The organism is Aeromonas salmonicida (genome assembly GCF_028355655.1).
Taxonomy (GTDB): domain Bacteria; phylum Pseudomonadota; class Gammaproteobacteria; order Enterobacterales; family Aeromonadaceae; genus Aeromonas; species Aeromonas salmonicida.
Map to the genome: position 1 here is coordinate 575,016 of NZ_CP110645.1, position 57,213 is coordinate 632,228.

Below are 57,213 nucleotides of genomic sequence, written 5' to 3' on the forward strand. Positions count from 1 at the left end.
TCGCGCCATCGGCGGCGCAGGTGAGCATGTGGGTGAAGACTTTTTCAACAACGACTAAGGAGGCCCGATGAGAGCAACCAAAGGGCTATTGAAAGGCCTGAACCCGACCATGGCCATGACGGCCCTCACCGTCATCACCCTGTTCCTGCTGTTTGGTGTATTTGTGCCCGAGACGGCCGCCGCCTGGTTTACCGGCGCCAAGGATCAGATCATTGCCGGGTTCAAGTGGTACTACATTCTGGTGGTCGCCCTGTTCCTGTTCTTCGCCGTCTATCTGATGTTCAGCCGCTTTGGCAGCATCCGCCTGGGTGACGACGATCAGGTACCGGAGTTCGGCTACTTTGCCTGGTTCTCCATGCTGTTCAGTGCCGGCATGGGCATAGGTCTGGTGTTCTGGAGCATTGCAGAACCCATGAATCACCTGCAGGGCAACCCCTTCATCACCGAAGGGATGACGCCGGAGGCGGCCCAGATTGCCATGCGGCTGACCTTCTTCCATTGGGGTCTGCACCCCTGGGCCATCTATGTGATCGTCGGCCTGTCGCTGGCCTTCTTCAGTTATCGCCGCAAGTTGCCCCTGGCCATTCGCTCCGTGCTTTACCCCATTCTCGGTGAGCGCATCTACGGCTTCTGGGGTCATGCCGCCGACGTGCTGGCGGTGTTCGGTACCGTGTTCGGAGTGGCGACCTCCCTCGGTCTCGGCGTCTCCCAGATGAATACCGGTCTGAACCAGATGTTCGGCATGGCGGTGTCGCAGTCCAATCAGCTCTGGCTCATCGGCGGCATCAGCCTGATCGCGACCCTGTCCGCGGTCTCCGGCGTGGGGCGCGGAGTCAAGCTCCTCTCCGAGCTCAACATCTGGCTGAGCGTCTTCGTGCTAGGCCTCTTCCTGGTGCTGGGGCCGACCACCTACATACTCAACGCCTATGTGCAGAACATCGGCGACTACCTGCAGAACATCGTCAAACTGAGCTTCTGGACCAACACCGAAGCCAACGGCACCTCGGCCTGGCAGTCGAGCTGGACCGCGTTTTACTGGGGCTGGTGGATCGCCTGGGCACCGTTTGTCGGCATGTTTATCGCCCGCATCTCCAAGGGCCGTACCATTCGCGAGTTCGTGCTCGGCGTGCTGCTGGTGCCCTCCCTGCTCGGCATGTTCTGGCTGACCGTGTTCGGCGGTACTGCCATGAACCTGGAGCTGTTCGGCGGCGGTGGTGTGGTGGCGGCGGTCAATCAGGACGTGACCCTGGCGCTCTACCAGACGGTGGAACTGCTGCATTGGGACACCTTCGGCTGGATCGCCAAGGCGGTACTGACCCTGCTGATCTGCACCTACTTCATTACCTCCAGCGATTCGGGCACCTTGGTCATCACCACGCTGCTCTCCATCGGCGATCAGGATCCTCCCGTGTTGCACCGTGCCATCTGGGGCCTGGGGCAGGGGCTGGTCGCCGCTATTTTGCTGGTGTCCGGTGGATTGGCAGCCTTGCAGGCGGCCAGCATCATAGCCGCACTGCCGTTCTCGGTGATCATGCTGGCCATGTGTTACTCCCTGGTGCTGGGGCTCAAGCAAGAGAGTCAGCATCAGTTCGAGTATCGGCAGAAGCTCAAGCGTCACCCCGGCTCGGTCAACCTGAGCCTGATGGATCGGATAGGTCCGGGCTGATGGCCTGACAGTCAAACCGTGCAAAGTAAAAGGGGAACCGTGAGGTTCCCCTTTTGTATGCTGCTGTAGTCGGCTGGCGGTTACAGCATCTGCTTGAGGCGATAGAGGAGATCCAGCGCCTGACGAGGAGTGAGCTCGTCCGGCCGTACCGCTTCCAGCTCATCCACTACAGGGTGGGATTGGGGCAGCAACGGTATGGAGGCAGGGCGAACTTCCCCTGTGGCCAGGGGCGTGGCGCTTTCGAGCTCCGCCAGCTTGTGGCGAGCCTGATTGATCACCGACTTCGGTACCCCCGCCAGCGCTGCTACTTGCAGGCCGTAAGAGCGGCTGGCCGCGCCTTCCTGCACCGCGTGCATAAAGGCGATGGTGTCGCCGTGCTCCACCGCATCCAGATGGACGTTGGCCAGCCCCTCCATCAGCTCCGGCAGCCGAGTCAGCTCGAAGTAGTGGGTGGCGAACAGGGTATAGGCGCCAATCTTGCTCGCCAGCTGCTCGGCGCAAGCCCACGCCAGGGAGAGCCCATCGTAGGTGCTGGTGCCGCGGCCAATTTCGTCCATCAGCACCAGACTGCGGGCGGTGGCGTTGTTGAGGATGTTGGCTGTTTCTGTCATCTCCACCATAAAGGTGGATCTGCCCGATGCCAGATCGTCCGACGCCCCGATCCGGGTGAAGATGCGGTCTATGGGGCCGATGCGGGCGCTGTCGGCGGGCACGAAGGCACCGATATGGGCCAGCAGCACGATAAGGGCCGTCTGGCGCATATAGGTGGATTTACCCCCCATGTTGGGGCCCGTGATGATCAGCATCCGCCGCTCTCGTTCAAGCCGGATCGGGTTGGCGATAAAGGGATCGCTCATCACCTGCTCCACCACCGGATGACGGCCCGCCTCGATCAGGATCTGATCCTCGTCAATCAGGGTGGGGCAGCGGTAGTCCAGGGTCTCGGCCCGCTCGGCCAGGTTGGCCAGCACATCCAGCTCCGCCAGCGCGGACGCCGACTCCTGCAGATCGCCGAGGTGGGGCAGCAGGGTGTCGAGCAGCTCTTCGTAGAGCCGTTTCTCCAATGCCAACGCCTGGGCCTGGGCGGTGAGCACCTTGTCCTCGTATTTTTTGAGCTCGTCAATGATGTAGCGTTCGTTGTTCTTGAGGGTCTGACGGCGGATGTAGTGGGCCGGTACCAGATGGCTGTTGGCGCGGCTCACCTCGATATAGAAGCCGTGCACCCTGTTGTAGCCCACCTTGAGGGTGTTGATGCCGGTCAGCGCTTTCTCGCGCTCCTCGATGCGGGCCAGACTGGCGGTGGCGCCTTTGGCCAGATCCCGCAGCTCGTCCAGCTCCTGATTGAAGCCGTCACGGATGACGCCCCCATCGCGGATCAGCACGGGCGGTACCTCCATCACGGCGCGCTCCAGCAGGCTCAGCAATTCGGGGAAGGTGCTGGCCCGCTCGGCCAGTTGCTGTACCGCTTCGTGCCGGTTGTCCGCCAGCAGGCGCTGCAACTCTGGCAACTGGGCAAACGCCTGACGCAAGCGAGTGAGGTCGCGGGGGCGGGCAGAGCGCAAGGCGAGGCGAGCCAATACCCGCTCTACGTCGCCGACCTGGCGCAGCAGGGCGCCCAGCTCGTCATAGAGGTTCTGCTCGATCAGTTCCTTGATGGTGCTCTGGCGACCTTTCAGGATCACCCGATCGCGGATCGGCTGGTGGATCCAGCGCTTGAGCAGGCGGCTGCCCATGGGGGTGGCGGTGCGATCCAGCACCTCGGCCAGGGTATTTTCATAGCCGCCCGCCAGATTCTGGGTCAGCTCCAGGTTGCGGCGGGTGGCGGCATCCATGATGACCGCATGGTCCGGCTGCTCGAGGCGCACGCTGCGGATGTGGGGCAGGGCGGTGCGCTGGGTGTCCTTGACGTACTGCATCAGGCAGCCGGCGGCGCACAGTGCTGTCTCGCTCTTGTCGACGCCAAAGCCCACCAGATCCTGAGTGCCGAACTGCTGGCACAGCAGCTTGCGGGCTGTGCCCAGTTCAAACTCCCACTCGGGGCGGCGGCGCAGGCCACGGCGGCCCTCGACGTGCTGCAAAAACGCGAAGGATTCGGGATAGAGCAGCTCGGCCGGGTTGGTGCGTTGCAGCTCCGCCAGCAGCGTCTCTTCCTTGTCGAACTGGTTGATGAAGAAGCGGCCCGAGCCTATGTCCATGGTGCCGTAGCCGAAGCGGCGGCCATCGTGATAGACGGCGGCGATCAGGTTGTCCTGTCGCTCCGAGAGCAGCGCCTCGTCGGAGACGGTCCCCGGGGTGATGATGCGAATGACCTTGCGCTCCACCGGCCCCTTGCTGGTGGCGGGATCCCCCACCTGCTCGCAGATGGCGGCAGATTCGCCGAGCTGTATCAGCTTGGCCAGGTAGCCTTCGATGGCGTGATAGGGCACCCCCGCCATCGGAATGGGGTTGCCTGCCGACTGGCCGCGCTTGGTCAGGGAGATATCGAGCAGCTGTGAGGCCTTGCGGGCATCGTCGTAGAAGAGTTCGTAGAAGTCACCCATCCGGTAGAACAGCAGTATCTCGGGGTTCTCGGCCTTGAGGCCAAGGTACTGCTGCATCATGGGGGTGTGCTGCTGGATGTTTTCTATGTTAATCAATGTGCATCCACCATTAAGTCGTTGTTTTTGAGCTGTGTTGTCATCTGGCGTCGGCTCTGTGATGTGCTGTTTTTTCACGGATGAGCGTCTGTCTGAATGAGAGGCTCAATGAGGCGATCATCCGGGAAGGACATTGAGTCCGGTGCGCGTCAGCCCGGGTGGCAAGGCGTCACACCACAACCAGGGCCACGAGTTGGTGCCAATCTTATCATCCCTGCCGCGCCAACAAAGGCCATGCATTCACAAAATCATCCGGACTACCCGCAACAGGGAAGATGCCAAAAACAGAGTGCAGAGATAGTGCGGGTATATTGATCGTTTCAACTATTCTTGTATAGTTGAATCCATTCCATGGGTTGAGGGATTTCAAATGCACAAAGATGTGGCCACCAGGGTGTTCGAGTCTCTCGCATCCGGTATCCGTCTCGATGTATGGCGCTTGCTGGTCAAGGCCGGGTTGGAAGGGCGGGTGGCCGGTGAGCTCGCTGGCGAGCTCGACATTGCACCGAACAGCCTCTCGTTTCACTTGAAGGCCCTGCTTCACGCCGGACTGGTATCGGTGGAGCAGGAGGGGCGTTTTCTGCGCTATCGCGCCAATATCCCCCTGATGCTCGATTTGATCGGTTATCTCACCGAGGAGTGCTGTGCCGGTCACCCCGAAGCCTGTGGCGTGATGCGGGCCGAATCCGGCTGCTCGCCTCATGTATTGCCCGAGCAATCTTGCTGCAATAAGGAGTAATACCATGTCAGTTATCCAGATTTTCGATCCGGCACTGTGCTGTGCCAGCGGTGTGTGCGGAACCGAGGTTGAACAGCGCCTGGTGAGCTTCGCCGCCGACCTCGCCTGGGCCAAGGGGCAGGGGGTTGCCATAGAGCGATTCAATCTGGCCCAGCAACCCATGGTGTTTGCCGAGACAGCGGCGGTGAGTGCCTTTCTTGTCCACGCGGGGGAGGAAGGCTTGCCACTGGTGCTGGTAGAGGGTCAGGTGGTGCTGACAGGCCGTTACCCCAGCCGTGCAGAGTTGACCCGTTATGCCGGTCTTGCGTCACCGAAAGCGGCTGAAAGCGGTGGTACAGACATCCATGATGCTGAAGCCAATCCGCCAGCAGCCGGGCCGGGCAAAGCGGGCGCCATCAAAGGGATCGTCAAGGGTGGATGCTGCTCCGGCAGCAGCGGTTGCTGCTAAGCGTGCCCCTTTAGTTGGCCGCATCCCTGCCGCCTGCGGGGTTGATTGCCTTGTTCTGCCTGATAGGAGTCTCTTATGTCCTCGTTTCTGAGCTATTCGTTTCTGACTGATGCACCGCCGTTTCTCTTTTTTACCGGCAAGGGTGGCGTAGGCAAGACCTCGCTGGCCTGCGCCAGCGCGGTCGCCTTGTGTGACAGCGGTAAACGGGTGCTGCTGGTCAGCACGGATCCGGCCTCAAACGTAGGTCAGGTCTTTGATACTCAAATAGGCAATAAGATGACCGCCATAGCGGCAGTCAGCGGACTGTCGGCATTGGAGATAGACCCGCAAGCGGCCGCGCAAGCCTATCGGGAAAGGATCGTCGGCCCGGTGCGTGGCAAATTGCCCGACAGCGTGGTGCGCAGCATTGAAGAGCAGCTCTCCGGTGCCTGCACTACAGAGATTGCCGCCTTTGACGAGTTCACAGCGCTCTTGACCGACAGCAAGCTGGTTGGGGAATACGACCACATCGTTTTCGACACGGCCCCCACAGGTCACACCATACGTCTGTTGCAACTGCCGGGGGCATGGAGCGAGTTTCTGGAGCAGGGCAAGGGAGATGCTTCCTGTCTGGGGCCATTGGCCGGGCTGGAAAAACAGCGAAGCCAATATGCAGAGGCCGTTGCCGCCCTCTCAGATGCCGGGAAAACCCGGCTTGTTCTGGTTGCCCGGGCGCAAGCCTCAACCTTGCGGGAAGTGGCGCGTACCCATGATGAGCTGGCGACCATAGGTCTTGCCAATCAGCAACTGGTCATCAATGGCATCTTCCCCCAAAGCGAGCTGGCGGATGACCCCCTGGCCTCCGCTGTCTGGCAGCGAGAGCAGCAGGCGATAGCGCAGATGCCAGGATTGCTGGCCAGGTTGCCACAAGACAGAGTGCCGCTCCTGGCCACCAACTTGGTGGGCGTGGAGAGCCTGCGCCAGTTGCTCGGTGCAGCGCCTGTCAACGGGAACCACGAGGTCGAACGCCCGGCCGCCGAGTCACAGGACCTGCAACATCCTGGCTTGAAGCAACTGGTCGATGAGCTGGCCACAGATGGCCACGGGCTCATCATGCTGATGGGCAAGGGCGGTGTGGGTAAAACCACCCTGGCGGCAGCGGTGGCGGTGGAGCTTGCCAGTCGGGGCCTGCCGGTTCACCTGACCACCTCAGATCCCGCTGCCCATCTGGGAGAGACACTGGCAGGGGCACTGCCCAGCCTGGAGGTCAGCCGTATCGATCCCCACGCGGAAACCGAGCGTTATCGTGCCCAGGTGCTGGCCACCAAAGGGGCGAGTCTGGATGCCCTGGGCCGGGCCCTGCTGGAAGAAGACTTGCGCTCCCCCTGTACCGAAGAGATAGCCGTGTTTCAGGCCTTCTCGCGGATCATCCGCGAGGCGGGCAAGCGCTTCGTGGTGATGGATACGGCGCCCACCGGCCACACCCTCTTGCTGCTCGATGCGACCGGTGCCTATCACAGGGAAATTGCCCGTAATATGGGGGGCAAGGGGATGCACTTCACCACCCCCATGATGCAGCTGCAAGACCCGAAACAGACCAAGGTGATGATCGTCACCCTGCCCGAGCCCACCCCGGTGCAGGAGGCGGCCAACCTGCAAGCTGACCTGCGCCGTGCCGGTATCGAGCCCTGGGCCTGGGTGGTCAATCACATGCTGGCCCCGGCCAGCGTCACCTCGTCTCTGCTGGTTCAGCGAGCGTATCGCCAGCAGTCCCATATCGAAGCGGTCAAAGGTGAGCATGCCCGGCGTTATGCCGTTGTGCCCTTGCAGGCCGTCGAGCCGGTGGGTGTTACGGCGCTGCAAGCGCTGTGTCACCCTGTCCACAGGGCGGGGTGACATGCATCAGAGCGAGTTTACTGCCAAGGCGCAACCAACAGAGGCATTTGCCCGGGTTGAGTCCTTCGTTTCATCCAATCCCCATGGAGTCTCTTGATGAGTACCAATGCCTGCTGCGATCTGCCCGTCAGCAAAAAAATGAGCTTTCTCGACCGCAATCTCACCCTCTGGATCTTTGTCGCCATGGGCATGGGGGTGGGGATTGGCTATCTGTTCCCCCAGGTGGCTCAGTGGAACGAGGCCATGTCGGTCGGCACCACCAATATCCCGCTGGCCATCGGCCTTATCCTGATGATGTATCCGCCGCTGGCCAAGGTGAATTACGGCACCATGGGCGCCATGACCCGCGACCGTCAGGCGATTACCCTCTCACTGGTGATGAACTGGCTGGTCGGCCCCATCCTGATGTTCGTGATAGCCCTGACATTCTTGCATGACTACCCGGACTACATGGTGGGCCTGATCCTGATCGGTCTGGCACGCTGCATCGCCATGGTGCTGGTGTGGAACGATCTGGGCGGCGGCAACAAGGAGTATGGTGCGGGTCTGGTGGCGCTCAACAGCGGTTTTCAGATCCTTACCTACAGCTTCATGGCCTGGTTGTTTATTACAGTGCTGCCCCCGCTGTTTGGTTTGCAGGGCTTCGCGGTGGATATCACCATGCTGGATATCGCGCAAAGCGTGCTGATCTATCTGGGTATTCCCTTCCTGGCGGGCTTCCTGAGCCGTAAATACCTGGTCAAGGCCAAGGGGGAGAAGTGGTATACCGAGCGCTTTATCCCGGCTATCTCGCCCATCACACTGATCGCCTTGCTGGCCACCATAGTGCTGATGTTCAGCCTCAAGGGCGAGATGATCGTCGAGCTGCCGATGGATGTGGTACGCGTTGCCATCCCGCTGGTGGTCTACTTTGTGCTGATGTTCTTCACCAGTTTCCTGGTCGGCAAGAAGCTGGGTATTCCCTATGACAAGAATGCCTCCATCGCCTTCACTGCCACCGGCAACAACTTCGAGCTGGCCATTGCGGTTTCCATCGCCGTGTTCGGCCTGAATTCGGATCAGGCGTTTGCCGGTGTGATAGGCCCTCTGGTGGAGGTGCCTGTCTTGATCGCCCTGGTCAATGTGGCTCTTAGAATGAAACGAAACTATCCAAACGCAGAGGCTTAATCATGCATAACACCCAGATCACCATTTACCACAACCCGGCTTGCGGCACCTCCCGCAATACGCTGGAACTTATCCGTAACTCAGGGGTTGAACCGACCGTCGTTCACTACCTGGAGACACCGCCGAGCCGCGAGACGCTGGTTGCGCTGATTGGGGCCATGGGGATGCCGGTGCGCGACCTGCTGCGCAAGAACGTGCCGCCTTTTGAAGCGTTAGGGCTGGCCGAGGATAGATTTAGTGATGACCAGCTAATCGATGCCATGCTGGCCCATCCCATCCTGATCAACCGCCCCATAGTGGTGACCCCGCTTGGCACCAAGCTGTGTCGTCCATCCGAACTGGTGCTGGATATTTTGCCGAGCCCCCAGCAAGGCGCTTTTACCAAGGAGGATGGAGAGCAGGTGGTGGATGCAGCGGGAAACCGCATCAAGTGATACGCACGAGCGGTGTGCCCTCTGTCTGATGACGGCATGACAGCCGCACGAACATGAGCTCTACGGTTGGCTGCTCAGGCAATCGGGCAGCCTTGTAGATACCTATGTTCTGCTGCAAGAGACTTGCTTGCGGGCTATGCGCCAGCAGGGAACGTTTTGCGTCATCGAGAATGCCAGCGCTCGACCAGCTCACTCTGGATAGACGGATGTGCGATCCATCTCCGGTTGGTTCAGGTAGCGAAGCAGGTGCGGGAGCAGGTGTCCGGCATCTGGCCCGACGCCTCTGAGGGTTGCCGAGGCAAAATTGCGTTGCTTGGGCAGGCCGACAAAGTACAAGCCGGGGATATGCATGGCGTATCCGTCGCGCTGCATCACCTGACCTCGTTCGTTCATCACGGGCAGGCCCTCGAGAAATGGCAGGTTGGGGCGAAAACCTGTGGCAAACACCAGACTGTCAACGGCTTCATGCTGGCCATTCGGCCAGACAATGCCGGTTGACGTTACCTGGGTGAACATGGGGCGCTGCTTGAAATAACCGGTTTTCAGCGCCTTTCTGTAGGTGCCGTCATCCAGTACCGGTGTGCTCTGGTCGTTCAGCCAGCGGGTTTTCTCCAGGCCTGTCCATTTCAACCAGCTATGAAAATCTGCCCCCAATATCCGCTGGGGGGCGAACCGGATTGCTTCTCGAGTGGCCAGTGTCACAGTGGCCACGCTGGCGAGATCGTAAGCGATCTGGACGGCGGAGTTCGCCGCGCCAATGACGACGACGTTTTGCCCGCGAAAAGGCGCCGCATGTCGATAGTCGGCACTGTGCAGCCGAGCGCCCCTGAAACTTTCCAGTCCAGGAATGTCGGGCAGGTAGGGGCGGCTAAAGGCCCCCGATGCCACTATCACGGCGCTTGCCAGCATGCCTTGGCCGTTGGCGGCAGTTATCTGGAAGCCCGCATCTGCTCGCGCGACCTGGGTGACCTGAACTCCCTGGCGAACAGGTAGCTGGAAGAGGTCGGCATACTGCTCAAGGTAACGCACCACCTCATCACGTCCGGGATAGTGGCCAGGTGCGCCGGGGAATGGCATACCGGGGAGGGAGGAGTAGGCTGCTGGCGAGAACAGCTCAAGGCTATCGTAGTAGTTGCGCCAGTTCCCGCCAGGCCGTGCTTGCGCGTCAAGTATCACGAAGCTGAGCCCCTGCTGTTTCAAGTGCCAGCCACAGGCCAATCCGGCCTGACCTGCGCCTATGACAACCACATCCAGTCGCTGATCCATCGAGTTCATATGTGTGCATCCATACACGTTTTTGGGCGAAGAAAAATCAATCCGATCAGCCTCGGCAGCACATCCTGGTGTGGTGGAGTATGGCCTCCAGGCGCTGGATAATGGCCGGGCCATCCACTTCGTAGAATACCTGGCGCCCAACCCTGGAGGCGCGAACTATCCCGGCTTCCAGCAGCACCTGAAGATGACGGGAAACAACCGAACGCTCCTGGGGCAACTCAGCGGCAATCTCAGTGATATCCGCTCGACCCAATTGCATGACGCGCTTCAGCACGGCGACCCGTGGTGGCTCGCACAGTGCTTTGAAGAAGGCACCATCAAGGGATGCAATGGCGGCATCAATGGCTTGGGTTTGGGTCAGTGTTGTATTCATGTCGTGACTATATGTGCACATTCATGCACATGTAAAGCGCTGATGCGCAGTGATCAGCCATTTGGCAATACAGGGATGTTGGGACACCCGCCGTTTTGATCGTGGCGCCGGGTCGTAAAAATAAAAAAGGGCGCCAATGATGGCGCCCTTTTGCGGGTTTTATGAAACCCTGATCAACCCGTGTTGCGCATGCCTGCGGCAATACCAGCGATGGTGACCATCAGCGCCTGATCCAGCTCGGGATGCAGGGTCTCGGTGTGGTTGCGCGAGCGGCCCAGCAGTTCGACCTGCAGCACGTTGAGGGGATCCGTGTAGGGGTTGCGCAGATTGATGGACTCCTTGATCCAGGGCTGGTCGTCCAGCAGGTCTCCCTGCGGGCGCAGCTGCAGCACGATCTGGATGGCGTCGGCAAGCTCCTGGCGCAACTGCTTGCCCAGATTCCACAGCTCTTGCGGTACCAGACGGGTGTCGTAGTACTCGGCGAGCCAGAGGTCGGCCTTGAGGAACACCATCTCCAGCATCTCGAGGCGGGTGCGGAAGAAGGGCCACTGGCGGCTCATCTCTTCCAGCACGCTCTTCTGACCGTCCGTGATGGCATGCTCCAGCCCCTTGTGGGCGCCAAGCCAGGCCGGCAACATCAGCCGGTTCTGGGTCCAGGCGAAGATCCAGGGGATGGCGCGCAGACTCTCGACGCCGCCGTTGGGCTTGCGCTTGGCCGGGCGTGAGCCGAGCGGCAGCTTGCCAAGTTCCATTTCAGGGGTGGCGGCGCGGAAGTAGGGCACGAAGTCTGGATGACCGCGCACTATGCTGCGGTAGTGATCGCAGGAGACGGTGGCAAGTTGCTCCATCACGGCGCGCCAGCTCTCTTTGGGCTTGGGCGGCGGCAGCAGGTTCCCTTCCAGCACTGCGCTGGTGTAGAGGTTCAGGCTGTGAATGGCGACTTTCGGCAGGCCGAACTTGAAGCGGATCATCTCGCCCTGTTCGGTTACCCGCAGGCCACCGCGCAGGGATCCCGGCGGTTGGGACAGGATCGCCTGATGGGCGGGGGCGCCGCCACGGCCGACGGTGCCGCCACGGCCATGGAACAGGGTCAGGCGCAGATTGCTGGCTTCGGCCAGTGCCACCAGAGATTCCATGGCAGCGTACTGGGCCCAGCCTGCGGCCATCATGCCCGCATCCTTGGCGGAATCCGAGTAGCCGATCATCACGTACTGGCGACCCTGGATGTAACCGCGATACCAGTCCACCGACAACAGGCGCTCCATCACGGCGGTGCCCGCCATCAGGTCTTCCTGGGTTTCGAACAGGGGGGCGACCGGCATGCGGAACTTGCAGCCGGCTTCTTTCAGCAGCAGCTGTACCGCCAGTACATCGGACGGGGCGCCCGCCATGGAGATGATGTAGATGCCGAACGCATCCGGGTCGTGTTGGGCGATCACCCGGCAGGTGTCTATGGTCTCTCGGGTCTCGTCGCTCGGCTCCCAGTCGGTCGGGATCAGGGGGCGGCGGGAGTTGAGCTCATTGAGCAGGAAGGCCTGCTTGTCGTCTTCGCTCCACTCTGCGTAGTCGCCCATGCCCAGATAACGGGTCAGCTCGGAGAAGACCTGACCGTGGCGCTCGCCATCCTGACGTATGTCCAGCTTGACCAGATGGATGCCGAAACAGGCCAGCTTGCGCAGCACGTCCAGCAGCATGCCGTCGGCGATGTTGCCCATGCCGCAGGCGTGCATTGAGTGGTAGCAGAGCTCCAGCGGCTCGCGCAGCTGGGCTGTGGTGGTGATCAGGTCGCGGCTCTCGCTCACCTGACCCTGCACCTTGGCGGTGAGGTATTCCTGGGTCTCGCGCAGCGCTTCACGCAGCTCGCGCACCAGAGCGCGATAGGGCTCGGGGTGATCGCCCACTCGCTCGCGTACGGCGTCGGTGCAGTCGGACATGGAGAGCTCGGAGGTGAGCTCCTTGATGTCCTTGTAGAAGAGGTTCACTGCCATCCAGCGGCCCAGTTCCAGCACCTCTGCGGTCACCTTGGCCGTGACGAAGGGGTTGCCGTCGCGGTCACCGCCCATCCAGGAGGTGAACTTGACCGGCGCGGCATCCAGCGGCAGCCGCACACCCAGGTGCTGTTGCAGACGCTCGTCCAGGTTGCGCATGAATTCGGGAATGGCCGGCCAGAGGCTGTTTTCCACCACGGCAAAGCCCCACTTGGCTTCGTCCACCGGGGTCGGACGCTGCTCGCGGATCTCGTTGGTGTGCCAGGCCTGATTGACCAGCTGTTCGATGCGATTGAGGATCTTGTCCCGCTCGCGGGGCAGCAGATCGGAGAGTTCCAGCGCTTCCAGGCAGTCGTTGAGCTGCACGTGTTTGTGGATCAGGGTTCGACGGGTCACCTCGGTCGGGTGAGCGGTCAGCACCAGATCAATATCCAGCTCGCGCACGGCCTGGATGATGGCCTCCTGCGACAGGTTGGATGCCTTGAGTTTGGCGAACATCTGCTCCAGCGGATCCGGCGTGCAGACCTGCTCTTCGCAGCGGCGGGAGATGGTGTGGAACTGTTCGGCCACGTTGGCCAGGTTGAGGAACTGGCTGAAGGCGCGGGCCACCGGCAACAGCTCGTCATCGCTCAGGGTGCGCAGGGTTTCGAGCAGACGTTCCCGGTCTGCCTCATTGCCTTTGCGGGAGGACTTGGCCAACTGGCGAATGGTTTCGATCTTGTCGAGGAAGGCTTGTCCCTGATGATCCTTGATGGACTTGCCCAGCAGTTGACCCAGCATGCCTACGTTGGCGCGTAGAGCGGCGTACTTTTCGTTCATTCCACATCCTTATCTGGTTGGTGTCTCTCTCCATCCGAGGTGAGAGACAGCCTCACTTATTGTTGTGTGATTACAACATATGCTCCGTCATCTTAGGGTGACAATCTACCCAGATTGTCTGCGCAAGGTCAAATAACAGGCCGATTCAGAACATGTATTTCCTTCACCTGTCCCGGGCAGACTGTCAGTAACTTACTTACATACCCTATGGCTTACAGGCAGAAGCGGCGGATCAGGTGTTGCAGCACTGCCGTGGTGGGTTTGACGAACGACAGATCCAGGTATTCGTCCGGCTGGTGGGCCTGGGCTATGTGACCAGGGCCCATCACTATCGTCTGGCATCCCAACTGCTGGATAAAGGGCGCTTCGGTGCAGTAGTTCACCGATTCCGCCTTGTGTCCGCTCGCCTGCTCCGCCTCGCGCACCAGCACTGAGTCGTCCGCGCAGGCATAGGCGGGAATGGGCTCGTGCAGGTGTTGCAGGTGCAGGCAGCCCGGCTGGTGAACCTCTATGGGCGCGAGCGCCTCTTTGAGCATGCCCATCAGCTCGTCCGGCCCCACTTGCGGGGTGGGACGCATGTCGATGTGCAGCTCGCAGCAGCCGCAGATGCGGTTCGGGCTGTCTCCCCCATGTATGTATCCCAGATTCAGCGTGGGTTGCGGCACCGCGAACCGGTAGTCGGCATAGGTCTCTTCCAGACGCAGTTGCAGACGCAGCACCCGCCCCATGGCCTGATGCATTATCTCCAGCGCATTGACGCCGTTGGCGGGATCCGAGCTGTGACCGCTCTTGCCGGTAATACGGATTGCTTCCGACATGTGGCCCTTGTGGGCCACCACGGGCACCAGCCCGGTCGGTTCGCCGATCACCGCATAGTCGGGTTTGATCTCGGCCGCGGCGGCGATGGCGCGTGCCCCCGCCATTGTGGTCTCTTCATCGGCGGTGGCCAGAATGCGCAGCGGCTTGGTGAGAGTGGTGAGGTCGATCTCTTTGAGCGCTTCCACTATGAAGGCGAAGAAGCCCTTCATGTCGATGGTGCCGAGGCCATAGAGGCGGTTGCCCTCTTCGGTCACCTTGAAGGGATCCTTGCTCCAGCCCCCTTCGTCGAACGGCACTGTGTCCGTGTGGCCCGCCAGCAGCAGGCCGCCTTCTCCCTGGCCTATGGTGGCCACCAGATTGAACTTGCCGGGCAGCTCCGGCAGCGCTGTCACTTCACACTGAAAGCCGAGTTGGCCGAACCAGTCGGCCAGCAGCCGGATCACCGCCTCGTTGCTCTGATCCCAGTGCGGATCTGTGCTGCTAATAGAGGGAATCGCAATAATATTCTTATAAAGTGCAAAAAAATCCAGATTGGCCATCAGCTGCTCCTTGCGTCCCCGGAACGTTTCTGTTAGAAAATACAAATGCAAAGTGAGTGCATGAATATTCTGTGAGTTTGCCTGAATTCGTGGCTCATCAACAAGGCTTCTAGTTGTAAGGGAAAGTTAATGTTCTGTCACCTGATCTATAACCGACGACACAACCCCGCCTGAATTGCCCCTCCGCACTCGTTGCATTGAAGGGGCGGTTCCTCACCCCTTGCACTGTCTGCAGCGCCATGCTGTGAATTTCGAACTCTGACTTGGAATACTCAAAAATGCTTAACACCGTTATCGTCGGTGCCAGTGGCTACGCGGGAGCCGAACTGGCCGCACTGGTCCAGAACCATCCTCAACTCAAGCTGTTCGGTCTCTATGTTTCCGCCGGCAGCCAGGATGCCCACAAGCGCTTCTCTTCTCTGCATCCCCAGTGGGTCGGCGCGCTGGATCAGCCGCTGCTGCCGCTGGATGAAGATGGCATGACCCGGATCCTGACCCAGGCCGACCTGGTGTTGCTGGCGACCGCCCATGAGGTGAGTGCCGAGCTCGCACCCAAGTTCCTGGCCAAGGGGCTGCCGGTGTTCGATCTCTCCGGCGCCTTCCGGGTCAAGGACCAGCAATTCTACTCCTCCTTCTACGGCTTCACCCACGAGAACGAGCAGTTGCTGGAGCAGGCCGCCTACGGTCTGGCGGAATGGAACAGCGATGCCATTGCCGCCGCCCAGCTGATTGCTGTGCCAGGTTGCTACCCGACTGCTTCTCTGTGCGCTCTCAAACCGTTGCAACAGGCCGGTCTGATTGCCGAGGGATGGCAGCCCATCATCAATGCGGTATCCGGCGTCTCCGGGGCCGGTCGCAAGGCAGCCATCAATACCAGTTTTTGCGAAGTGAGCCTGAGTCCCTACGGCACCTTCAACCACAGGCATCAGCCAGAGATCAGCCACCACCTGGGCAAGGAGGTGTTGTTTCAGCCCCACCTTGGCAACTATGTGCGCGGCATCCTGGCCACCATTTATGTGCAGCTGGCGGATGGCGTGACGCCGACCCAGGTGGATCAGGCCTTCCTCAAGGCCTACGAAGGAAAACCCCTGGTGCGCCTCACCGGCCAGATGCCCTCCATCCGTGGCGTGGCAAGCACTCCCTACTGCGATATCGCCTGGCAGCAGCAGGGCAATATGCTGGTGGTGGTCTCTGCCATCGACAACTTGCTCAAGGGCGCCGCCTCCCAGGCAATGCAATGCATAAATATTAAATTCGGTTTTGACCCGGCCACCGGCCTGATTTAAGAAAGGATTGAGAGATATGGACAAGCAGACACTGGTTATCAAGTTGGGTGGGGCCCTGATCGAGAACGACGAGGCGCTGACCGCCCTGTTCGGCACCCTCAAAACGTTTCTGGATGAGCAACACAGACCCCTGGTGCTGGTGCACGGTGGCGGCTGTCTGGTGGATGACCTGCTCAAGGGATTGGGCCTGAGTTCCACCAAGAAGAACGGCCTGCGGGTCACCCCGTTCGAGCAGATCCCCTTCATTGCGGGTGCGCTGGCCGGGACGGCCAACAAGCAGATGATGGCCAAGGCCATCGCCACCGGTATTCCGGCAGTGGGTCTGTGCCTCGCCGATGGCGGTCTGTGCCAGGTGACCCAGCTCGATCCGGATCTCGGTGCGGTCGGTGATTGCCAGCCGGGCAACCCGGCGCTGGTGACCGGTATTCTGGGGCAGGGGTTCCTGCCCGTGGTGAGTTCCATCGGCATCACGGCCGACGGCCAGCTGATGAACGTCAACGCGGATCAGGCTGCCACCGCCATCGCCGAGGCGCTCGGTGCCGACCTGGTGATGCTGTCGGACGTGAGCGGCATCCTGGATGGCAAGGGCAAACTGGTGCCGCAGCTGAACAAGGCAACTGCACTGGATCTGATGGAAAAGGGCGTGATCAGCGATGGCATGGCGGTCAAGGTGAAAGCCGCCCTGCACGCTGCCGAGACGCTCGGCAAACCGGTCTGTGTCGCCAGCTGGCGCTACCCGGATCAGCTGCTCAAGCTGCTGGCTGGCGGCGCGGTCGGCACCCAAGTCGCTATTTGATCTCCACCGGAACAAGGAACATCCGATGCAACATCTTCTGAAAGACAGTGATCTGAACAAAACCCAGATCGAGGCGCTGATTGCGCTGGGTAAAGCGGTCAAGGCCGACCCGAAGAAGTACAGCCAGGCGCTGGCGGGCAAGAGCGTGGTCACATTGTTCGAGAAGCCCTCCCTGCGCACCCGGGTCACCTTCGACATCGGCATCGCCAGACTCGGTGGCCACAGCGTCTATCTGGATCAACAGAACGGCGCCCTGGGCAAGCGGGAATCGGTGAAGGATTTCGCCGCCAACCTGTCGCGCTGGTGTGACGCCATCGTCGCGCGGGTATTCGATCACCAGACCCTGGTTGACCTGCAAGCCTACGGCTCTGTGCCCGTGGTCAACAGCCTGTGTAATCTTTACCACCCCTGTCAGGGGCTGGCCGACTTTATGACCATTGCCGAGCATTACGACGATCTGTCGAAGGTGAAGCTTGCCTACCTCGGCGATGGCAACAACGTCAGCCACTCTCTGCTGCTGCTGGGAGCGACCCTGGGTACAGACGTGACCCTGATCTGCCCGAAAGGCTATGGCCCGGATACCCAGATCTTCCTACAGGCCCAGGCGCTGGCGGCCGATTCCGGCGCCACCATTCACATCAGCGATGACGTGGGCGACATTGAAGGATTTGACGTGGTTTATACCGATACCTGGGTCTCCATGGGTGACAACACACCAATGGAGCAGGTAAAAGATATCTTCATGCCTTATCAGATCAACCAAGCCCTGCTTGAGCGCACCGGCATCCAGCACGTGCTGCATTGCCAGCCGGCGCACCGGGAGCTGGAGATCACTTCTGACGTCATGGACGGGCCTGCTTCCCTCATCATGGATGAGGCAGAGAACCGGATGCATATCCAGAACGCCGTGCTGCTGACCCTGCTTGGCAACAAGTAGCGGAATAAGCAACGCGGCCACCGACCCTGAATTACAACACCTTATCGAATCATCATGGAGAGAAGTAAAATGAGCGGAATCAACAAGATCGTACTGGCTTACTCGGGCGGACTGGATACCTCGGCCATCATTCCCTGGCTCAAAGAGCACTACGATGCCGAAATCATCGCCTTCGTCGCCGACGTGGGTCAGGAGCGTGACGATCTGGAAGGAATCGAGCAGAAGGCCATCGCGTCCGGCGCGGTCAAATGCATCGTCAAGGATCTGCGGGAAGAGTTCGTCAAGGAGTACGTCTATCCGACCCTGAAAACCGGCGCCGTCTATGAAGGCACCTACCTGCTGGGCACCTCGATGGCCCGCCCCATCATTGCCAAGGCGATGGTGGAAGCGGCCCTGGCGGAAGGCGCCGATGCCATCTCCCACGGTTGTACCGGCAAGGGCAACGATCAGGTGCGTTTTGAAGGTGCCGTGGCTGCCCTGGCGCCCCAGTTGAAAGTGATCGCCCCCTGGCGGTTGTGGGACATGCGCTCCCGGGAAGATCTGCTGGCCTATCTGGAAGCCCGCGACATTCCCTGCAAGGCGACTCTGAAGAAGATCTACAGCCGTGATGCCAACGCCTGGCACATCTCCACCGAGGGTGGCGAGCTCGAGAGCACCTGGAACGAGCCGTCCGAAGCGGTCTGGCAGTGGACCGTCTCTGCCGAGCAGGCACCGAACGAGCCGGAATACGTCAAGCTGACCGTCGCCAAAGGCGAAGTGGTTGCCGTGGACGACCAGCCGCTGAGCCCGCACCAGATCCTGACCACCCTGAACGAGCGTGCCGGCAAGCACGGCGTGGGCCGGATCGACATCACCGAAAACCGCATGGTGGGCATGAAGTCCCGTGGCTGCTACGAAACTCCGGGCGGCACCGTCATGGTGGCGGCACTGCGCGCGGTGGAAGAGCTGGTACTGGACAGACCGACTCGCGCCTGGCGGGAAAAGCTGGGTGCCGAGTTCTCTCACCTGGTCTATGACGGTCGCTGGTTCACTCCGCTGTGCAAGGCCATCGTCGCCTCCGCCAATGCCATCGCCGAGGATCTCGACGGTGAAGTCATTCTGAAGATGTACAAGGGTCAGGTCACTGCGGTGCAGAAGAAGTCGCCGAACAGCCTCTACTCCGAAGACTTCGCCACCTTCGGTGCCGATGAAGTGTATGACCAGAGCCATGCAGAAGGCTTTATCCGTCTCTACACCCTGGCCAGCCGGATCCGCGCCATGAAGGAGCAGCATCAGGCGATCGGCGGTGACCATACCCACGGCTAAGCTGACGCCAATCCGTTGATACTGGTGAGGGGGCATGGCCCCCTCTTTTATCAGCCCTCCCATATGGTGGGGTGTGAGCAGAGCGGCAGCGCCTCGGCCGCTTCTGTGAGATAACAGGCTCGCAGAAAAACAGGGCACGATTTCAAGCTCGACGGCGCCAGACGCCGCCGACAACGCATTCAAGGAGAGCAGTATGGCACTTTGGGGTGGACGCTTCAGTCAGGGAGCCGATAGCCGGTTCAAGCAGTTCAACGATTCGCTGCGGTTCGATTACCGGCTGGCGGAGCAGGATATCCAGGGCTCCATGGCCTGGGCCAAGGCGCTGGTGAAAGTGGGCGTATTGACCGCCGACGAGCAAGGAAAGCTGCAACAGGCGATGGAAGTGCTGCTCGCCTCGGTGCAGCAGGATCCCCACCAGATCCTCAATTCCGATGCCGAAGATATTCACTCCTGGGTCGAAAGTCAGCTCATCGCCGCCGTCGGCGATCTTGGCAAGAAGCTGCACACCGGCCGCTCGCGCAACGATCAGGTCGCCACCGACCTGAAACTCTGGTGCAAGGCGCAAGGGGAGCTGCTGCTCGGTTCCATCAGTGCCCTGCAAGCCGGGCTGGTCGCCTCTGCACGTGCCAATCAGGCTGCCGTGCTGCCGGGCTACACCCATTTGCAGCGCGCCCAGCCCGTTACCTTCGCCCACTGGGCGCTGGCCTATGTGGAGATGCTGGAGCGGGACTATTCCCGTCTGCAGGATGCTTTGAAACGGCTAGACACCAGCCCGCTCGGCTGCGGCGCCCTGGCGGGTACCGCCTATGCCATCGACCGTGAAGCGCTGGCGCTGGACATGGGCTTTGGCGGCGCGACCCGCAACAGCCTGGATTCGGTGTCGGACAGGGATCACGTGGTGGAACTGATGCACGTGGCGTCCCTCTCCATGACCCACCTGTCGCGCTTTGCCGAAGACCTCATCTTCTACAACACCGGCGAGGCGGGCTTTGTCGAGCTCTCCGATGCGGTCACCTCGGGTTCCTCCCTGATGCCGCAGAAGAAGAACCCGGATGCGCTTGAGCTCATTCGTGGCAAGACAGGGCGGGTGGTTGGCGCCCAGATGGGCATGCTGATGAGCCTGAAGGCGCTGCCGCTGGCCTACAACAAGGACATGCAGGAAGACAAGGAAGGGCTGTTCGATGCCCTCGACACCTGGCACGACTGCCTCGACATGGCTGCGTTGGTGCTGATCGACCTGAAGGTGAACGTCGAGCGCACCAAGGCGGCGGCCCAGGGTGGCTATGCCAATGCCACCGAGCTGGCGGACTATCTGGTGGCCAAGGGCATTCCTTTCCGTGAGGCGCACCATATCGTCGGCGAGACAGTGGTTTATGCGCTTGAGGTGAAAAAGCCGCTGGAAGATCTCTCGCTGCCCGAGTTCCAGCGCTTCAGTCCCGTTATCGGCGAGGATGTCTATCCCAACCTGGAGCTGGAAGCGACGCTGGCCAAGCGAGTCGCCAAGGGTGGCGTCGCCCGCGAGCTGGTGGATGCGGCCCTCACCGCTGCCGAACAGTGGCTGGTCAAGCGGGCGGGTTAACCCCACCGGCTTGTCATTCGAAGAAGAAAGCAAAACGGCAACCCCAGGGGTCGCCGTTTTTTGTTTGCCTGATGATGAATAAAGGGGAGGGAGATTGCCTGCCCAGATGCCAGGAAAAAGAGACCGTATCTTCAGCTCTGGTGCGTGGCATGGGCCCGCTGCACGGCCTGGGTGAGCAGGCTTTGCAACTGGCGTTCGGCCTCACCGGATCCATGGCCTGCTCCCAGCAGTACGACCCCCAGCGTGCCCGGCGACGGCAGCACATCGGCCAACGGGGAGAGAGACGCCGGCATACCGATGGCAGAGCGCACTGTGATCCCGAGCCCTGCCTGCAAGGCCGCCCAGATCCCGCCCAGGCTCTGGCTGGTGAAGGCGATGCGCCACGGGATACCTGCATCGTCCAGAGCCTTGAGGGCTCGTGAACGCATCAGGCAGGGGGCATCGAAGAGCACCAGGGGCAAGGGCTCTCCGCGTGCCAGCAGGGGCGCCGGATCCCAGTTCGGGTGAGCAATCCATTGGAGTGTCACCAAGTCGATGAGATGGGCGTCCATCCTCTCTTCCGGGTGCTGCCAGGCCAGGGCCATGTCGAGGGTTCCCTCCCTGATCCCTTTCATCAGCTGTGCATTGCGATCGATGCGCGTCGTCATGCGAAGCGCGGGGTGCTGACGACAGAGGGGGCCCAGCACGGCGGGCAGTAGGGATTCACCAAAGTCTTCCTGAACTCCCAGCCTGATCTCCCCTTGCAGCAGTTCCCCTTTCAGGGCAAGCACGGCTTCGTCATTGAGCTCCAGCAGCCGTTTGGCATATCCCAGCAGTCGTTCGCCACTGGCCGTCGGGACCAGGTGGCGACCCCTTTTCATGACCAGTTCGGTACCGCATTGCTGTTCGAGTTTTTTCAACTGGGCGCTGACCGCCGAGGTGGAACGGCACAGCCGCTGCGCCGCCAGCGCAAAGCTGCCACAGTCCAGCCCAAGGACATAACTGCGCAGAGCATCGAGATCCAGGTTCAGGGGAAGGGGTTGCATGATAGTCCTGATAATCGGGATTGTTTGTCTTGAACGTTTTGATTTTTAAAATTGTAGCAGTGATAGAGAGTGGCTTCACCAACCAAGGAGATTGCCATGACCCATCCTGTTCTTGATCGTGACGACCTGGCGCGGGCAGCGCCGAGATTGTCCCAGCTGGCGGAAGAGACGCTGTTTGGCGATATCTGGCAGCGGCCCGCATTATCTGCGCGCGAACGCAGCCTGATCACCCTGGCCATACTGGCATCGCTGGGCCGGGTGCAACAGCTGCCGTGGCACATAGCGTTTGCCCAGCAAAACGGCCTGACACGGGAGCAGCTGGAGGAGCTGTTCACCCATCTCGCTTTCTACGCCGGATTGCCTGCGGCGGTCACCGCCGTGAGCTACCTGCCCAGCCGTGAGGATCCACACCCATGCCGCTGACCCGTATCACTCTGCGCGAGGGGATGAGTGACGCGCGCCTGCAACAGCTCTCAGACCTCTATCATGAGACCCTGGTGGAGGTGTTTGATGTACCGCGGGAGGACAAATTCCAGATCCTGGAGGCTTTGCCAGCCAAGGCGCTTGTTTATCATCCCCACTATCAGACCGGCCAGCGGGACGGAGACTTCATCCTCTTCCAGATCCTGGCGGGGAGGCCGCGCAGCACTGAGGTCAAGCAGCGGCTCTATGAGCGGCTTGCCGAGCGTCTGCACGCAGACATGGACATTCACCCCGACAACCTCATGGTGGTCATTCAGCTGAATGGCAGCGAGGAGTGGAGTTTCGGACGGGGTCTGATGTTTCGGCAGGGGGTGATCTTATGATCGCCATGCATTACAGATTCACCCTGCCGGCGGATTACGACATGGGGCTTATCGAAGAGCGTATCGCCAACAATGGCACCAAACTCGACGGCTTCCCCGGCTTGCTGTTCAAGGCCTATCTCTATGGCCGCCATGACGAGGCCGCGCTGCCATGCAGGGAGAATCGCTATGCCCCCTTCTATGTGTGGGAAAGCGTCGAGGCGATGAACAGTTTCCTTGTCAGCGAGGGCTTCGCGGCGCTCACCAGGCACTTTGGCTGGCCCCATATCGAGACCTGGCATCTGCTGTCAGCCCCGCAGATGGAGGCGCTTGACCAGGCCAGGGTGGCCATCTTGCGGCGCACCCGCATTGCGCCGCATTGCAGCCTGGCCGAGCTGCACACCGGGGCCATGCTGAGCGGATGGGATGTTTCCCGTTGGCAATGGTTGGAGGTGGATTTCCTGCCGTCGCTGCCGCCGACGATACCGGCAGGGGCCGACGTCTATCACATTGGTTATCTCGCCAAAGGCGTTCCAGCCTGAGTGGGTGACGACGACATGAGGGGGATCCATGTCCTCACTCGTCATTTCACCTGCATGCGGCGTTAAACCTGGTTTGCACTGAAGTGCTGGTGTTTGGCGCTTGATGGTCGTTGCCAGCCGCATACGATCAAGGTTCTCGTAGGATATCGGCAGGCAGATTCGAGATGACTGCGCTCGCCTAGCGGGGCATGATCTCGAGGCATTGCGTACGGACACACCACCCCGGATAAAGGAGCCTGCATGTATCTGCCATCCCATTTCGAAACGCCCGACCTCGCGTCGCTGCATCAACTGATCCTGGCCCATCCGCTGGGGGCCCTGATCACCCACGGTGAGCGGGGGCTGGATTCGAACCATCTGCCGTTCGAGCTGGATGCCGGGAGTGGGGAGCAGGGCGTATTGCGCGCCCATGTCGCCCGCAACAACCCGCTCTGGCAGGAGGCCAGCAATGGCGACGAGGTGTTGGTGATCTTCAAGGCTGCAGATGCCTATATCTCCCCCAGCTGGTATCCGAGCAAGCAAGTGCATCACCAGCAGGTGCCGACCTGGAATTACAGCGTGGTACACGCCCACGGCCGAATTCGTATCCACGATGATGCGCGCTTCGTTCGCCGTCTGCTGGCGAACCTGACCCGCACTCATGAGGCCATCGAGTCTGCCCCCTGGAAGATGGCGGATGCGCCGAGGGAATATATTGAGGCCATGGTGCAGGCTGTTGTTGGTATCGAAATCGAGATAACCGAGCTGGTCGGCAAGTTCAAACTGAGTCAAAACAAGGCGGAGGCGGATCGTCAGGGCGCGGCAGACACCTTGCAAGCGCGCGGGCAGGTAGAGATGGCAGAGTCTATGTTGAGCCCACCACAGTCGCTACCACAGCAATAGATTATCCCGTCTGGTCTCAATAAAAACGGCAACCCCCGAGGTTGCCGTTTTTATGTATTTATTTTCAATCAGGCACTGGCATTGAGCAGCTTGCCTACCCCTTCGCCCTTGCCATTGGGCAGGGTCTGCTTGAAGGCGCTTAGCAGTTGATCCAGATTGAGGTTGCTGCTGCCCAGTGTGCCCTTGAGGGTATCGAGTCTGCTTTGCAGGGCATCCAAGCGGGTGCTCTGGGTGCCGTTGGCGAGCTGGTTGCGGGCTGTGTCTATGGCCTCGGTCAGAGAGTGGCCATTGTTTTCCTGACCCAGGGTCTGCATCAGTTCGCTCATAAACTGGTTGATGGCGGGGCGGTTCTGCTCGCTGTCGGCATCCTTGACCCCCAGCCGCTGGAACAGGCTCTGGACTGTGGGGGGCAGGCGTTCTTCCTGTACCGGCTCAGGTTCGGGCTGGGCTTTGGCGTTGCTGCTCAGCAGATAGCTGCCCAGCTTGAGGGCTATCGAGGCGATGGGAAGCAGGGTGCTGATCATGATGTCACTCTCCGGTACGGCTGATGACAATGACAGAGCAGGGATTGAGCCAGCTTGGCGAAAAATTCAGCAATCTAAGACAGGGTCCTGATCCTGCTGTGAATTTAGTTTTTGGGGCTATATGGGGGAGAGGAAGGATTGCGGGAGAAGCGGCAAACCCTTGCAGCGCCAGGCTGGCCGGTTTGCCGCCGAGGTCGCCGGATCAGAGGTCCTTGAAGGGGCGATGCTTCTCCTCTTCGATGACGATGGCTTCCAGGTTGGCAATACGCTCCTGCAATTTGTTGATGATTACATCCTGCTTGCCGAGGCGGTCAGTGATGCGGGCATCTCCCAGCTGGTAGCGGGCACGTTTGGTGAGATAGCCGAACAGCATGCTGATAAAGACGATCAGGACTATGCCTGTCCACATGGTCATGAGTGACTCCTTGTCGATAAATATGCGAGAAATGGCCCTGTTGTCTCATACCCGGTGAGGGGCCGCAATGCCCGCTCTGGTGGTGAGCATGAGCCCTGTGATACCCGGGCTTATGCCATCAGTTGCCAGGAACTGGATGCCAGCCATGTTTGTCGTGGTAGCGGGTCTTGTCCCCTCAGGCCCCCTGCCAGAGGGGGCGTCCCAGCCAGAGTCCCCACAGGGTGAGGTGCAGCAGCACGATAAACCAGAACACCAGCCGGTAGCTGCCCTTCTGGGTCTTGTGGCGCAGCCAGTGACGGGCGACCAGCGCCCCGGGCCAGCCACCGCACAGCTCCAGCAGATGAAGGCGAGATTCGGGGATGCGCCAGCCGCCGCGAATGGCCTGCCGCTTGTCGTGGGCGTAGGCCAGTACCGTCAGCAGGCTCATGGTGGTGAGGATGGCGAGCGGCCACCAGTTGGCGTCAACAAGGCCAAGCCAGGCGGTCCAGAGCAGGGGAAACAGGGCGAGCCAGATCACAGTGCCAGCTCCCAGCCACGGGGGGCGTCAGGGCTCAGACTGCGGATCACGCGAGCGGGGTTGCCTACTGCCACCGAGTCGGCGGGGATGTCGCGAGTGACCACGGCGCCAGCCCCTATGATGGAACGCGCCCCTATGGTGACACCGGGGCAGATGATGGCGCCGCCGCCAATCCAGCAGTCATCGCCTATGTGTACCGGCTGGTTGTAAGCGGTCCAGTTGCGGCGTTCCAGGTAATCCATGCTGTGGGTGGCCGTGTAGATCTGCACGTTGGGGGCCAGCAGCACATGGCTGCCGATATGCACTTCACCCACGTCGAGAATGGTGACGTTGAAGTTGAAGAAGGTCTGCTCGCCTATGTGGATATTGCGGCCAAATTCACAGGTGAAAGGAGTGCTTATCCAGCTGGAGGCGGGACAGTGGCCGAACAGCTCGCCGCACAGGCGCTGGCGCAGGGGGTGATCCCCGGCGGATGATGCATTGAGTTGTGCCAGCAGCGCCTGACCCCGGATCCTGTCATCCGCTATCTCCTCGCTCTGGCTATCCAGGGCGCCGCCCGCCAGTATCTTGTCCCAGTCGCTTGCCATGCTCGTCTCTCCTCATGTGCCAAGAGGAGCCAGTATACGCCACCCGTCTTGCAGCGTCAGGCTGTCACTTGCTGCAAGATCAGGCGCTTGGCCAGATGAGCGGCAGGACCAGCAGGGCAGAAACCAGATAGGGCAGCAGCACCATGAGTCCCAGCCGGCGCCCGCCAATACCCAGTGCCAACACGCCTTTCACCAGCGAGTTGACCAGCCCTGCCAGCAGTATGCCCCGGGCCGCGACCTCCAGCCCCAGCTCCTTGTGGGAGAGCTGGGAGAGCGACAGGGTAATGGCGTCCACGTCCGTGATCCCCGACACCAGTGCCAGCAGATAGACACCCGAGTCACCCACCCGGCTTTGCAACAGTGTTGCCATGAAACCTATCAGCGCCAGCAGCAGGCCGAACTTGATGGCGGTGGCGAGATCCAGCGGATTGCTGGTTCTGGGCTGCACTGGCCCGTCGGTCAGCGCTTCCCGCTGGCGCCAGAACCAGAATGCAAAGCCGTAGACAATGACTGCCAGCAGCAGCAGGGGAGCTGCGAGGCGCATCGCCAGCTCCTTGTGGATCAGCAATACTAGCACCAGCAGCCGCACCCACATGGTGGCCCCCGCCAACAGTATGCCGGTGGCCAGCAGCCGCTCCAGCCCGCCCTGTTCCTTGTTGAGGCGGGCAAACTGCAAGGTGAGAGCGGTAGAGGAGGCGAGCCCCGCCAGCATGCTGGTGAGCACCAGCCCGGCGCGGGTGCCGAGCAGACGCACCGCGAAGTGGCCACAAAACGAGATGCCGGCGATCACCACTACCATCAGCCAGATCTTGAAGGGGTTGAAGGCATCGAGGGGCCCCATCTCCTCGTTGGGCAGCACCGGCAGCAGCACCAGGGAGATAAGCAGAAAGCGCAGTGTGGCGTGGAATTCGGTCTCGCTCAGAAACAGCATCCCTTGCTGGATCTTGCCCTTGAGCCCCATCAAGAGGGCGGCCAGCACGGCGCAGGCCACCGCTTCGCTCGGGCTGAGCAGCACGGACATCAGCCCCAGCAGATAAGTGAGCAGCATGGCCACCGAGCTGGTGAGGCCGAACTCCCCCTGCCAGCGCTGGGCCAGCCAGACCGAGAGGCCGCAGCCGATCACCACCGCCAGCAGGCCGAGCAGCGGCAGCCAGGGGCCCAGAGTCGGCAGCAGCAGGGCGCAGACGCCGCCGAGCAGGCCTATGAGGCCATAGGTTCGCATCCCGGCGATGCGCTGGTTGTCCCCCAGCTGGCGCACCTGCCAGCCACGCTCCAGTCCTATGATGAGGCCGATGGCCAGCGACACCAGGGCGCCATTGACGGGGTCTGCATTGATCCACATAACGACTTCCTTTTCGCTGTGTGATTGCCTTGAACCCATGATGGCACAGGCTGTACCGGGGCAGAGAGGCATGGCTCACAGAGTGTGCGAGTGTGGCCGTACGGCGGATTGATATGAGCAAAAGAGATAAGCAAAGCGTTATTTCTTGGTTCTCGGCATAACAAGCCCGCGGCATGCTGCATTCAACCCAAGGATATGGAGTATCACCATGAAACTACGAATGACAGCCCTGACCCTGCTCTCCCTGTTGGCCCTCGGTCAGGCCAATGCCGCCGAGATACGTCTGCTCAACGTCTCCTACGATCCGACCCGCGAGCTGTTCCAGGAGTACAACGCCGCCTTTGCCAAAGAGTGGAAAGCGAAGACGGGTGACGATGTGGTGGTGAGCCAGTCTCACGGTGGTTCCGGCAAGCAGGCGCGGGCCGTGGTGGATGGGCTGGAGGCGGATCTGGTGTCGCTGGCGCTGGCCTATGACGTCGATGCCATCGCCAAGGAGGGGCTTATCGCCGCCGACTGGCAGAGTCGCCTTGCCAACAACGCGTCCCCCTACACCTCCACCATCGTCTTCCTGGTGCGCAAGGACAATCCCAAGCAGATCAAGGATTGGGGCGATCTGGTGCGCAAGGATGTGGCCATCGTCACCCCCAACCCCAAGACCTCCGGCGGGGCGCGCTGGAACTACCTGGCGGCCTGGGGCTATGCCCTGAAGAAAAGCGGCAGTGAGGAGGGGGCCAAACAGTTCGTCGGCGATCTGTTCAAGAACGTCAAGGTGCTGGATTCAGGGGCCCGTGGTGCCACCACCAGCTTTATCGAGCGCGGTCTCGGCGATGTCTTGCTGGCGTGGGAAAACGAAGCCCTGCTGGTGCTGGGTCAGGCGGGCAACAGCGACAAGTTTGAACTAGTGGTGCCGTCGGTCTCCATCCTGGCGGAGCCTCCGGTGGCCGTGGTCGACAAGGTGGCCAGGAAGCATGGCACCGAGGCTGTCGCCAAGGGGTACCTTGAGTATCTCTACTCTGACGAGGGGCAGCGCATCATCGCCAAGTACCACTACCGCCCCAGCAATCCGGCGATCCAGAAGGAGACGGCAGCCCAGTTCCCGCAACTGACCCTGTTTACCGTCAAGGATCTGGAAGGGGACTGGGACAAGGCCCAGCAGAAGCACTTCGCCCAAGGCGGGCTGTTTGACCAGATTTACCAGCCGGGCGGCTAAGGCCCCCTGCTTCCTTGTGGCATGTTCACCCCGCACTGGCCCCTGTGCCAGCTGATAGGAGCACCAAGATGAACAAGATCCTCCTGGTTCCCGGTCTGCACAACAGTGGGCCGGATCATTGGCAGAGCCGCTGGCATCAATATTTCCCCCACTGGCAGCGCATGGTTGGCCTGCCGTGGGACAAGCCGGACCTGACGGTCTGGAGCGCCAAGCTGGCGAGCAAGCTGCGCAGCCGGCGCGGCCGGGCCCATCTGGTGGCCCACTCCTTCGGCGCCCTGGCGGCCATCACGGCGGCGCGCCAGCAGCCTGACAAGGTGGCCTCGCTCTTTATCGTGGCGCCGGCGGATCCTGCCCATTTCGGCATAGTGGATGAGGCGCTGGCCGGTTCGCTCAAGGTATCGGCCCAGCTGATCGCCAGTCGCAACGATCCCTGGCTCAGTTTCGAGCGAGCCGAATACTGGAGTCGCCAGTGGCAGGTGCCGCTGTTCGATGCCGGTGAGGTGGGCCATATCAATGCCCAGTCCGGTCATGGGGAGTGGAGCCTGGGACTCAACCTGCTCGGCACCCTCTATCGCCGGGCCGAGATGGTGGTCGAGCCTGCGCCTGCTGTGTGGGAGCGACGCACGGCCCTCAGTTTTCGGTGAAAGTGTTGCCAATACCCGTTCAATTTGCAGAGAAGGAGAGAGAGCACCCGACATGACAACAGCCTGATTTTGATTGCTTGGTACATTGCACGACGCTCCATTTTTTAGGTCTTTTATTTATATAAAAGACCTTTTTTTCATTTTATGGCGCTAAAAACCAGTGCCGCCCTGGTTAGATAAAAAAGTGCTTAGCAAAGGCGTTATTGGTGTTTGTTGTCTCAAACAGGCGTGCGCAGAATCGCTGTATCGAATGTTTTTCATAACAAACGGAAGCGTTATGCGATTTGGTTCTTACTCCGTCTTGCCAGGCTTTGGTCCGACCCTTGGCTTCAGCCTGCTCTATCTCGGTATCCTGGTACTGCTGCCGCTCTCGGCGCTGGTGTTGTTCGCGGTGAACAATCTTACTGCGGGGGAATTCTGGCAGGTGATCGGCTCACCCCGGGTGCTTGCCTCCTTTCGCCTGAGTTTCGGTGCCGCTTTCATCGCGGCGCTGCTGAACAGCCTGTTTGGCCTGATCCTCGCCTGGGTACTGGTGCGTTACAGCTTCCCCGGTCGCCGGCTGGTGGATGCGCTGATCGATCTGCCGTTCGCCATGCCTACCGCCGTCTCCGGTATTGCCCTGTGCGCCATCTTCGCCCCCAACGGCTGGATCGGGCAGTGGGTCGCCCCACTGGGCATAGAGCTTGCCTACAACCCCATCGGCGTGGTGATTGCCCTCACCTTCATCGGGTTGCCTTTCGTGGTCCGCACCCTGCAGCCAGTGCTGCGGGAGGCAGAGACGGAACAGGAAGAGGCCGCCGCCAGCCTGGGGGCTGACCGCTGGCAAACCTTTTTGCGCGTGCTGTGGCCAACCCTGATCCCGGCACTGCTCACAGGTTTTGCCCTGGCGTTTGCCCGTGGCGTGGGGGAGTACGGCTCCGTCATCTTTATCGCCGGCAACCTGCCCATGGTTTCCGAAATTGCCCCCCTGATGATCATGAGTCATCTGGAGGAGTACGACTATGCAGGTGCTTCTGCCATCGCCGTGGTCATGCTGCTGGTCTCATTTATTTTGTTATTGCTCATCAACAAGTTGCAGGCCTGGAGCTGGGCACGCATAGGAGGGACTCGCGTATGAGCGCATCCAACTCGACACTGGATCTGGTCCAGGGTGTGGCGCCAGCCCCGCTGGCCCGCCACCCTTCCGTCACTCGTGAGCCAGTCTGGGTCAAATGGCTGCTCATTGCCCTTGGACTGGGCTGGTTTGCCGCTCTGCTGCTGTTGCCGCTGGCCACCGTCTTCATTCAGGCGCTGAGCCCGGGCCTCACCTTCTTCTGGCACGCCATCAGCGAGCCGGATGCCCTGAGCGCCCTGGGCTTGACCGCCCTGGTCACGCTTTGCGCCGTGCCCCTCAACCTGCTGTTCGGGCTGGCGGCGGCCTGGGCCATAGCCCGCTTCCGCTTCCCCGGTCGGCAGCTGCTCATCACCCTCATCGACCTGCCGTTCTCTGTCTCGCCGGTGATCGCCGGGCTCATGCTGGTGCTGCTGTTCGGCAGTCGCGGCTGGTTTGGCGACTGGCTGAGCGAGCACGACATCAAGGTCATCTTCGCCACCCCGGGCATCATTCTGGCCACCACCTTCATTACTGTGCCCTTCGTGGTGCGCGAGCTGCTGCCCCAGATGGAGGCCCGTGGCCCGGAAGAGGAGGAGGCGGCCATCATGCTGGGGGCGAGCGGTTTGCAAATGTTCTGGCGAGTGACCCTGCCCGGCATCCGCTGGAGCCTGATGTATGGCCTGCTGCTCTGTACCGCCCGTGCTGTGGGGGAGTTTGGGGCCGTGTCGGTGGTCTCCGGCCATATTCGCGGCCAGACCAATACCCTGCCGCTGCATATCGAGATCCTCTACAACGAGTACCAGACCGGCGCCGCCTTCGCGGTGGCAAGCCTGCTGGCGCTGTTCGGGATCTTCACCCTGCTGGGCGAAACCCTGCTGGCCCGGCTACGTGGGCAGCCTGACAAGCCCCACTGATATTGCGAGAGAGGCCCGGCTGCGCGACCTGCCGGGCCCCATACCCCATTGATCTCGATATAACGATTATTGAAAAGAGGCATCTATGAGCATTCAGGTTCAAGGGCTCAACAAGCATTTCAATCAGTACGCGGCGCTGGCCGACATCAACCTCGACTTTCACGATGGCGAGCTGGTGGCGCTGCTGGGGCCCTCCGGCTGTGGCAAAACCACCTTGCTGCGCATCATAGCCGGGCTGGAGCAGGCCGACGCTGGCCACGTCATCATCCGCGGTGAGCATGCAACCGACCTTGATGTGCGTGAGCGCAACGTGGGTTTCGTGTTCCAGCACTACGCCCTGTTTCGCCACATGACGGTGTTCGAGAACGTGGCATTTGGCTTGCGGGTCAAGCCGAGGTCAGAGCGTCCCACCGAGGCGGTCATCCGCGCCCGGGTCAAGGAGCTGCTGGATCTGGTGCAGCTCAGCCATGTGGCCGATCGCCACCCGACCCAGCTCTCCGGCGGTCAGCGCCAGCGGGTCGCCCTGGCCCGCGCCCTGGCAGTGCAACCCAAGGTGTTGCTGCTGGATGAGCCCTTCGGTGCCCTCGATGCCCAGGTACGCAAGGAGCTGCGCCGCTGGTTGCGCGAACTGCATGACGAGTTGCATGTCACCAGCCTGTTCGTGACCCACGATCAGGAGGAGGCGCTGGAGGTGGCGGATCGGGTGGTGCTGATGAACGCCGGCCGGGTCGAGCAGATAGGCACACCGGCCGAGGTCTATGACCAGCCCGCCAGTGCCTTTGTGCACAGCTTTCTCGGCAGCGTGAACCTGTTTCGCGGTCGGGTGGCAGGTCAGGGGCTTGGCATTGGCGAACAGTGGCTGGGAGGGCCCATCAGTTCCCATCTGGCGGAGGGCAGTGCAGCCATCGCCTATGTGCGTCCCCACGAGCTGGAGATAGTGCCTGCGGATGCCTGCGGGGGGATCCGCGCCACCATCACCCGACTGCTGCCCATGGGGCCCCGTATCCGAGTGGAGTTGCGTGGCATTGGGGATACAAACGGTGCACACTTCGAGGCCGAATTGAGCAAAGAGGCGGCCAGGGCATTTGCCCCGGGGCAGGGGGTGCGGCTGGTGGCCAGGCAGGCCCAGCTTTATCCGGACTACCAGATTTGATGGCCAGGGTTTGCATCCAGGCGAGAGCGACTCGCCGCCACCCTTGCCAACCGACAGGATCAGGGCGTGACCCTCTTATCGCGATAACCGTATCAGGCTTGCAGTCCGGCACAGGGTCGGGCTGGCAATAACAAAAACGGCGGCGGGACCAACCCGACCGGCCAGTCAGCGCAGGAGGCGATGGCGTGAATTTTCAGCAGTTACGCATTATACGGGAGGCGGCGCGGCGGGATTACAACCTGACCGAGGTGGCCAATGCCCTGTTTACCTCCCAGTCCGGGGTCAGCCGCCATATTCGCGAGCTGGAGGAGGAGCTGGGGATAGAGCTGTTCATCCGCTACGGCAAGCGGCTGCTCGGCATGACGGAGCCGGGCAAGGAGTTGCTGGTGATCGCCGAGCGCATCCTCAATGACGCCAACAATATCCGCAAACTGGCCAGCACCTTTGCCAACCGCGAGTCCGGCAGGCTGCTGGTGGCAACCACTCACACCCAGGCCCGTTACGCCCTGCCGCGGGTGGTAAAGGCGTTTCGCGAACAGTTCCCGCTGGTGCAACTGGAGCTGCGTCAGGGCAGCCCTGAGGAGATAGTGCGGCTGGTGCAGACCGGCGAGGTGGATATCGGCATCAGCAGCGAGCGGCTCGACAAGAGCGAAGGGGTGGTGGCGTTTCCCTACTACCGCTGGCACCACAACATAGTGGTGCCCGAGCAGCACCCCCTCACCGCCGAGCGGGAGCTGACACTGGCGGCGCTGGCACACTGGCCCATCATCACCTATCAGGCCGGCTTGACCGGACGGGCGCGGGTGGATGAGGCGTTTGCCGAAGCGGGGATCACGCCGCAGATACTGCTGACTGCCCAGGATTCGGACGTCATCAAGACCTATGTCGAGCTGGAGATGGGGGTCGGCATATTGGCGGACATGGCATTCGATACCCAGCGCGACAGGGGGCTGGTGCAGCTTGACGGCAGCCGTCTTTTTGCGCCACACACCGCCTGGATCGGGCTCAAGCAGGGGCAGTTCCAGCACAACTTCGCCTGGCAATTTATCCAGCTCTGCAATCCGGAGCTGGCGCTGGCAGACATTCAGGCCCGCGCCATGGGCGGTGAGCCTGTCATCGACTACCAGATCTGAACCTTGCCAGACGATGTGAAACGGGGAGCCAGTGGCTCCCCGTTTTGTTGGCGGCGAGGGCGCGCAGGCCAGTGACACACATGGCGGTCACCAAGGGCCTCATATGAATTTTTTCGCTTAGGTTTGCCGCTTTACTTCGTTTGTTATCACGCACTTTGGTTACAGGATGGAACAAGTGACTGACAACAGCCGACATATTCAGGATAAAGCATGCCGTACAGCTACCTATCACATCTGCGTTGCAGCAAGACCGGCGATATCCATGATGCCGATCAGCCCCAGCAACTGAGCCAGGTGGGGGCCCCCCTGCTAGCCAGCTACGATCTCGAGGCCCTGAAGAAGGTTTGGCATCCGGCCGCTCTGCTAGGACGTCCTGCCACCCTGTGGCGTTATCACGAGCTGCTGCCGGTGCGTGACCCCGCCCAGGTGGTGACACTGGGGGAAGGACTGACACCCTTGTTGCCCTTGCGCGCACTGGGCAAGCAGGTCGGCATTCCGGATCTCTGGATGAAGGATGAGAGCATCATCCCCACCGGATCCTTCAAGGCCCGTGGCGCAGCCGTTGGCATTTCCCGTGCTCGTGAACTCGGTGTCACCCATTTTGCCATGCCCACCAACGGCAATGCTGGAGCCGCATGGGCTCTTTATGGTGCCCGTACCGGCCTGCGCAGCACCATAGTCATGCCACAGGAAGCCCCGGCCATTACCCGCTTGGAGACATCCCTGGCGGGTGCGCGTCTTTATCTGGTGGATGGCCTCATCAGCGATGCGGGCCGCCAAGTCGCTCAGGCTGTGGTGGATCAATCCCTGTTTGATGCCTCTACCCTGAAGGAGCCCTATCGGATCGAAGGCAAGAAGACAATGGGGCTGGAGATCGCCGAACAGCTGGGTTGGAAGTTGCCAGATGTAATCATCTACCCCACAGGCGGCGGGGTCGGCCTCATCGGCATCTACAAGGCGCTCCGTGAGTTGCAGGAATTGGGCTGGGTTAAAGGGGACCTGCCCCGACTGGTGGCGGTGCAGGCCAGTGGTTGCGCACCCATAGTGCAGGCCTGGCAGCAAGGTGCCAGCGAGTCGAGCTTCTGGCCGGATTCCCAGACCCTGGCCTTCGGCATCAATGTGCCCAAGGCGCTGGGAGATTTTCTGGTGCTCGATGCGCTCTATCGTACCAATGGTTGTGCCATCGCTGTGGATGACAGGGCGATTAAGGCAGAGATCCGCCAACTTGCGTCCCTGGAGGGGAGCTTTGTCTGCCCGGAAGGGGCTGCGGCTTTCGCCGCCGCCCGCCAACTGCGGGAGAGTGGCTGGATCAAGGGGGGTGAGCAGGTCGTCGTGCTCAATACGGGGGCTGGGATCAAGTACCCGGATGCAATCACTGTGTTGCCCCAGCGACTACGCCGTGACGGGAGGATACCGGCATGACGTTCGACTGGTCTTTTATCCTCGGCACCCTGCCCGCGTTCGGCAAGGCGGTCTGGGTCACACTGCAACTGGGCGCCATGGTGATCTTTACGTCGCTGGGGGTGGCCCTGCTCAACGTGGCCCTGCTGAGCTTGCAAAAGCCACTGCTCGCCGCGTTCATCCGCGGCTATGTGGAGCTGGCCCGCAACACACCGCTGCTGATCCAGCTGTTCTTTCTCTACTTCGGGCTGCCGGCGCTGGGGCTATCGCTGTCAGGTTTTGCCACTGCGGTGATCGCCATGACCTTCCTCGGTGGCGGCTATCTGACCGAGGCGCTGAGAGCAGGTATCCAGGCCGTGCCCACCAGCCAGCTGGAAGCGGGCCGGGCCATTGGCCTCTCCCGCTGGCAACTGCTGCGCCATGTGCAACTGCCCCAGGCCTGGCTTGCCAGCCTGCCGGCGCTGTTTGCCAACTTCATCTTCCTGCTCAAGGAGACGACAGTGGCCTCGGCGGTGGCGGTGCCCGAGCTGCTCTACACCACCAAGAACTACATAGCCCTCTACTACAAGACCTACGAGATGCTGGCTGTGCTGACCCTGATGTGCGTGCTGATCTTCTTGCCGTTATCACTGGCCCTGCGGGCTCTGGAAAGGAGGCTGCAACATGGTCAGTTCGGTCACTGAGTCACTTGAGCAAGCATGGCTCCTGATGAGCGAGCGGAGCGCCCTGTCATCGTCGTCACTGGCCCTGCAAGCCGTAGAAAGGAGGGTTCAATATGGTCAGTTCGGTCACTGAGTCACTTGAGCAAGCATGGCTCCTGATGAGCGAGCGGAGCGCCCTGTCATCGTCGTCACCGGCCCTGCGAGCCGTAGAAAGGAGGGTTCAATATGGTCAGTTCGGTCACTGAGTTGCTGGGCCAAGCCCTGCCGCTGCTGGCAATTGGCGCGGGTCAGACCCTTGCCATCTCCCTGCTCGCCATCCTGTTTGCAACCCTCGGCGGTGTCGCTTACGGCGTGCTGGCGCAACAGGGCGGACGACTGACTCTGGGCTCGCTGCGGGTTTATCTGGAGCTGTTTAGGGTGGTGCCCGTGCTGGTGTGGCTCTACCTCTTCTTCTTCGGGTTGCCGATCTTCTTCGGCCTCGATATTCCGGCCTTCTGGTGCGCAGTGCTGGTACTCGCCCTTTGGGGCGCCAGCGAGGTGGGGGAAGTGGTGCGCGGCGGCCTGGGATCCTTGGCCCGTGGTCAGCAGGAGGCTGGGTTGGCGCTCGGACTCTCGACCTGGCAGCTCTATCGCCATGTGTTGTTGCCCCAGGCGCTGCAGCGGCTGACGCCGCCGACCATCAACATTTACACCCGCATCATCAAGACCAGCTCGCTGGCGGTGCTGATCGGGGTGGTGGAGGTGATCAAGGTGGGCCAGCAGATCATAGAGCGCACCTATGCTTCCGTGCTCATCTACGGCTTGCTGTTTATGTTCTTCTTTCTGGTCTGCTATCCGCTCTCGCTGGCCTCGCGCCGGCTGGAGCAAAAATGGGGTAATGCGGTATGACACCTCTGCTTGAACTTGAGCTCGTCAGCAAACAATTCGGCCCAAACCGGGTGCTGGACAAGGTTAGCCTCAGCGTGCGCGCCGGTGAGGTGATCGTCATCCTGGGGCCAAGCGGCTGCGGCAAGAGCACACTGCTGCGCACCCTCAACGGGCTCGAGCCGATTCAGGGCGGTGAGATCCGCTTCGACGGCGTGCTGCTGGATGGTGCCACCGACTGGCAGCGGGTGCGCCAGCGTATCGGCATGGTGTTCCAGAGCTATCACCTCTTCCCCAACCTGACTGTGCTGGAGAACGTGCTGCTAGGCCCCCTTCAGGTGCAAAAACGGGAGCGGCAGGAGGCCCTGCTGCAGGCGGAGCAGCTGTTGACCCGCATCGGTCTGTGGGAGAAGCGCCACGCCTATCCGCACGAGCTCTCCGGCGGCCAGCAGCAACGCATCGCCATAGTGCGGGCTCTGTGCATGAACCCCCAGGTGATGCTGTTTGACGAGGTGACCGCCGCCCTCGACCCCGAAATGGTGCAGGAGGTGCTGGAAGTGTTGCGGGATCTCGCCGGCAGCGGCATGACACTGCTTATCGTCACCCACGAGATGGCGTTCGCCCGGGCGGTGGCGGATCGCATCGTCTTCATGGATGGCGGCCACATTCTGGAGCAGGCCGCCCCCCGCGTCTTTTTCGACAACCCCAGGAGCCAGCGTGCGCGCCAGTTCCTCGCCAAGTTTTCTTATACAGATGTCATCAAACGAAAGGAGTCAGCATGAAAAAAATCACCTCGGTTCTGTTCAGTGCCCTGATCGGCCTGGGCCTTGCCAGCGGCGCAGCCCATGCGGCGGACGGTTCCCTCGACAAGATCAAGGCGCGCGACAAGCTCATCGTCGGCGTCTTCACCGACAAGCCCCCCTTCGGCTACGTGGATGAGAAGGGGAACTACGTGGGCTTCGATACCGATCTCGGTCGCCGTTTCGCCAAGGATCTGCTGGGAGATGAGAACAAGGTCGAGTTCGTGGCGGTGGAGCCCGCCAGCCGCATCCCCTTCCTGCAGAGCGACAAGGTGGATCTGATCCTCGCCAACATGACGGTGACGCCGGAGCGGCGCGAGGTGGTGGATTTCACCAACCCGAACCTGCGAGTGGCGGTACAGGTGCTGGTGCCGGAAGGGAGCCCGGCCAAGGGATTAGGCGATCTGGCGGACAAGACCCTGATTGTCACTACTGGCACCACGGCCGACATCTGGCTGACCCGCAATCATCCAGATTGGAAGGTGCTCAAGTTCGAGAAGAATACCGAATCCCTGCAGGCGCTGGCTCAGGGCCGTGGTGATGCCTACGCCCAGGACAATCTGGTGCTGTTCAGCTGGGCCAAGGAGAATCCGGGCTACCGGGTGCTGCCCGAGAAGCTGGGGGCGGAAGACCCAATCGCGCCAGCGGTGAAGAAGGGCAATATCGAGCTGCGTGACTGGGTCAACGAGCGCCTCGCCAAGCTGGGTGAAGAGAAGTACCTGCTCAAGCTCTACGACCAGTATGTGCGCGACAAGTTGAGCGCCGATACCGACCCCAACGACGTGATAGTGGAAGGGGGCAAGTGGCAGGGGTAATCCTGTTGAAAGAGTGAAAAGTGTGCTGAGAAAAGTGAAGTGTGTGAAGCGTGAAGTCCTGGTTCCGTTGGTCCGCAAACCGCAAGGTTTGACCTTTCAGGCGTCCCCGTTCGGGGGACGCTTTTTTTATTTGCCGCGCTTGTACGTATCCGTTCAGCGCAATCCAGGCATCCTGCCAGTTGGTGCCGATACCCGGCTTATTCGGGCTGGCGCTGGCAGAATCAAGGTCCGCTCTCGACTTTCAGAACTGGCTCAGTTCAACGCACTCCAGGCGTCCTGCCAGTTGGTGCCGATACCCGGCTTATTCGGGCTGGCGCTGGCAGACATTCAGGTCCGCTCTCGACTTTCAGAACTGGCTCAGTTCAGCGCAATCCAGGCGTCCTGCCAGTTGGTGCCAATACCCGGCTTATTCGGGCTGGCGCTGGCAGACATTCAGGTCCGCTCTCGACTTTCAGAACTGGCTCAGTTCAGCGCAATCCAGGCGTCCTGCCAGTTGGTGCCAATACCCGGCTCATACTGGGTGGCGCTGGCCGACCACTGGCTGCACCAGCCTCGGTAGGGGAAGGGCTTGCACTGATAGACCTTGCCGTTCTTGGGTTGCAACACCTTGGTGCCGTCCGTGTAGGAGGTCAGTCCCTGCGGGAAGGTGAACTGGTAGTCACCGCCACCTGCCGAGTCCTTGAGCATCAGGTCCAGGGTCTGCTGCAGGGCTTCGCCACCCGCCTTTGGCTTGGCCTCGATCACCAGTTGGTGGTGACCTGCGCTGAGCCCGGTGAGCGGCATGGTGAAGCTCTGGCTGCTGTCCTTGATGTCGGCGGCAGACTGGCCCCTGGCCACACCACCATGGTCATACAAGGTGTTGGTGACAGTCAGATCCCCCTGGGCAGTGATGGTGAAGTCGAGGGTCACCTTGCCGTCGTCGAGCAGGTATTCGCTCTCCAGACCGCTCACGCTGATGTCGTTGCCCACCGGCGGTTGCAGCTGTTCGAGCTGGATCTCGACCCGTTCCAGTGCGCTGCCTGCCTTGAGGTAGACGGGGTTCTGGCCGTAGACGGGGTTGAACTGATTGTCGGCGTTCTGCTGACCGGCGCGGATCTGGCTCTGCTCCGTATTGATCTTGCTGGCCAGGGCATGAGCCCAGTTGTTTTTCTGGCCCTGCTCCGTGGTGGTGATGGTCAACTCGGTTTGCAGATCGGGGCGCACGCCATTGGCGTCGAACACCAGAGCTCTGGCCTTGTCACCGGCCGCCAGATCGGTGGAGGGATAAATGGTGCCCCCCTGGCTCCAGCTCAAGGGGGGCTGAGTGCCTCCCTTGAAGTTGGCATCGATCAGGTTGTAGAAGCTGTTGCTGGTATCACCCACTTCCCACACCCCCAGGATCAGCTGATAACCGGTGCGCTCCGGCAGGTTGCAGTTGTGAGTGACCTGCTTGGGCGGCTGTACCATGTTGCCATCCACCACGCAGAAAGGGGTGAGATCGAAGGCGGCACGGGTCAGCGGCTGGTTCGGGTTCCAGTCCTGTTTGGTGAGGTAGTAACGCCAGTTGCGGGTGACATGGTTGGCGGTGAAGGTCCAGCTGATGGCGAATGGCCCGGCCTGTACTTCACGCCTGGTCCAGCGATCGCTGGTCTGGGCGTTCAGCTCACTCCAGCGGGAGCTGCCCGCCGAGGCAATCTGACCATCCTGAGGGCCTGATTGCGGGAAGCCGGAGGGGCCCTCCACGCTCTGGGGTTCCCATTGCACAGCGCCACACTGGCTGTTGCCACCTTTGTTGCACAGGTAGTTGCGGCTCTCGGGCTGGCTGATGTAGCCGTGGGCGAGTACGCCACCACTGGCCAGCAGCGCCAGCGCTGCCGCGACGTGATTGAGTTGGATTTTTGCTGCCATACATTCCTCTGTTCGATAGATGTGGGCAGTCAAGTTGGCAGGGGAGTTCCCCGATACACACCTGAGTGTGGCAACCCCGCTATCCTGGACGACATGTCTTTAGACCGGAGGCTTTGCGTCCTGGCCTTTCAACCAGTTTGCCAAATGACTACATAAAGGGTCATGGTGTCGCGTCTTGCGACACTACCATCATGACTAATTTTGATTAGTTAATTAAGTGTAAATGTTTACAGCTTGACTCATCGGAGTAGAGCTAAAACTTAACGTTATGTTTTTAATGGTGTATTTAATCGGCAAGCTAAGCTGAATGTCGCCCATCATGTCGATAAAATGCAAAAATTCGACATTTTTCATCAATGAAAAAATCCTCTGCCAGCGGGCTGGCAGAGGATGAATTGCGACAGAGCAAGACGGATCAGTGGCGAGCGCGGGGGCGTTCGGCCTGATGTGATTGCTGATGCAGCGGGGCCAGCCGCTGTGCCAGGGTCTGATCGATGGCAGTGCCCAGTTTGAACACCGACAGCCGCTCATCCAGACTGCGGGAGAGGTCTGCCAGCAGCTCGCTCTCTTTCGCCAGATAGGTGGCGGATTGTGACATCTCCTGTGCCGAATCATTGATGCCACTGACGTTGCGGTTCATATCCTCGGCCACCACGCTCTGCTGTTCCGCCGCAGTGGCTATCTGGATCGCCATGTCGCTCACATGCTGGATGTGGTTGACGATGAGGGAGAGATCCTGCCCTGCCTTTTCGGACTGGCTGACGCTGCTCTCCGCCAGCTTGCGGCTGGCATCCATGGCACTGGCGGCGGTCACTGCCCGCTGCTGCAATTGGGCTATGGTGCTCTGTATCTCCTCGGTGGACTGGCGGGTGCGGCTCGCCAGCTGGCGTACCTCGTCGGCGACCACGGCAAAGCCGCGTCCCTGTTCCCCGGCCCTGGCTGCTTCAATGGCGGCGTTGAGGGCCAGCAGGTTGGTCTGCTCGGAGATGGCGCTGATGACGGCTGTCACCTCGCTTATCTGCATCACTCCCTCCTTGAGCTGATTGACCTGCTGGGTGGCCTGTTCCACCTCGGTGGCCAGCGCCTGTATGCCATTGACACTGGCATGCACGTCACGGTTGCCCAGCCCGGCCTCGCTGGTGGCTTCCTGGGTATCCCGGGCGGTATTTTCGGCGTGACCCGCCACATCGGCAATGGTGGCGCTCATCTCGTTCATGGCGGTGGCGAGCTGGGAGAGTTGATCCCGCTGGCTGTTGACCGCCTGATTGGTCTCCTCTGCCGAGGAGGCGATCCGCAGGGCGGCATCTGCCACGTTGCGGGCCCCCTGGCTGGCCTCGATCAGGGCGTGACGAATGGCGTCGAGCCCCTGGTTGGTACAGGCGGCGACGACCCCCATTTCATCCTTGCCGTGTACCGGTATGCTGATCACCAGATCCCCGGCCGCCACCTGCTGCATGGCTCGCTTGATCTCGGCCAGGGGATTGACGATGGAGCGGCTGATGGCAAACCCCAGCAGCCCCATCAGCAGGATCACCAACAGGGTGGCGCCGCCCATCAGCTGGTACTGGGACCAGATGGTGGCCTGAATGTCCTGCAGCAGTACGCCCGAGCCCAGGATCCAGCCCCAGGGCTGATAGCCGGCGACCAGCGACATCTTCTGGGCGGCATCACCGGAGGGTCCTATCCACTGGTATTCAAGGCGGCCATGCTGGCCCCCCTTGCCGAGTTCCACCATGCGTTGCCAGTGATCCCCGGCTGTCTCGGTGCCGCTCTGGCCCATCTGCTGGCCAACCAGTTCCGGTTTGACGGGGTGTACCACAACGTGGCGAGTTTCATCGAGTACGAACAGATAGTTGTCGCCATCGAAGCGCATGCTGTTGAGCATGGCCTTGGCTTCTGCCTGAGCCTGTGCAGCGGGCAAGGTGGTGGCGAGTGACTGGATGCGGCTCATGGCGAGATCCAGCACGGCCTGCAGCCGGGCCTCCCGCTCACTCATCAGATTGCGATGCAAGGCACTGGCCGAAATAAGCAGCAGTGCGATGAAACCGACTAGCGCCAGTGAGAGCAGCAACATCAATTTGCGGCTCACGGCGATATCACCAAGCTTGAACATAAGGTCTCCCTGATTTCCCTGTGGGTCTTGCTGTGGCCAGACATGACGATGGCCCTGATTATTTCGTTATTAACATTTAATTAACTTTCAATAACTTGTGGTGACTGAATGCTAATTGAGTGTTTTGACAACCAGTATAGCCAGCAGACAGAAACCGTCGCTTTTGGTAGCGTGGTTGTGCGCATCCCGGCGCATCATTTGCCAAAAAATGTGAATGACTTGGCATTTCACCAAAAAGGAGCGGGCACCCGTACGGGTCAGCCCCATACAAGAGGGAATTTATGCATTCCATTGCCAGGAATTATTTGAATCAGCTCAATGCCGATTACCTGCAGGTACACAGGCGCAAGGAGGACCTGTTTTGGTCCACCTACATGGGCACCAGTGATGATCAGGCAGGTTTCACCGCCGCCGAGCAGGCCTACAAGGCGTTTTGCGCCAACCCGGCCCGACTGCCGGAGCTCAGAGAGATGCTGGCCCGGGCCGAAGAGGCGGATCTCAAGCGTGGTCTGGGGGGCTGGATTGCCTTCTTCGAGTGCAACGTCATCGAGGATCCGGCTGCCGCCGCCCTGATGGACGAGCTGGTGGCGGCCGAGGCGGCGCTGTTTGCCCGTCGCCGGGAGCTGAAACTCGGCTTGCTGGATGAGCAGGGTCAGCAGGTCGCCGGCAGTCTGCCCGCCGCCAGCACCTCCCTTGCCGCCAGCCCGAACGAGGCGGTGCGCCAGAGCGCGCTGGCCATGTTCCATACCCTGGAACAGTGGGTGGTCGACAACGGCTTTCTCGAGGTAGTGGCGATCCGCAACCGCTTCGCCCGTGCCATGGGGTATCGCGACTATTTCGATTACAAGGTGCGCAAGAACGAGCAGATGAGCCCGGAACAGCTGTTTGCCGTGCTGGATGATTTTATCGCCCGCACCGAGCAGCGGGTGCAGCAGAGTCTGGCTGAGCTGAAAAGCGCCAAGGGAGAGGCGGCGCTGCTGCCCCACAACCTGCGCTATTTCGTCAGCGGCGACGTGACCCGCCAGCTCGACCCCTATGTGCCTTTCTCGCGGGCGCTGAAGGACTGGGTCGAGAGCTTCCGCCGGCTCGGCATCCAGTATCGCGATGCGACCCTGACCCTGGATCTGCTGACCCGGGAGGGGAAATACGAGAACGGCTTCTGCCACGGCCCTGTGCCCAGCTTCTGGCAGGAGGACAAGTGGGTTCCCGCCGTGGTCAACTTCACCAGTCTGGCCAACCCGGCTCAAGTCGGCAGCGGCTGGAGTGGCCTCAATACCCTGTTCCACGAGGGGGGCCACGCCGCCCACTTTGCCAATGTGACCGGCAACGCCCCCTGTTTTTCACAGGAGTTTCCACCCACCTCAATGGCCTATGCCGAGACCCAGTCCATGTTCTGCGACAGCCTGCTGGACGATGCGGACTGGCTCAAGCGCTATGCCAGGAACGCGGCGGGAGAGGTGATCCCAGATTCGCTCATCAAGGCCATGATAGCGGCGCGTCAGCCGTTTCGTGCCTTCAACGAGCGCCAGATAGCGCTGGTTTCCTACTTCGAGCGGGATCTCTACGCCATGGAGGAGAGCGATCTCACTCCGGACGCCGTGCTGGCGCTGGCCCGTCAGTGGGAGCGCAAAATATTGGGGACAGAGAGCCCGAGGCCGCTGCTGGCCATTCCGCATCTGCTGAATCAGGAGTCGGCTTGTGCCTATCACGGCTATCTGCTGGCACTGATGGCGGTGGAACAGACCCGCGCCTATTTCCTTCAGCGCGATGGTTATCTCACCGACAACCCGCGTATCGGTCCGGATCTGGCGGCTCACTACTGGGGGCCGGGCAACGGCATGACCCACGATGAGACGCTGCGCAGCCTGACCGGCGAGGGATTCAGCGCCGTGCCGCTGGCCGAGGTATGCAACCAGAGCGTGGCCGACGCCTGGGTGCAGGCCCAAGCCTGCATGGCGGCGGCGCAGCAAAGGCCGCCGGCCGGTGAGGGGGCGCCCCTCAATGCCCGCATCCGGGTGGTGCATGGCAGTGAGCTGATTGCCGACAACAGCGAGTCGGAGGCGCGTATGCTGGCGGACTTCGAGGGCTGGATCCGGCGCCAGAGCGAAGTCGAGCCCGCCACCCTGGGCTAGATGAACCCCGCCTGCAAAAGAGCCCTGCCAATTGGCAGGGCTCTCTCTTTATATGGCGAGCGAGTTGATCACATCGTCAGCAGGGTGACCGGCTTGCCCTTGAGGGCGACGAGCAGGTGCTTGCCCGGCAGTTTCTGGCCATCGAGCATGATGGAGCTGTTGCTGAAGTTGGCGACCAGCCGGCTGCCATCCGAGAATCGGGTCTCCTGCACCCGGCCCGCCCCGTCGCGCCAGCGAAATCCCACCAGCGCCTTGTCCCACAATGCCTCGTGCAGCGGCGCGAATTGATCGCTCAGTCTGACCAGCTCGGGCAGGCGACTGTCCAGGGTGCTGCGGCTCAGGTTGACCAGCGGTGGTGTGTTGTAAAGCAGGCCGAGCAGGGCGCGCTCCTCCTTGATGCCCGGAAACTTGAGGTTGTCCAGCAGCCAGTGATGGCTGTTGAGCACAGAGTCGTGGAACACAGCCTGATAGAGGGGCAACCTGTCCGCCGGATTGAACACGGTTTTCAGGTAGCGCGGCTTGAGGCGAGCGGGCTGAAAGAAGACCTGCGGCGCCTCGTCCGGCCACCACTTGCCGAGGTAATAGGGGGACTTGGCCTGCTTGCGCATGCTGGCATCCTGCCAGCCGAACCCCCAGCTCTGGATGCCGTGGGCAAACATCAGCGGCTTGCTGGTGAGGGCATTGCCATCCTCCGAGCCCAGCACCAGCCCGAGCCGCTCTCCCACCCAGGCCATGCGGGCATTGCGGGCGGCGATCATGGCCTGGCTGCCCTGTTGATGGGCCGGGTTGTAATCGTTGGAGGCCATGGCGGTGCCATCCACGTCGAGGAAGAGGCTGTTGATGCCGCTGGCTTTGGCCAGCTCGCTCATGCGGCTCTTGGCGAAGGGCAGGGTGCAACCGGGATTGAGGTAGGCTCCCTCGCCACCAAAGCCAGGTTTGGGTTTGCCGTTGGCCTCCATGATGGCGCAGCGCTTGCCGATCTTGGGGGGGATCTGGGCGGTGAGCCAGCTGTCGTTGCTGCCGGGGAGGATGGCGGTATCGTAGGAGTCATAGCTGCCCACCAGATAGCCCAGGCGCTGGGCGGCGGTGACGGCATAACTCTGTTGTAGGGCCGCCGTCCATTGCGGGGTGCCGAGCCAGAGCTTGTTCAGTCCCGCCTGTTGCAGCGCCTCTATCACAGGCAGTGACAGGCCCTGTCCCCAGCGAGTCTGTGCAACCAGCAGATCTCCCAGCTGACCCCTGACCCACTGCTGGCGCAGGGCCAGCACCTTGCTCTGGCTGATGGGGCCCTGCTGGGCGGGCAGGGGCAACTGGCTGGCAATCAGCCGGTTGAGCCCGGCCATGATCAATGTCTGCTGCCAGGGCTCGGGGGTCGTTGCGGCCAGCGCTTCCCGCTCCTCGCCGCTGAACGTTTGCAGCCAGGCCGGCTTTTGATTGAGTCTGGCCTGCAGGCCAGGCCAATCCTTCACATCCTGTCGATCCAGCAGGGCATCTCCCCACAGATAGACATGGCTGGCACCAATCAGGCGGCGGCCAGCGGGGATCCGGGCAAACTTGTCGGTGAGGGATTGCCACTCCCCCTCGGCCTGCAACCACTCCCGATAGCGACGGGCCCCCGCCAGCCAGTCATCCCCCACGCTCAGACGCACCACCATGGGAGCCTGCTGGTTGAAGCTGCTGAATTCGTGGCGGGCGCTCAGTTGCAGACGCCCCCCCTTGCGGGTGAAGTTGAGCTGGTTGTCGTAGGGGGTTTGCAGGATCCAGCTGTAGGTCTGTTTGCCCGCATCCTGGCTCCACAGCGGCAGCTTGAGGTCGTAATGGGTGTTGAGTTCGGCCAGTTCGTCGCCGACATAGCCGAGCCAGTCGCTGTCACGCACCGAGAAGCGGCTGCCCTCGCCAAAGGCCATGGAGAGGTGGGTCTGGTTTTTCGGCAGACTGTACCAGGCCAGCTGGCGGGGCGTATCGCTGACAAGGGTCAGCAGCAGATCATCGCCGTCCAGTTTGACCTCGACCCTGGCGTCCTGGGCAGGCCAGTGCCAACTGGCCTCTTGCTCCCCCCGGGTCAGCTTGTCGACCTGACGGGCGGGTTGGCCGGCACTGACCGGCACCTTGTTGACCGAGATGGCCAGGGTATCGGGGGTGATGCGATAGCTCAGCGTCTCCCCTTGCAGTATCAGGGGGGCGGCGGCCAGAGGCGCCGCCAGCAGTGAAATCAGCAGGCAGCCCAGTACTGGCGCCTTTATCCGTAAACCCTTCATTCAAGATCCTTGGCCAAGTCGATGGCATCAGGGTACGCCCTTGCCCGTTCTGCGGTACAGCCAAATTTGCCCGCACCAGCGGCGGCAAGTCACAGGACCTTGCACTGGATCCGTGGGCAGGTTCGGGTCGATGACGCCCGGTCAGGGGGATGTCAGATGATGCTTGTTTTCTTGGGTCATGACGCTATCTGTCGTAGTCAGTGCGCCGCGCATCCTTGTGCGTCAACGTCGACAGCATGGGGCGAGCAGGCGCTGCGCAGTCCCCCTTTTTTGTTGGTCCCCGGATGCAGGCCAAGCAAGACGCTGTGCTGTTTATTGCCTCAATAGTGGTTGGGGCGAGGGGGCCCCCAATGGCAGGCCGTCCGGCATGGGGTATCGATAAGGGTTCTTGTCTGGCTCGATTGACTAAATGTCATGCAACACCACAATTATCCTCCTTGCCACTCCCGATGCGAATCGGGTTCGGAAAGCTACAGGTCTCTCTCCCCGAGACGGCTGAGCCGCACATTGAATACGGCGTCAGCTATCAGTGCTCAACCCTCTGCCCGCTCCCGCCATATCCATGACGTCTGTCGATTGAACCGGCCATGCCGTTGGTATCAAACCTGGATGGAGAGTGCGCCGTGCGTGGCCTCTTCATCCCTCGTTGTTGATACCGGTACGCCAGCCCTCTTGCAGGGCGGCTCCCTATATTTCAGTCTGTGGAAAGAGGTTATTTCCTCATGATGAGTACAAGTGAACAACCCAGCCGGATTGCCCTGCTGGGGGGCCCGGTGGATCGTGCCACCCAGCCTCTCGCCGATTGGTCCCAATGGAACCCGGCACAACACGCCGTACTGCTGCTCAATTTGCCCGCCGACGAGCAAGACAGGGTCTTGCAGGCGGTTCGCCGTGATCCTGACCGTTACTTGCACCCCGTTTTCTGCCTGGAGAAGAGCCCGCTCTCCCCCATGCTGGCGGATGGTCTGCTGGTCCAGCTGGATGAACGGGTGCCTCACATGCTTGAGCGTCTGGCCCTGCTGAGACTGCGTGAACACCCGGATGAGATGGAGAAACTGGCCTGGTACAGCTGGCCGCGCGCTCACTTTCGTTTGTTGCCACGCTGGCAGGCAGGCTGCCGTCAGGGTTACAGCTATCCTCTGCTCGATTGTCTGCTGGGCAGCGAGGCTGCTGGCTCCTTGCCGCAACTGGTTTCCGAACGTCTGCTGCAGAGCGAGCAACTGGTGGATCGCGTGCGCCTGTGCAACCGCTGTCACTCGGCCCACCTCAACTTCGTCGATGTGTGCCCGGAATGTGCCCACATTGCCCTTGAGGCCAAGCCTGCCGTGCACTGTTTCACCTGTGGTCACGTGGATGACCAGGATGCCTTCATGCAGCAGGGGGCATTGCGTTGTCCCAAGTGTGTGACCACCTTGCGCCACATAGGGGTGGACTATGATCGGCCGCTGGAGAAGTACCTTTGTCTCTCCTGTCACGCCCGTTTCATGGAGGCGGCCGTGCTGGCGCGCTGTCATGAGTGCGGTCAGGCAAGCAAGCCGGATGACCTTGTGGTGGCGCCCATCCATGAATACCGCATCGGCAAGCTGGCGCATCATGTTGCCCGTGAGGGCACCCAGCGGTTGCATCTGCCCCTGACCTGGGGCACCCCCATGGCGATGGATCACTTCCCCTGGTTGTTGCAGTGGAGCAACAGCCTGCTGCAGCGCCACGGTGGCAGTCATACCCTGCTGGCGATCCGGGTTGAGCACCTGGCCGAGTTTCGGGCTGAGCTGGGCTTGCTGAAAGCGTTGCAGCGGCTGGCCGCCCTGCTCGCCCGTCTGCAGGCACTGTTCCGGGACACGGATGTGGTTTGCCAGTACGCAGATGATCAACTGCTGCTGTTGCTGCCATACACGGATGCAGAAGACAGGGCGATGTTGCAGAGCCGGATCCTGGAGCTGAACCATATCGAGGGGCTGGACACACTGGCGCTCGATGTGAAGGTGCAACCCCTGCCTGCCAGCCTGGGGGACGATGCCAGCCTGTGGCTGAGTCGCTGGCTGGATGGGAGCATCCAGCATGCATGACTGGCTGAGAACCGTGTATTACATCCTGATGGAGATACTGGGCAGCCTGTCGGTTTTCCCCAGTATGATACTGCTGCTGTTGCCCATGCTGCTGTTGATTGAGGTGCCGCTGATGGCGCTGACCCTGACCGGTATCCTCAAGTGGTATGCCCGTCAGGTGCCCAGGGCCTCAGACCTGCCGCTGTCACGACGCTGCCCGAGCGTCTCCTGCATCATCACCTGCTATGGGGAGGGTGACGCGATCCGCTCCACCATATTGACCCTCAAGGAGCAGCTGTACCGCGGCCATCTGGAGATCATCGCTGTCATTGATGGCGCCAATGCCAACGCTCATACCTACCAGGCGGCCTTGAACTGTGTCCGCGAGTTTCAGGGATGCCAGACCCGAACCCTGGTGCTGTTGCCCAAGTGGCAGCGCGGCGGGCGGGTATCGACCCTGAACGCGGGGCTGTCGGCGGCGACCGGTGAGATAGTGATGAACGCCGATGGGGATACCTCCTTTGACAACAACATGATCGACGAGATTGTCGCCTGTTTTGACGACCCCGATATGCCGGCGGTGGGTGGTGCATTGCGGGTGCGCAACCTGCATGCCGGGCTGCTGACCCGGATGCAGGGGATCGAATACATGATCTCCATGCAGGGGGGCAAGACGGGTCTGAGCGAGTGGAATCTGATCAACAACATTTCGGGGGCATTCGGAGCATTTCGTCGTGATTTCCTGCGCCAGATTGGGGGCTGGGATACCCACACGGCGGAAGATCTGGATCTGACGTTGCGGATCAAGCACTACCTCAAGCGCCATCCCGGTCTGAAGATAGGGTTCGCGCCCAGAGCCATAGGTCACACGGATGCCCCCCCGGATCTGGTCACGCTGGCCAAACAGCGTCTGCGTTGGGATGGCGACCTGCTTTTTCTCTATCTGCGCAAACACAAGCTGTCGCTGACCCCCCGCATACTGGGATGGAAAACCTTCCTGTTCACTCTGGTCTACGGGGTGGCGCAAAACGTGGTGTTGCCGCTGCTGGTCATGGGCTACAGCTGGTGGCTGGTCTTCAGTTATCCGGGCCAGTTTGTGACGGCCCTGATGCTCTGTCTCTATCTGGTCTATCTGTTTCTCACTCTGGTCAATTTCCTGGTGTTCCTGCTCGCCATATCCGAGCGACCCAGGGCCGATCTTGGGCTCTTGCCCTGGTTGTGCCTCTACCCGGTTTACACCCTGCTGATGCGCTTGTGGTGTGCCGTGGCACTGCTTAATGAAATATTCCGGCGCAGCCACGAAGAGAGCAGCATGGCGCCGTGGTGGGTTCTGAAACGAGGAAACAAATTCTGATGAAAGTGACATTCAACACCCCTAAAAAACAGGATGCGACCTCGGAACAGGGGATCCGCGTATTGTATGCACCCGCCAGGCGGATGGCATTCAGGGCGCGCTGGTATCTGATCCTGCTGCTGGCCTTCAGCCCCGTCATCATACTGCTCTGGTATCTGGGGCAAGAGTGGTGGCTGACCCAGGCGCCAGCCATTATCACGACCGAGCCCCAGCTGGTGGTGGCCAATGGCGATGGCTTTATCCGCAATATCTACACGGCGCCCGGACAATCCGTCTCACAGGGAGATGTCTTGATGCGGTTCGAATCCCCGACGCTCAAGGCCAACATCGAGGCGCGCAAGGCCCGCTTGAAGGCGATTGAGCTCAACAAGCAGCTCGCCGAGCAGGAGATAGTGCGCATCCTGGATGGACAGATCAGCATTGCCGAACGGGGCTCCCGTGAGCAGGAGGGCATCTATCAGGAGTATGCGAACTACCGGCAGCAGAAACTGGTATCCAGTGCCGAATATGCCAGTGCCCTGCTGAGCTGGACCCAGTCACGCATCGCCCTGCAACAGGCCAGGGTCGAGAAAGCGCAGCAGGGGTTGCAGATAAGGGAGGATCACCTGACGGGGCCGCTGGCCAGTGCTCGCCACTCTCTGGAGCAGGAGTTGACGGAGATGGAAGCTATCTCGAGGCAGCAGCAGCCATTGGCGCCGGCCAGGGGCAAGGTGTCCGATGTGCTGGTGCAGGCGGGGGACTGGGTCTTCTCGGGGGCACCGCTTGCGTTGATCGCCAAGCGTGAGGATCCCTTGGTCATTGCCTATGTGCAACCCAGGTATTTGTCCTCCATGGAGACAGGGCACAGGGCCATAGTCCAGTTGCCCAGTGGCGAGCGGCTGGCTGCCAGAGTGGCCAGGCCGGTCGAGCTGGCCGGCAAGTTGCCGGCGCAATTGGCGGCCCCGTTTGAAGGGGAGAAGGCGACGCTCAAGGTCGCCTTGTCACTGGATGACAAGTTGCCGCCCAATCTGCAAGTGGAGGGACTGCCGGTTACCGTGCTGTTTGATTGAGCGAGAGGACTGCTCCGGGGGGCTGGCGTGCCAGTCATAGATGTGCGGCGCAGTGCAAAAGTGTGATGGCGCCTGATACAACGACGCCCCTTGTCGTGGGCCAGTAGCCAGGCAACAGAGGCACGCAGTGAGGGGCAGGAGTCTGGCTCAAAAGAACCCGCCCCTCTGTTTTTTCCGGCGATCCGCCGCAAACCCATCTGGCACAAGATTCTGTGTGTGGTGTCAATAAGGCACACCCTCTCTGGCATGAGGTTGCCAAGAGGGGCCAGGGATTCTTATCGAGAATGGTTCCTGTCTGACTCGATTGACTAACTCGCCCACCGCTGCAGAATTGGCCGCCTCGCCACCCCCGATGCGAATCGGGTTCGGAAAGTCACAGGTCTCTTCCCGGAGACAGCTGGACCGCGCATTGAGGAAGGCGTTGGTTCATCCCTCGCCTTTCACCATCACAACCGCACATCCGTCAGGAAGTCACCCTGCGTTGCCACGGCAGCAGGGTCGGACATATGTGCGTAATCGTCAGGGCATTCAAGGACCGATCTGCCCGGCGCGTGTCAAAGGTGGAATGTTGCGAATGAATCGCATCTTTTGGTTATTGGCGCTCTTGCCCCTGCTGGCGTTTGCCGGCGGGGTGGATAGCGTACGGGAAGCCCGGGTCATCCAGGCCAGGGCAGGGGAGCTTGACGCCGCGGCGCAAGGACTGGATGCCCTCTATCGACAAACCGGCGACGGCAAGGTGCTGGACGATCTGATCGCCGTGCAGTTGTGGCGCGGGGATCGCAAGGGGGCGCTGGCAGCCTGCGCCCCCTGCGAGTTCAGTCCCATTGCCAACAGCACGCTGGAAGGGGTGGCCCGCGCCGCCCGGGACGAGAAGCGCTACTTTGAGGCGATCAGCTATTACCGGGTGTTGCAGGGGCGTGACCCGGGCAATCCCACCGGTTGGCTTGGCCTGTTTCTCACCGCCAGCGATCAGGGCAACCGTGTGCTGGCCCATCAGGCGGCAGGAGAGTTCGAGGCCCGTTTCGGTCGCGATCGGGCCGTACTGGAGGCGCGTATCTATGCCGCCCGTCAGGCCGAGGACCCCATGGGTGAGATGCTGGCTCGCCAGCAGTGGCTGGCGCTCGAACCCGGCAACAGTGAACAGGTGCTGGCGCTCTATCGGGTTGCGGTGAGCCTGGGGGCGGGTCCCGCCGCTGCCGACTTGATGGGGCAGTATCCTGCCCTGTTCAAGCCGGTGGATCGGCTCTGGCTCGACTACTACCAGGCGGTCAATTTGCTGCGGATCTCGGCGCAGACCGAGGATCCGGCGCTGGCTCGCACCGCCCTCACTCACACCCTGGCCCTGCAGGACAAGATCCTGGCCCGGGCTCCCCGCGATCATGTGCTCTACCTCAGTGCCCGCCGTGATCTGGTGGTGACTCTGGTGGCCCTCGGTGAGTTTGCCCAAGCGGAGCGGGAGTCTGCCGCCCTGCAAGCCGAGGGGCCGCTGCCGGAATACGTGCAGGAGGCGCGGGCCGATGCGCTGGTTGGGCTCGGGCGGGTGGACGAGGCTTCCCTTATCTATCGGCAACTGGCGACCCCGCAGCGGGCCAAAGACAAGACGCTGCTGGAGAAGCGTTTCTACGCCTACTCGGATGCGGAGCGTTACGGCGCCGCCCAGGGGTTGCTGGCGGGTTGGCAGGAGCCGCCGACCCGCTGGGATTTCACCGGCAATATGCGCATGCCCAACGATGACTACGAGAAGGTGCTGCAGCTCAGAACCCTGCTGCTGGCCTGGCGGGGTCAGGCCGGGATGGCTGAGGCGCAGCTGGAAGGCTGGCTGAAAACGGCCCCTGCCAACCCCTGGCTCTGGTTGCAGCTGGGGGACATCCGTCGTTGGCGCGGTCACCCGGATGGCGCCGAGCAGGCCTATCAGCAGGCGGTGCGCTGGCTGCCGACTGGCCGTACCCGACTCGCCGAACCGGGTCTCCTCCACGCCCGCCTCGATCAGGGGCAGTGGCAACAGACACCGCAGGCGGTGCGGGCCCTCGGCAACCTGACCAAGGATCGACGGGAGTTGCAACAGCGGCTGGCACTGGAGCAGGCCCCCATGCTGACCACTGAGCTGACCCATGGTCGCAATGAAGGGGGCTCGGTACAGGCCAGTCGTGACTGGAGTTACGACAGCCGCTTTTACAGCGCTCGCAGCGACGGCGGCGATCGGCTGTTTGCCCGTCGTCAGGGCAGCTTCGGTGAATTTGACGGGCAGCCGGAGCGTGCCGCCTACAGCGGGCTCGGGGCCGAAGTCTCCTTCTATCCGCTGCTGTTGACCCTGGAAGGGGGGATGGGCAGTGAGCTCAATCAAAAGGGCTATCTGTGGAGCCGCCTCGACTGGCGGCTGGGCGATCACTGGACGCAGGGCTTTGCCATCAACCTCAACAGTGCCGACACCCCGTTGCGGGCATTGGCGCGCGGCAACTACGCCGATCAATACCAGCTCGATCTGGGCTGGCGCCAGGATGAGACCCGGGAGGCGGGCCTGCGGCTGGAACGAATGGATATCAGCGATGGCAATCGGCGGCTCACCGCCTCCGGCTGGTTGCGTCAGGATCTCTGGCGTCGGGATCGCTGGTGGTTCGACACTACGCTGCGGGCTGCCACCTCCCGCAACGAGGCGGTGGCGGTGGATTACTTCAATCCCCTGCGGGATCGCAATCTGGATCTGGAACTGGCGGGGCGTTACCGGCTGCCGCTGGATGGCCGTCGCGCCCTGCTGCAGAGCCTTGTCATCGGCGGCAATCAGTACTGGCAGCAGGAGTATGGCGGCGACCCGGGCTGGCAACTCAGCTATCGCCACGACTGGGTGTTCTCCCCCGCGCTGAGCCTGGGCTATGGCTTGGGCCGGCGCCAGGCCGTCTACGACGGCAACCCCGAATATGGAAATTTCGTCTTCGCCAATCTGCAATGGAGTTTCATGTGATGAGACGCTGGCTTGCCCCTCTTTTCCTGTTGTTGTCCGTGCTCATGCCGCTGGCCGCACAGTCTGCCCGTCAACCCGATGACTATGTGGTGCTCTGCTACCACGATATCGTCGATCTGAAATTGACCCCCAACCTCAAGCTCTATCCCCAGACCATACGGCGCGACACCCTGATCCGCCACTTCAACTGGATCAAGCAGCAGGGCTATCACCCGGTCAGCTTCCAGCAGGTGCTGGATGCCAAGGCTGGCAAGGCAGCCCTGCCGGAGAAGGCCATTCTGCTCAGCTTCGACGATGGTTACGAGAGCTTCTACCGGCTGGTCTACCCGCTGCTCAAGCTCTACAACTACCCGGCCGTCTATGCCCTGGTGGGCAGCTGGCTGGATGTGCCTGACGACAAGCTGGTGCCCTATGGCAACGACAGGCTGCCGCGCAGCTACTTCGTCGGCTGGCCGCAGATCCGCGAGATGCAGGCCTCCGGACTGGTGGAGATAGCCTCCCACACCTTCGCCTCCCACTACGGCTTGCTTGCCAATCCCCAGGGCAATGTGCAGCCGGCGGTAACCACGGCGGGCTGGAGTCCGGCCGGTTACGAAACCATGGCGGACTATCAGGTGCGGGTGAAAGCCGACTTCGATGCGTCTGCCCGCCAGCTCAAGGAGCAGACCGGCCGGGCACCGCGCATCATGGTCTGGCCCTATGGTGCCTTCAACCAGACGGCGCTGAACCTGGCCCGTGACAGCGGCATGCCCTACAGCTTCACCCTGATTGAGGGGCTCAACACCCTGGGGGATTCCGGAGCCACTGTGCGCCGTTATCTGCTGGAGGAGGACACCAGCCTGGAGACTCTGGACGAGATCATGGGGGGCAACACCTGGGAGCGGCAGGAGGAGCGACTGGTGCACGTGGATCTGGACTATGTCTATGACAAGGATCCGCTGCAGCTGAACAAGAACATCGACCTGCTGCTGGAGCGGATCAAGGGATACGGCATCACCACCGTCTATCTGCAGGCCTATGCCGATGACAACGGCGACGGGGTAGCGGAGGCGCTCTACTTCCCCAATCGCCACATGCCGGTCAGGGCGGATCTGTTCAACCGGGTCGCCTGGCAGCTCAAGACCCGGGTCGGGGTCAAGGTGTATGCCTGGATGCCGGTGATGGCCTATGACATGGGGCCGAACCACACCTATGTGACCGACAGTCGCACCGGTGCCCCCGCCAGGGGTCAGTATCTGCGCCTCTCGCCCTGGGATGCCGCCAGCCGTCAGCTGCTGCTGGATATCTACGAGGATCTCGGTTTTTACACCAAGTTCGACGGCCTGCTGTTCCACGATGACGCCTTCCTCAGCGATTACGAAGGGCCCATGCCGCTGGCGCGCTCCACCCGGGCCCTGCGGGCGCAGGGTGAGCACAAGACTGATTTGCTGATCGACTTTACGCTGGCGCTGCGCGACGCCGCCGCCCGTTATCGCCAGGGAGGGGCTGACGGCCTCAAGACGGCCCGCAACATCTACGCGGCCCTGGTGACCGAGCCTGACGCCCAGCAGTGGTTTGCCCAGAGCATGGCGGCGTTCGCCAAGGCCTATGACTACACGGCCGTGATGGCCATGCCCTACATGGAGCAGGCAGAAAATCCGGATGAGTGGCTGGCCCGGCTGGCGGAAACATCCCTGGCCCAGGTGCCGGCCGAGCGGCTGGTGTTCGAGCTGCAAAGCCGCAACTGGCGCACCGATCAGCCGATCCCGGATGAGGAGCTGGCGCGCTGGATGCAGATCATCCAGCGCAAGGGGGTGAAAAACTTCGGCTACTACCCGGACGATTTTCACAACAATCAGCCGGATCCCGCCGTGCTGAAGCCCGTCTTCTCGGTGCAGACCCAGCCTCAGCCAGTCCAGCTGCCGGTGGCTCCCGCCGTGCCCGTCAGTGCGGCCATGGCCACACAAGCGGGGGCGGCACGGTGAGCGGATTTCTCTCAGGCATTGCGATTTTTACCCTGGCCTACCCCAGCATGATGGCCATGGTGTGGATCTGTGGCGGCCTCTATTACTACTTCCAGTGGGAGCGGCGGGACATAGCGCTCGCCAGAACCGGGCTGGCGTTGCCTCGCTATCCCAAGGTGACCCTGATGGTGCCCTGCTACAACGAGGGGGCCAATGTGGAGGAGACCATCAGCCACCTGCTGCGCCAGCGTTATCCCGATTTCGAGGTGCTGGCCATCAACGATGGCAGCAAGGATGACACTGGGCAGCGACTGGATCGGCTGGCGGCACAGGATGCGCGCCTTACCGTGCTGCACCAGCACAATCAGGGCAAGGCCATGGCCCTCAACAATGGTCTCGAACGGGCGAAGGGGGAGATACTGGTGGGCATAGACGGCGATGCCGTGCTCGACCATGACGCTGTGCGCTGGATGGTGAAGCACTTCATCGAGAGCCCCAAGGTGGGGGCCGTCACCGGCAACCCGCGGGTGCGTACCCGCTCCACCATCATCGGCAAGATCCAGACCGGCGAGTTCAGCTCCATCATAGGTCTCATCAAGCGGGCCCAGCGCATCTATGGCACCGTCTTTACCGTGTCCGGGGTTGTGGTGGCCTTTCGCAAGTCGGCGGTGGAGGCGGTGGGTGGCTGGAGCACGGACATGGTCACCGAAGACATCGACATCAGCTGGAAACTCCAGCTGGCGGGCTGGCTCATCCATTACCAGCCTCAGGCACTGTGCTGGGTGCTGATGCCGGAGACGGTGCGCGGCCTCTACAAGCAGCGACTGCGCTGGGCCCAGGGCGGGGCCGAAGTGATACTGCGTTACGGCCTGCAGGCAATGCGCTGGCGCAACCGCCACTTCTGGTTGCTGCTGCTGGAGTACCTCTCCAGTGTCCTCTGGTGCTACAGCATGTTGCTGCTGGCGCTGATCTGGCTGATCCGGCCCGATCTGGGGGAGCTGGCCGAAGGTCAGCTGTTCCAGTGGACCGGTGTCATCATGACCGCCATCTGCCTGCTGCAGTTCGGGGTCAGCATCTTCATCGACAACCACTATGACAAGACAATGGCCCGCAGCTTCGTCTGGTGTATCTGGTATCCGCTTATCTACTGGCTGCTCAATCTGGTGACAGTGATCGTTGCCGTGCCCAAGGCGATCCTGCGTCGCCGTGGCCAGCTTGCCGTATGGGAAAGCCCTGACAGAGGAGAGTCCTTCCGTGACAAAAAATAAGTTCGCCAACGAGATGATCATACGCAACGGTGCCCGTTGCAGCTGGCAGTACCGACTGCGGGATCTGTTGATCCTGCTGGTGACCTGGATTGGCTGGTTGTTTCTGGCGCTGCAACCCTGGCTCAACTATCTGGATAAAGGGGAAGGGGACAGCTTTATCGGCTCGCTGGATGCGCAGGGCGCCGGGCAGCTGTTTTTGGCCCTGCTGCTCGGCAT

49 protein-coding genes and 1 riboswitch (2 of these 50 running past the window's edge) are annotated in these 57,213 nt (G+C 61.4%); of the genes, 35 read left to right on the forward strand and 14 right to left on the reverse strand.

The window, feature by feature from the left end; all coding sequences use genetic code 11:
* Both ONZ54_RS02870 and ONZ54_RS02875 read left to right on the forward strand, forming a co-directional pair.
* Positions 1 to 58, forward strand: the final stretch of a protein-coding gene (locus ONZ54_RS02870) for a hypothetical protein (protein ID WP_005313801.1). Its footprint begins 470 nt before the window's first position; 58 of the gene's 528 nt are visible here — the last part of the coding sequence; its start codon lies off the left edge, out of view; it ends in the stop codon at positions 56 to 58.
* Between the two features lie 9 nt (positions 59 to 67).
* Positions 68 to 1,666, forward strand: a complete 1,599-nt coding sequence (locus ONZ54_RS02875) for a BCCT family transporter (protein WP_005313800.1) — start codon at positions 68 to 70, stop codon at positions 1,664 to 1,666.
* A gap of 80 nt (positions 1,667 to 1,746) precedes the next feature.
* Here the strand turns inward: ONZ54_RS02875 and mutS are convergent, their stop codons facing one another.
* Entirely contained in the window at positions 1,747 to 4,302 is a 2,556-nt protein-coding gene (gene mutS / locus ONZ54_RS02880) for a DNA mismatch repair protein MutS (protein WP_271787420.1), read from the reverse strand.
* Between the two features lie 370 nt (positions 4,303 to 4,672).
* Between mutS and ONZ54_RS02885 the strand changes: the two genes are divergently transcribed.
* The 5 genes from ONZ54_RS02885 to arsC all read left to right on the forward strand — a co-directional run bounded on the left by ONZ54_RS02885 (position 4,673) and on the right by arsC (position 8,965).
* Complete coding sequence (locus tag ONZ54_RS02885; RefSeq protein WP_021139691.1) at positions 4,673 to 5,041, forward strand: ArsR/SmtB family transcription factor; 369 nt, start codon at positions 4,673 to 4,675, stop codon at positions 5,039 to 5,041.
* A gap of 4 nt (positions 5,042 to 5,045) precedes the next feature.
* On the forward strand, positions 5,046 to 5,489 hold the full coding sequence (arsD, locus tag ONZ54_RS02890) for an arsenite efflux transporter metallochaperone ArsD (RefSeq protein WP_271787421.1): 444 nt from the start codon (positions 5,046 to 5,048) through the stop codon (positions 5,487 to 5,489).
* 75 nt (positions 5,490 to 5,564) lie between these two features.
* Complete coding sequence (arsA, locus tag ONZ54_RS02895) at positions 5,565 to 7,364, forward strand: arsenical pump-driving ATPase (RefSeq protein ID WP_271787422.1); 1,800 nt, start codon at positions 5,565 to 5,567, stop codon at positions 7,362 to 7,364.
* A 96-nt stretch (positions 7,365 to 7,460) separates the two neighbouring features.
* Positions 7,461 to 8,531: an ACR3 family arsenite efflux transporter gene (gene arsB, locus ONZ54_RS02900; protein WP_011898325.1), complete on the forward strand. Its 1,071-nt coding sequence runs from the start codon at positions 7,461 to 7,463 to the stop codon at positions 8,529 to 8,531.
* A gap of 2 nt (positions 8,532 to 8,533) precedes the next feature.
* Positions 8,534 to 8,965 (forward strand): glutaredoxin-dependent arsenate reductase, encoded by a 432-nt coding sequence (gene arsC / locus ONZ54_RS02905; protein WP_271787423.1) that lies wholly within the window; start codon positions 8,534 to 8,536, stop codon positions 8,963 to 8,965.
* Between the two features lie 189 nt (positions 8,966 to 9,154).
* Here the strand turns inward: arsC and ONZ54_RS02910 are convergent, their stop codons facing one another.
* The 4 genes from ONZ54_RS02910 to argE form a co-directional block, all read right to left on the reverse strand.
* Positions 9,155 to 10,240: a flavin-containing monooxygenase gene (locus tag ONZ54_RS02910; RefSeq protein ID WP_271787424.1), complete on the reverse strand. Its 1,086-nt coding sequence runs from the start codon at positions 10,238 to 10,240 to the stop codon at positions 9,155 to 9,157.
* Between the two features lie 46 nt (positions 10,241 to 10,286).
* Entirely contained in the window at positions 10,287 to 10,613 is a 327-nt protein-coding gene (locus ONZ54_RS02915; RefSeq protein ID WP_058395390.1) for an ArsR/SmtB family transcription factor, read from the reverse strand.
* A gap of 173 nt (positions 10,614 to 10,786) precedes the next feature.
* A complete protein-coding gene (gene ppc / locus ONZ54_RS02920; RefSeq protein WP_271787425.1) occupies positions 10,787 to 13,420 on the reverse strand; it encodes a phosphoenolpyruvate carboxylase in 2,634 nt (877 codons plus the stop codon).
* Between the two features lie 212 nt (positions 13,421 to 13,632).
* Positions 13,633 to 14,778, reverse strand: coding sequence for an acetylornithine deacetylase (gene argE / locus ONZ54_RS02925; RefSeq protein ID WP_219593355.1), 1,146 nt, complete (start codon positions 14,776 to 14,778; stop codon positions 13,633 to 13,635).
* 278 nt (positions 14,779 to 15,056) lie between these two features.
* Here argE and argC point away from each other — a divergent pair, with 278 nt between their 5' ends.
* The 5 genes from argC to argH all read left to right on the forward strand — a co-directional run bounded on the left by argC (position 15,057) and on the right by argH (position 20,681).
* Positions 15,057 to 16,064, forward strand: a complete 1,008-nt coding sequence (argC, locus tag ONZ54_RS02930) for an N-acetyl-gamma-glutamyl-phosphate reductase (protein ID WP_021139683.1) — start codon at positions 15,057 to 15,059, stop codon at positions 16,062 to 16,064.
* A 16-nt stretch (positions 16,065 to 16,080) separates the two neighbouring features.
* Complete coding sequence (gene argB, locus ONZ54_RS02935) at positions 16,081 to 16,860, forward strand: acetylglutamate kinase (RefSeq protein ID WP_125596956.1); 780 nt, start codon at positions 16,081 to 16,083, stop codon at positions 16,858 to 16,860.
* Positions 16,861 to 16,885: 25 nt separating this feature from the next.
* Positions 16,886 to 17,797 carry an ornithine carbamoyltransferase gene (locus tag ONZ54_RS02940; RefSeq protein ID WP_192896247.1) on the forward strand — a complete coding sequence of 304 codons (912 nt, stop codon included), beginning with the start codon at positions 16,886 to 16,888 and terminating at the stop codon, positions 17,795 to 17,797.
* Positions 17,798 to 17,866: 69 nt separating this feature from the next.
* Positions 17,867 to 19,102, forward strand: a complete 1,236-nt coding sequence (locus ONZ54_RS02945) for an argininosuccinate synthase (RefSeq protein ID WP_005313759.1) — start codon at positions 17,867 to 17,869, stop codon at positions 19,100 to 19,102.
* Positions 19,103 to 19,295: 193 nt separating this feature from the next.
* Complete coding sequence (argH, locus tag ONZ54_RS02950; protein ID WP_271787426.1) at positions 19,296 to 20,681, forward strand: argininosuccinate lyase; 1,386 nt, start codon at positions 19,296 to 19,298, stop codon at positions 20,679 to 20,681.
* A 131-nt stretch (positions 20,682 to 20,812) separates the two neighbouring features.
* Here the strand turns inward: argH and ONZ54_RS02955 are convergent, their stop codons facing one another.
* Positions 20,813 to 21,706, reverse strand: coding sequence for a LysR substrate-binding domain-containing protein (locus ONZ54_RS02955; RefSeq protein ID WP_125596950.1), 894 nt, complete (start codon positions 21,704 to 21,706; stop codon positions 20,813 to 20,815).
* Between the two features lie 96 nt (positions 21,707 to 21,802).
* On the opposite strand from ONZ54_RS02955, the gene ONZ54_RS02960 reads away from it, so the two are divergent.
* From ONZ54_RS02960 to ONZ54_RS02975, 4 genes are all read left to right on the forward strand, one after another.
* A complete protein-coding gene (locus tag ONZ54_RS02960) occupies positions 21,803 to 22,129 on the forward strand; it encodes a carboxymuconolactone decarboxylase family protein (RefSeq protein WP_271787427.1) in 327 nt (108 codons plus the stop codon).
* Entirely contained in the window at positions 22,120 to 22,512 is a 393-nt protein-coding gene (locus tag ONZ54_RS02965; protein WP_265466519.1) for a tautomerase family protein, read from the forward strand. Before ONZ54_RS02960 ends, ONZ54_RS02965 begins: the two co-directional genes overlap by 10 nt.
* A 5-nt stretch (positions 22,513 to 22,517) precedes the next feature.
* The gene (locus ONZ54_RS02970) at positions 22,518 to 23,033 is read left to right on the forward strand and encodes a DUF4865 family protein (protein WP_271787428.1); all 516 of its coding nucleotides are present in this window, start codon (positions 22,518 to 22,520) and stop codon (positions 23,031 to 23,033) included.
* Positions 23,034 to 23,273: 240 nt separating this feature from the next.
* Positions 23,274 to 23,915 carry an FMN-binding negative transcriptional regulator gene (locus ONZ54_RS02975; protein ID WP_271787429.1) on the forward strand — a complete coding sequence of 214 codons (642 nt, stop codon included), beginning with the start codon at positions 23,274 to 23,276 and terminating at the stop codon, positions 23,913 to 23,915.
* 68 nt (positions 23,916 to 23,983) lie between these two features.
* On the opposite strand, the gene ONZ54_RS02980 is transcribed toward ONZ54_RS02975, so the two are convergent.
* The 5 genes from ONZ54_RS02980 to ONZ54_RS03000 form a co-directional block, all read right to left on the reverse strand.
* On the reverse strand, positions 23,984 to 24,439 hold the full coding sequence (locus ONZ54_RS02980) for a hypothetical protein (RefSeq protein WP_271787430.1): 456 nt from the start codon (positions 24,437 to 24,439) through the stop codon (positions 23,984 to 23,986).
* Between the two features lie 202 nt (positions 24,440 to 24,641).
* Entirely contained in the window at positions 24,642 to 24,854 is a 213-nt protein-coding gene (locus ONZ54_RS02985; RefSeq protein ID WP_271787431.1) for a hypothetical protein, read from the reverse strand.
* A 175-nt stretch (positions 24,855 to 25,029) separates the two neighbouring features.
* On the reverse strand, positions 25,030 to 25,371 hold the full coding sequence (locus ONZ54_RS02990) for a DUF1294 domain-containing protein (RefSeq protein ID WP_058395379.1): 342 nt from the start codon (positions 25,369 to 25,371) through the stop codon (positions 25,030 to 25,032).
* Positions 25,368 to 25,958, reverse strand: coding sequence for a sugar O-acetyltransferase (locus ONZ54_RS02995; RefSeq protein ID WP_271787432.1), 591 nt, complete (start codon positions 25,956 to 25,958; stop codon positions 25,368 to 25,370). Before ONZ54_RS02995 ends, ONZ54_RS02990 begins: the two co-directional genes overlap by 4 nt.
* 79 nt (positions 25,959 to 26,037) lie before the next feature.
* A complete protein-coding gene (locus tag ONZ54_RS03000; RefSeq protein ID WP_271787433.1) occupies positions 26,038 to 27,300 on the reverse strand; it encodes an MgtC/SapB family protein in 1,263 nt (420 codons plus the stop codon).
* Between the two features lie 208 nt (positions 27,301 to 27,508).
* Between ONZ54_RS03000 and ONZ54_RS03005 the strand changes: the two genes are divergently transcribed.
* The 11 genes from ONZ54_RS03005 (at position 27,509) to ONZ54_RS03055 (ending at position 37,989) form a co-directional block, all read left to right on the forward strand.
* Positions 27,509 to 28,510 carry a sulfate ABC transporter substrate-binding protein gene (locus tag ONZ54_RS03005; protein WP_271787434.1) on the forward strand — a complete coding sequence of 334 codons (1,002 nt, stop codon included), beginning with the start codon at positions 27,509 to 27,511 and terminating at the stop codon, positions 28,508 to 28,510.
* Between the two features lie 68 nt (positions 28,511 to 28,578).
* Complete coding sequence (locus tag ONZ54_RS03010; RefSeq protein ID WP_271787435.1) at positions 28,579 to 29,154, forward strand: RBBP9/YdeN family alpha/beta hydrolase; 576 nt, start codon at positions 28,579 to 28,581, stop codon at positions 29,152 to 29,154.
* 277 nt (positions 29,155 to 29,431) lie between these two features.
* The gene (gene cysT, locus ONZ54_RS03015) at positions 29,432 to 30,271 is read left to right on the forward strand and encodes a sulfate ABC transporter permease subunit CysT (RefSeq protein WP_192896063.1); all 840 of its coding nucleotides are present in this window, start codon (positions 29,432 to 29,434) and stop codon (positions 30,269 to 30,271) included.
* Positions 30,268 to 31,161 carry a sulfate ABC transporter permease subunit CysW gene (cysW, locus tag ONZ54_RS03020; RefSeq protein ID WP_017411529.1) on the forward strand — a complete coding sequence of 298 codons (894 nt, stop codon included), beginning with the start codon at positions 30,268 to 30,270 and terminating at the stop codon, positions 31,159 to 31,161. The genes cysT and cysW overlap by 4 nt, the downstream gene beginning before the upstream one ends.
* 85 nt (positions 31,162 to 31,246) lie before the next feature.
* Positions 31,247 to 32,314 (forward strand): sulfate/molybdate ABC transporter ATP-binding protein, encoded by a 1,068-nt coding sequence (locus ONZ54_RS03025; protein WP_271787436.1) that lies wholly within the window; start codon positions 31,247 to 31,249, stop codon positions 32,312 to 32,314.
* A 185-nt stretch (positions 32,315 to 32,499) separates the two neighbouring features.
* Positions 32,500 to 33,447, forward strand: a complete 948-nt coding sequence (gene cbl, locus ONZ54_RS03030) for an HTH-type transcriptional regulator Cbl (protein ID WP_058395371.1) — start codon at positions 32,500 to 32,502, stop codon at positions 33,445 to 33,447.
* 210 nt (positions 33,448 to 33,657) lie between these two features.
* Positions 33,658 to 34,869 (forward strand): threonine synthase, encoded by a 1,212-nt coding sequence (locus ONZ54_RS03035; protein ID WP_271787437.1) that lies wholly within the window; start codon positions 33,658 to 33,660, stop codon positions 34,867 to 34,869.
* Positions 34,866 to 35,531 (forward strand): amino acid ABC transporter permease, encoded by a 666-nt coding sequence (locus ONZ54_RS03040; protein WP_059111774.1) that lies wholly within the window; start codon positions 34,866 to 34,868, stop codon positions 35,529 to 35,531. Before ONZ54_RS03035 ends, ONZ54_RS03040 begins: the two co-directional genes overlap by 4 nt.
* 204 nt (positions 35,532 to 35,735) lie before the next feature.
* Positions 35,736 to 36,398 (forward strand): amino acid ABC transporter permease, encoded by a 663-nt coding sequence (locus tag ONZ54_RS03045; RefSeq protein WP_271787438.1) that lies wholly within the window; start codon positions 35,736 to 35,738, stop codon positions 36,396 to 36,398.
* On the forward strand, positions 36,395 to 37,156 hold the full coding sequence (locus ONZ54_RS03050; RefSeq protein WP_271787439.1) for an amino acid ABC transporter ATP-binding protein: 762 nt from the start codon (positions 36,395 to 36,397) through the stop codon (positions 37,154 to 37,156). Before ONZ54_RS03045 ends, ONZ54_RS03050 begins: the two co-directional genes overlap by 4 nt.
* Positions 37,153 to 37,989 carry a transporter substrate-binding domain-containing protein gene (locus tag ONZ54_RS03055; RefSeq protein ID WP_234591720.1) on the forward strand — a complete coding sequence of 279 codons (837 nt, stop codon included), beginning with the start codon at positions 37,153 to 37,155 and terminating at the stop codon, positions 37,987 to 37,989. The genes ONZ54_RS03050 and ONZ54_RS03055 overlap by 4 nt, the downstream gene beginning before the upstream one ends.
* 462 nt (positions 37,990 to 38,451) lie before the next feature.
* On the opposite strand, the gene gbpA is transcribed toward ONZ54_RS03055, so the two are convergent.
* Complete coding sequence (gene gbpA, locus ONZ54_RS03060; protein ID WP_271787440.1) at positions 38,452 to 39,876, reverse strand: N-acetylglucosamine-binding protein GbpA; 1,425 nt, start codon at positions 39,874 to 39,876, stop codon at positions 38,452 to 38,454.
* Between the two features lie 66 nt (positions 39,877 to 39,942).
* Positions 39,943 to 40,028, reverse strand: a riboswitch (cyclic di-GMP riboswitch).
* Between the two features lie 263 nt (positions 40,029 to 40,291).
* Positions 40,292 to 41,989, reverse strand: coding sequence for a methyl-accepting chemotaxis protein (locus tag ONZ54_RS03065; protein WP_005313698.1), 1,698 nt, complete (start codon positions 41,987 to 41,989; stop codon positions 40,292 to 40,294).
* A 281-nt stretch (positions 41,990 to 42,270) separates the two neighbouring features.
* On the opposite strand from ONZ54_RS03065, the gene ONZ54_RS03070 reads away from it, so the two are divergent.
* Entirely contained in the window at positions 42,271 to 44,121 is a 1,851-nt protein-coding gene (locus ONZ54_RS03070) for a M3 family metallopeptidase (protein ID WP_271787441.1), read from the forward strand.
* A 68-nt stretch (positions 44,122 to 44,189) separates the two neighbouring features.
* Here the strand turns inward: ONZ54_RS03070 and ONZ54_RS03075 are convergent, their stop codons facing one another.
* Complete coding sequence (locus ONZ54_RS03075; RefSeq protein ID WP_271787442.1) at positions 44,190 to 46,379, reverse strand: glycoside hydrolase; 2,190 nt, start codon at positions 46,377 to 46,379, stop codon at positions 44,190 to 44,192.
* Between the two features lie 722 nt (positions 46,380 to 47,101).
* Between ONZ54_RS03075 and ONZ54_RS03080 the strand changes: the two genes are divergently transcribed.
* The 7 genes from ONZ54_RS03080 to ONZ54_RS03110 all read left to right on the forward strand — a co-directional run.
* Positions 47,102 to 48,445 (forward strand): TackOD1 domain-containing metal-binding protein, encoded by a 1,344-nt coding sequence (locus ONZ54_RS03080; protein ID WP_271787443.1) that lies wholly within the window; start codon positions 47,102 to 47,104, stop codon positions 48,443 to 48,445.
* Positions 48,438 to 49,778 carry a glycosyltransferase family 2 protein gene (locus ONZ54_RS03085; protein WP_271787444.1) on the forward strand — a complete coding sequence of 447 codons (1,341 nt, stop codon included), beginning with the start codon at positions 48,438 to 48,440 and terminating at the stop codon, positions 49,776 to 49,778. The genes ONZ54_RS03080 and ONZ54_RS03085 overlap by 8 nt, the downstream gene beginning before the upstream one ends.
* On the forward strand, positions 49,778 to 50,827 hold the full coding sequence (locus ONZ54_RS03090) for an HlyD family secretion protein (protein ID WP_271787445.1): 1,050 nt from the start codon (positions 49,778 to 49,780) through the stop codon (positions 50,825 to 50,827). Before ONZ54_RS03085 ends, ONZ54_RS03090 begins: the two co-directional genes overlap by 1 nt.
* Before the next feature lie 574 nt (positions 50,828 to 51,401).
* Positions 51,402 to 53,786: a poly-beta-1,6 N-acetyl-D-glucosamine export porin PgaA gene (gene pgaA, locus ONZ54_RS03095; protein WP_271787446.1), complete on the forward strand. Its 2,385-nt coding sequence runs from the start codon at positions 51,402 to 51,404 to the stop codon at positions 53,784 to 53,786.
* A complete protein-coding gene (pgaB, locus tag ONZ54_RS03100) occupies positions 53,786 to 55,750 on the forward strand; it encodes a poly-beta-1,6-N-acetyl-D-glucosamine N-deacetylase PgaB (RefSeq protein WP_271787447.1) in 1,965 nt (654 codons plus the stop codon). Before pgaA ends, pgaB begins: the two co-directional genes overlap by 1 nt.
* Positions 55,747 to 56,997: a poly-beta-1,6-N-acetyl-D-glucosamine synthase gene (pgaC, locus tag ONZ54_RS03105; protein ID WP_087756532.1), complete on the forward strand. Its 1,251-nt coding sequence runs from the start codon at positions 55,747 to 55,749 to the stop codon at positions 56,995 to 56,997. Before pgaB ends, pgaC begins: the two co-directional genes overlap by 4 nt.
* Positions 56,984 to 57,213 carry the 5' portion of a hypothetical protein gene (locus tag ONZ54_RS03110; RefSeq protein WP_017412598.1) on the forward strand. The gene runs 85 nt beyond the window's last position, so 230 of the gene's 315 nt are visible here — the first part of the coding sequence; the start codon lies at positions 56,984 to 56,986; the stop codon falls past the right edge of the window. Before pgaC ends, ONZ54_RS03110 begins: the two co-directional genes overlap by 14 nt.

Bases quoted from the DNA above. Each gene is read 5' to 3' on its own strand.
- ONZ54_RS02875 (WP_005313800.1), top strand. From the start codon at position 68: ATGAGAGCAACCAAAGGGCTATTGAAAGGCCTGAACCCGACCATGGCC.
- ONZ54_RS02885 (WP_021139691.1), top strand. From the start codon at position 4,673: ATGCACAAAGATGTGGCCACCAGGGTGTTCGAGTCTCTCGCATCCGGT.
- arsD (WP_271787421.1), top strand. From the start codon at position 5,046: ATGTCAGTTATCCAGATTTTCGATCCGGCACTGTGCTGTGCCAGCGGT.
- arsA (WP_271787422.1), top strand. From the start codon at position 5,565: ATGTCCTCGTTTCTGAGCTATTCGTTTCTGACTGATGCACCGCCGTTT.
- arsB (WP_011898325.1), top strand. From the start codon at position 7,461: ATGAGTACCAATGCCTGCTGCGATCTGCCCGTCAGCAAAAAAATGAGC.
- arsC (WP_271787423.1), top strand. From the start codon at position 8,534: ATGCATAACACCCAGATCACCATTTACCACAACCCGGCTTGCGGCACC.
- ONZ54_RS02910 (WP_271787424.1), bottom strand. From the start codon at position 10,240: ATGAACTCGATGGATCAGCGACTGGATGTGGTTGTCATAGGCGCAGGT.
- ONZ54_RS02915 (WP_058395390.1), bottom strand. From the start codon at position 10,613: ATGAATACAACACTGACCCAAACCCAAGCCATTGATGCCGCCATTGCA.
- ppc (WP_271787425.1), bottom strand. From the start codon at position 13,420: ATGAACGAAAAGTACGCCGCTCTACGCGCCAACGTAGGCATGCTGGGT.
- argE (WP_219593355.1), bottom strand. From the start codon at position 14,778: ATGGCCAATCTGGATTTTTTTGCACTTTATAAGAATATTATTGCGATT.
- argC (WP_021139683.1), top strand. From the start codon at position 15,057: ATGCTTAACACCGTTATCGTCGGTGCCAGTGGCTACGCGGGAGCCGAA.
- argB (WP_125596956.1), top strand. From the start codon at position 16,081: ATGGACAAGCAGACACTGGTTATCAAGTTGGGTGGGGCCCTGATCGAG.
- ONZ54_RS02940 (WP_192896247.1), top strand. From the start codon at position 16,886: ATGCAACATCTTCTGAAAGACAGTGATCTGAACAAAACCCAGATCGAG.
- ONZ54_RS02945 (WP_005313759.1), top strand. From the start codon at position 17,867: ATGAGCGGAATCAACAAGATCGTACTGGCTTACTCGGGCGGACTGGAT.
- argH (WP_271787426.1), top strand. From the start codon at position 19,296: ATGGCACTTTGGGGTGGACGCTTCAGTCAGGGAGCCGATAGCCGGTTC.
- ONZ54_RS02955 (WP_125596950.1), bottom strand. From the start codon at position 21,706: ATGCAACCCCTTCCCCTGAACCTGGATCTCGATGCTCTGCGCAGTTAT.
- ONZ54_RS02960 (WP_271787427.1), top strand. From the start codon at position 21,803: ATGACCCATCCTGTTCTTGATCGTGACGACCTGGCGCGGGCAGCGCCG.
- ONZ54_RS02965 (WP_265466519.1), top strand. From the start codon at position 22,120: ATGCCGCTGACCCGTATCACTCTGCGCGAGGGGATGAGTGACGCGCGC.
- ONZ54_RS02970 (WP_271787428.1), top strand. From the start codon at position 22,518: ATGCATTACAGATTCACCCTGCCGGCGGATTACGACATGGGGCTTATC.
- ONZ54_RS02975 (WP_271787429.1), top strand. From the start codon at position 23,274: ATGTATCTGCCATCCCATTTCGAAACGCCCGACCTCGCGTCGCTGCAT.
- ONZ54_RS02980 (WP_271787430.1), bottom strand. From the start codon at position 24,439: ATGATCAGCACCCTGCTTCCCATCGCCTCGATAGCCCTCAAGCTGGGC.
- ONZ54_RS02985 (WP_271787431.1), bottom strand. From the start codon at position 24,854: ATGACCATGTGGACAGGCATAGTCCTGATCGTCTTTATCAGCATGCTG.
- ONZ54_RS02995 (WP_271787432.1), bottom strand. From the start codon at position 25,958: ATGGCAAGCGACTGGGACAAGATACTGGCGGGCGGCGCCCTGGATAGC.
- ONZ54_RS03000 (WP_271787433.1), bottom strand. From the start codon at position 27,300: ATGTGGATCAATGCAGACCCCGTCAATGGCGCCCTGGTGTCGCTGGCC.
- ONZ54_RS03005 (WP_271787434.1), top strand. From the start codon at position 27,509: ATGAAACTACGAATGACAGCCCTGACCCTGCTCTCCCTGTTGGCCCTC.
- ONZ54_RS03010 (WP_271787435.1), top strand. From the start codon at position 28,579: ATGAACAAGATCCTCCTGGTTCCCGGTCTGCACAACAGTGGGCCGGAT.
- cysT (WP_192896063.1), top strand. From the start codon at position 29,432: ATGCGATTTGGTTCTTACTCCGTCTTGCCAGGCTTTGGTCCGACCCTT.
- cysW (WP_017411529.1), top strand. From the start codon at position 30,268: ATGAGCGCATCCAACTCGACACTGGATCTGGTCCAGGGTGTGGCGCCA.
- ONZ54_RS03025 (WP_271787436.1), top strand. From the start codon at position 31,247: ATGAGCATTCAGGTTCAAGGGCTCAACAAGCATTTCAATCAGTACGCG.
- ONZ54_RS03035 (WP_271787437.1), top strand. From the start codon at position 33,658: ATGCCGTACAGCTACCTATCACATCTGCGTTGCAGCAAGACCGGCGAT.
- ONZ54_RS03040 (WP_059111774.1), top strand. From the start codon at position 34,866: ATGACGTTCGACTGGTCTTTTATCCTCGGCACCCTGCCCGCGTTCGGC.
- ONZ54_RS03045 (WP_271787438.1), top strand. From the start codon at position 35,736: ATGGTCAGTTCGGTCACTGAGTTGCTGGGCCAAGCCCTGCCGCTGCTG.
- ONZ54_RS03050 (WP_271787439.1), top strand. From the start codon at position 36,395: ATGACACCTCTGCTTGAACTTGAGCTCGTCAGCAAACAATTCGGCCCA.
- ONZ54_RS03055 (WP_234591720.1), top strand. From the start codon at position 37,153: ATGAAAAAAATCACCTCGGTTCTGTTCAGTGCCCTGATCGGCCTGGGC.
- gbpA (WP_271787440.1), bottom strand. From the start codon at position 39,876: ATGGCAGCAAAAATCCAACTCAATCACGTCGCGGCAGCGCTGGCGCTG.
- ONZ54_RS03065 (WP_005313698.1), bottom strand. From the start codon at position 41,989: ATGTTCAAGCTTGGTGATATCGCCGTGAGCCGCAAATTGATGTTGCTG.
- ONZ54_RS03070 (WP_271787441.1), top strand. From the start codon at position 42,271: ATGCATTCCATTGCCAGGAATTATTTGAATCAGCTCAATGCCGATTAC.
- ONZ54_RS03075 (WP_271787442.1), bottom strand. From the start codon at position 46,379: ATGAAGGGTTTACGGATAAAGGCGCCAGTACTGGGCTGCCTGCTGATT.
- ONZ54_RS03080 (WP_271787443.1), top strand. From the start codon at position 47,102: ATGATGAGTACAAGTGAACAACCCAGCCGGATTGCCCTGCTGGGGGGC.
- ONZ54_RS03085 (WP_271787444.1), top strand. From the start codon at position 48,438: ATGCATGACTGGCTGAGAACCGTGTATTACATCCTGATGGAGATACTG.
- ONZ54_RS03090 (WP_271787445.1), top strand. From the start codon at position 49,778: ATGAAAGTGACATTCAACACCCCTAAAAAACAGGATGCGACCTCGGAA.
- pgaA (WP_271787446.1), top strand. From the start codon at position 51,402: ATGAATCGCATCTTTTGGTTATTGGCGCTCTTGCCCCTGCTGGCGTTT.
- pgaB (WP_271787447.1), top strand. From the start codon at position 53,786: ATGAGACGCTGGCTTGCCCCTCTTTTCCTGTTGTTGTCCGTGCTCATG.